Source organism: Mesorhizobium sp. U510 (assembly GCF_059180695.1).
This window is the reverse complement of record NZ_CP180531.1, coordinates 1-56920: the sequence shown is the minus strand read 5'-3', so window position 1 is coordinate 56920 and position 56920 is coordinate 1. Positions and strand designations below refer to the sequence as shown.

General features: G+C 60.6%; 53 protein-coding genes and 1 pseudogene. 19 read left to right on the top strand and 35 right to left on the bottom strand.

The window, feature by feature from the left end; all coding sequences use genetic code 11:
* The first annotated feature begins 109 nt into the window (after positions 1-109).
* Positions 110-556 carry a pyridoxamine 5'-phosphate oxidase family protein gene (locus tag ACLGL5_RS00270; RefSeq protein WP_027047874.1) on the top strand — a complete coding sequence of 149 codons (447 nt, stop codon included), beginning with the start codon at positions 110-112 and terminating at the stop codon, positions 554-556.
* Between the two features lie 642 nt (positions 557-1198).
* The gene (locus ACLGL5_RS00265) at positions 1199-1609 is read left to right on the top strand and encodes a heme-copper oxidase family protein (RefSeq protein WP_019863754.1); all 411 of its coding nucleotides are present in this window, start codon (positions 1199-1201) and stop codon (positions 1607-1609) included.
* A gap of 159 nt (positions 1610-1768) precedes the next feature.
* On the opposite strand, the gene ACLGL5_RS00260 is transcribed toward ACLGL5_RS00265, so the two are convergent.
* From ACLGL5_RS00260 to ACLGL5_RS00250, 3 genes are read right to left on the bottom strand one after another with little or no spacing between them, the layout of a single operon-like run.
* Positions 1769-3313 carry a SpoVR family protein gene (locus tag ACLGL5_RS00260; protein WP_019863755.1) on the bottom strand — a complete coding sequence of 515 codons (1545 nt, stop codon included), beginning with the start codon at positions 3311-3313 and terminating at the stop codon, positions 1769-1771.
* A gap of 12 nt (positions 3314-3325) precedes the next feature.
* Complete coding sequence (locus ACLGL5_RS00255) at positions 3326-4645, bottom strand: YeaH/YhbH family protein (protein ID WP_494372706.1); 1320 nt, start codon at positions 4643-4645, stop codon at positions 3326-3328.
* A gap of 19 nt (positions 4646-4664) precedes the next feature.
* Positions 4665-6614 carry a PrkA family serine protein kinase gene (locus ACLGL5_RS00250; protein ID WP_019863758.1) on the bottom strand — a complete coding sequence of 650 codons (1950 nt, stop codon included), beginning with the start codon at positions 6612-6614 and terminating at the stop codon, positions 4665-4667.
* A 560-nt stretch (positions 6615-7174) separates the two neighbouring features.
* Here ACLGL5_RS00250 and ACLGL5_RS00245 point away from each other — a divergent pair.
* Entirely contained in the window at positions 7175-10150 is a 2976-nt protein-coding gene (locus ACLGL5_RS00245; protein ID WP_494372705.1) for a Tn3 family transposase, read from the top strand.
* Positions 10151-10222: 72 nt separating this feature from the next.
* Here ACLGL5_RS00245 and ACLGL5_RS00240 read toward each other — a convergent pair whose 3' ends face one another.
* Positions 10223-10771, bottom strand: a complete 549-nt coding sequence (locus ACLGL5_RS00240) for a helix-turn-helix domain-containing protein (protein WP_032920940.1) — start codon at positions 10769-10771, stop codon at positions 10223-10225.
* 97 nt (positions 10772-10868) lie between these two features.
* On the opposite strand from ACLGL5_RS00240, the gene ACLGL5_RS00235 reads away from it, so the two are divergent.
* Together ACLGL5_RS00235 and ACLGL5_RS00230 are read left to right on the top strand one after the other, a co-directional pair.
* Entirely contained in the window at positions 10869-11468 is a 600-nt protein-coding gene (locus ACLGL5_RS00235; protein WP_494372704.1) for a hypothetical protein, read from the top strand.
* A 56-nt stretch (positions 11469-11524) separates the two neighbouring features.
* Positions 11525-11983, top strand: coding sequence for a hypothetical protein (locus ACLGL5_RS00230; protein ID WP_019863847.1), 459 nt, complete (start codon positions 11525-11527; stop codon positions 11981-11983).
* Positions 11984-12427: 444 nt separating this feature from the next.
* On the opposite strand, the pseudogene ACLGL5_RS00225 reads toward ACLGL5_RS00230, so the two are convergent.
* A pseudogene (locus ACLGL5_RS00225) lies at positions 12428-13499 on the bottom strand (NAD-dependent succinate-semialdehyde dehydrogenase); the annotation flags it as partial.
* 94 nt (positions 13500-13593) lie between these two features.
* Here ACLGL5_RS00225 and ACLGL5_RS00220 point away from each other — a divergent pair.
* Positions 13594-13974, top strand: a complete 381-nt coding sequence (locus tag ACLGL5_RS00220; protein ID WP_019863848.1) for a hypothetical protein — start codon at positions 13594-13596, stop codon at positions 13972-13974.
* Positions 13975-14049: 75 nt separating this feature from the next.
* On the opposite strand, the gene ACLGL5_RS00215 is transcribed toward ACLGL5_RS00220, so the two are convergent.
* From ACLGL5_RS00215 to ACLGL5_RS00190, 6 genes are read right to left on the bottom strand one after another with little or no spacing between them, the layout of a single operon-like run.
* On the bottom strand, positions 14050-15684 hold the full coding sequence (locus ACLGL5_RS00215; protein ID WP_051112875.1) for a phytoene desaturase family protein: 1635 nt from the start codon (positions 15682-15684) through the stop codon (positions 14050-14052).
* A 1-nt stretch (position 15685) separates the two neighbouring features.
* Positions 15686-16585, bottom strand: coding sequence for a fumarylacetoacetate hydrolase family protein (locus ACLGL5_RS00210; RefSeq protein WP_019863850.1), 900 nt, complete (start codon positions 16583-16585; stop codon positions 15686-15688).
* A 16-nt stretch (positions 16586-16601) separates the two neighbouring features.
* Positions 16602-16997, bottom strand: coding sequence for a RidA family protein (locus ACLGL5_RS00205; RefSeq protein ID WP_019863851.1), 396 nt, complete (start codon positions 16995-16997; stop codon positions 16602-16604).
* Positions 16998-17007: 10 nt separating this feature from the next.
* Positions 17008-18063, bottom strand: coding sequence for an Ldh family oxidoreductase (locus tag ACLGL5_RS00200; protein WP_019863852.1), 1056 nt, complete (start codon positions 18061-18063; stop codon positions 17008-17010).
* Positions 18060-18482, bottom strand: a complete 423-nt coding sequence (locus ACLGL5_RS00195; protein WP_155249190.1) for a cupin domain-containing protein — start codon at positions 18480-18482, stop codon at positions 18060-18062. The genes ACLGL5_RS00200 and ACLGL5_RS00195 overlap by 4 nt, the downstream gene beginning before the upstream one ends.
* A gap of 37 nt (positions 18483-18519) precedes the next feature.
* Positions 18520-19020, bottom strand: coding sequence for a cupin domain-containing protein (locus tag ACLGL5_RS00190; protein WP_494372703.1), 501 nt, complete (start codon positions 19018-19020; stop codon positions 18520-18522).
* A gap of 56 nt (positions 19021-19076) precedes the next feature.
* On the opposite strand from ACLGL5_RS00190, the gene ACLGL5_RS00185 reads away from it, so the two are divergent.
* From ACLGL5_RS00185 to ACLGL5_RS00170, 4 genes are read left to right on the top strand one after another with little or no spacing between them, the layout of a single operon-like run.
* Positions 19077-19973 carry an FAD binding domain-containing protein gene (locus tag ACLGL5_RS00185; protein ID WP_019863855.1) on the top strand — a complete coding sequence of 299 codons (897 nt, stop codon included), beginning with the start codon at positions 19077-19079 and terminating at the stop codon, positions 19971-19973.
* A 10-nt stretch (positions 19974-19983) separates the two neighbouring features.
* Positions 19984-20466: a (2Fe-2S)-binding protein gene (locus ACLGL5_RS00180; RefSeq protein ID WP_019863856.1), complete on the top strand. Its 483-nt coding sequence runs from the start codon at positions 19984-19986 to the stop codon at positions 20464-20466.
* 2 nt (positions 20467-20468) lie between these two features.
* Complete coding sequence (locus ACLGL5_RS00175) at positions 20469-21002, top strand: SRPBCC family protein (protein WP_019863857.1); 534 nt, start codon at positions 20469-20471, stop codon at positions 21000-21002.
* A gap of 19 nt (positions 21003-21021) precedes the next feature.
* Entirely contained in the window at positions 21022-22008 is a 987-nt protein-coding gene (locus ACLGL5_RS00170; protein ID WP_019863858.1) for a LysR family transcriptional regulator, read from the top strand.
* Between the two features lie 712 nt (positions 22009-22720).
* Here the strand turns inward: ACLGL5_RS00170 and ACLGL5_RS00165 are convergent.
* The 9 genes from ACLGL5_RS00165 to ACLGL5_RS00125 all read right to left on the bottom strand — a co-directional run bounded on the left by ACLGL5_RS00165 (position 22721) and on the right by ACLGL5_RS00125 (position 34014).
* Positions 22721-23320, bottom strand: coding sequence for a VOC family protein (locus ACLGL5_RS00165; protein ID WP_027047898.1), 600 nt, complete (start codon positions 23318-23320; stop codon positions 22721-22723).
* Positions 23321-23393: 73 nt separating this feature from the next.
* Complete coding sequence (locus tag ACLGL5_RS00160) at positions 23394-24224, bottom strand: ATP-binding cassette domain-containing protein (protein WP_019863859.1); 831 nt, start codon at positions 24222-24224, stop codon at positions 23394-23396.
* The gene (locus ACLGL5_RS00155) at positions 24217-25095 is read right to left on the bottom strand and encodes an ABC transporter ATP-binding protein (RefSeq protein ID WP_019863860.1); all 879 of its coding nucleotides are present in this window, start codon (positions 25093-25095) and stop codon (positions 24217-24219) included. The genes ACLGL5_RS00160 and ACLGL5_RS00155 overlap by 8 nt, the downstream gene beginning before the upstream one ends.
* Positions 25092-25940, bottom strand: coding sequence for an ABC transporter permease (locus tag ACLGL5_RS00150; RefSeq protein WP_027047899.1), 849 nt, complete (start codon positions 25938-25940; stop codon positions 25092-25094). The genes ACLGL5_RS00155 and ACLGL5_RS00150 overlap by 4 nt, the downstream gene beginning before the upstream one ends.
* The gene (locus tag ACLGL5_RS00145; RefSeq protein WP_019863863.1) at positions 25933-26940 is read right to left on the bottom strand and encodes an ABC transporter permease; all 1008 of its coding nucleotides are present in this window, start codon (positions 26938-26940) and stop codon (positions 25933-25935) included. The genes ACLGL5_RS00150 and ACLGL5_RS00145 overlap by 8 nt, the downstream gene beginning before the upstream one ends.
* 122 nt (positions 26941-27062) lie before the next feature.
* Entirely contained in the window at positions 27063-28595 is a 1533-nt protein-coding gene (locus ACLGL5_RS00140; protein WP_019863864.1) for an ABC transporter substrate-binding protein, read from the bottom strand.
* A gap of 198 nt (positions 28596-28793) precedes the next feature.
* The gene (locus ACLGL5_RS00135) at positions 28794-30365 is read right to left on the bottom strand and encodes a phytoene desaturase family protein (protein ID WP_019863866.1); all 1572 of its coding nucleotides are present in this window, start codon (positions 30363-30365) and stop codon (positions 28794-28796) included.
* Between the two features lie 503 nt (positions 30366-30868).
* Positions 30869-31552 carry an FCD domain-containing protein gene (locus ACLGL5_RS00130; protein WP_019863867.1) on the bottom strand — a complete coding sequence of 228 codons (684 nt, stop codon included), beginning with the start codon at positions 31550-31552 and terminating at the stop codon, positions 30869-30871.
* Complete coding sequence (locus ACLGL5_RS00125; RefSeq protein ID WP_080643902.1) at positions 31549-34014, bottom strand: xanthine dehydrogenase family protein molybdopterin-binding subunit; 2466 nt, start codon at positions 34012-34014, stop codon at positions 31549-31551. Before ACLGL5_RS00125 ends, ACLGL5_RS00130 begins: the two co-directional genes overlap by 4 nt.
* Positions 34015-34227: 213 nt before the next feature.
* Between ACLGL5_RS00125 and ACLGL5_RS00120 the strand changes: the two genes are divergently transcribed.
* Together ACLGL5_RS00120 and ACLGL5_RS00115 are read left to right on the top strand one after the other, a co-directional pair.
* Positions 34228-35805: an FAD-dependent monooxygenase gene (locus ACLGL5_RS00120; protein WP_019863869.1), complete on the top strand. Its 1578-nt coding sequence runs from the start codon at positions 34228-34230 to the stop codon at positions 35803-35805.
* A 6-nt stretch (positions 35806-35811) separates the two neighbouring features.
* The gene (locus ACLGL5_RS00115) at positions 35812-36762 is read left to right on the top strand and encodes an amidohydrolase family protein (protein WP_019863870.1); all 951 of its coding nucleotides are present in this window, start codon (positions 35812-35814) and stop codon (positions 36760-36762) included.
* Positions 36763-36832: 70 nt separating this feature from the next.
* Here the strand turns inward: ACLGL5_RS00115 and ACLGL5_RS00110 are convergent, their stop codons facing one another.
* The 7 genes from ACLGL5_RS00110 to ACLGL5_RS00080 all read right to left on the bottom strand — a co-directional run bounded on the left by ACLGL5_RS00110 (position 36833) and on the right by ACLGL5_RS00080 (position 44606).
* The gene (locus ACLGL5_RS00110; RefSeq protein ID WP_065203650.1) at positions 36833-37348 is read right to left on the bottom strand and encodes an FCD domain-containing protein; all 516 of its coding nucleotides are present in this window, start codon (positions 37346-37348) and stop codon (positions 36833-36835) included.
* 322 nt (positions 37349-37670) lie between these two features.
* Positions 37671-38615: a LysR family transcriptional regulator gene (locus ACLGL5_RS00105; protein ID WP_494372702.1), complete on the bottom strand. Its 945-nt coding sequence runs from the start codon at positions 38613-38615 to the stop codon at positions 37671-37673.
* Complete coding sequence (locus ACLGL5_RS00100) at positions 38616-41108, bottom strand: xanthine dehydrogenase family protein molybdopterin-binding subunit (RefSeq protein WP_494372701.1); 2493 nt, start codon at positions 41106-41108, stop codon at positions 38616-38618.
* Entirely contained in the window at positions 41105-41647 is a 543-nt protein-coding gene (locus ACLGL5_RS00095) for an SRPBCC family protein (protein WP_019863874.1), read from the bottom strand. Before ACLGL5_RS00095 ends, ACLGL5_RS00100 begins: the two co-directional genes overlap by 4 nt.
* Before the next feature lie 8 nt (positions 41648-41655).
* Entirely contained in the window at positions 41656-42147 is a 492-nt protein-coding gene (locus ACLGL5_RS00090; protein WP_019863875.1) for a (2Fe-2S)-binding protein, read from the bottom strand.
* The gene (locus ACLGL5_RS00085) at positions 42140-43033 is read right to left on the bottom strand and encodes an FAD binding domain-containing protein (RefSeq protein ID WP_019863876.1); all 894 of its coding nucleotides are present in this window, start codon (positions 43031-43033) and stop codon (positions 42140-42142) included. Before ACLGL5_RS00085 ends, ACLGL5_RS00090 begins: the two co-directional genes overlap by 8 nt.
* A 106-nt stretch (positions 43034-43139) precedes the next feature.
* Positions 43140-44606, bottom strand: coding sequence for an NAD(P)-binding domain-containing protein (locus ACLGL5_RS00080; RefSeq protein ID WP_019863877.1), 1467 nt, complete (start codon positions 44604-44606; stop codon positions 43140-43142).
* A gap of 253 nt (positions 44607-44859) precedes the next feature.
* On the opposite strand from ACLGL5_RS00080, the gene ACLGL5_RS00075 reads away from it, so the two are divergent.
* Positions 44860-45369: a Rossmann-fold NAD(P)-binding domain-containing protein gene (locus ACLGL5_RS00075; RefSeq protein WP_051112876.1), complete on the top strand. Its 510-nt coding sequence runs from the start codon at positions 44860-44862 to the stop codon at positions 45367-45369.
* A 79-nt stretch (positions 45370-45448) separates the two neighbouring features.
* Here the strand turns inward: ACLGL5_RS00075 and ACLGL5_RS00070 are convergent, their stop codons facing one another.
* Complete coding sequence (locus ACLGL5_RS00070; protein ID WP_027047901.1) at positions 45449-46420, bottom strand: GlxA family transcriptional regulator; 972 nt, start codon at positions 46418-46420, stop codon at positions 45449-45451.
* Positions 46421-46563: 143 nt separating this feature from the next.
* Between ACLGL5_RS00070 and ACLGL5_RS00065 the strand changes: the two genes are divergently transcribed.
* The 3 genes from ACLGL5_RS00065 (at position 46564) to ACLGL5_RS00055 (ending at position 48591) form a co-directional block, all read left to right on the top strand.
* Positions 46564-47283 carry a DJ-1/PfpI family protein gene (locus ACLGL5_RS00065; RefSeq protein WP_027047902.1) on the top strand — a complete coding sequence of 240 codons (720 nt, stop codon included), beginning with the start codon at positions 46564-46566 and terminating at the stop codon, positions 47281-47283.
* A gap of 121 nt (positions 47284-47404) precedes the next feature.
* Positions 47405-47839: a RidA family protein gene (locus tag ACLGL5_RS00060; RefSeq protein WP_027047903.1), complete on the top strand. Its 435-nt coding sequence runs from the start codon at positions 47405-47407 to the stop codon at positions 47837-47839.
* 335 nt (positions 47840-48174) lie between these two features.
* Positions 48175-48591: a hypothetical protein gene (locus ACLGL5_RS00055; protein ID WP_494372700.1), complete on the top strand. Its 417-nt coding sequence runs from the start codon at positions 48175-48177 to the stop codon at positions 48589-48591.
* A gap of 39 nt (positions 48592-48630) precedes the next feature.
* Here the strand turns inward: ACLGL5_RS00055 and tnpC are convergent, their stop codons facing one another.
* The 4 genes from tnpC to tnpA all read right to left on the bottom strand — a co-directional run bounded on the left by tnpC (position 48631) and on the right by tnpA (position 51012).
* Entirely contained in the window at positions 48631-49836 is a 1206-nt protein-coding gene (gene tnpC, locus ACLGL5_RS00050; RefSeq protein ID WP_494372699.1) for an IS66 family transposase, read from the bottom strand.
* Positions 49763-50134: a transposase domain-containing protein gene (locus ACLGL5_RS00045; RefSeq protein ID WP_494372698.1), complete on the bottom strand. Its 372-nt coding sequence runs from the start codon at positions 50132-50134 to the stop codon at positions 49763-49765. The genes tnpC and ACLGL5_RS00045 overlap by 74 nt, the downstream gene beginning before the upstream one ends.
* A 75-nt stretch (positions 50135-50209) precedes the next feature.
* Entirely contained in the window at positions 50210-50566 is a 357-nt protein-coding gene (tnpB, locus tag ACLGL5_RS00040) for an IS66 family insertion sequence element accessory protein TnpB (RefSeq protein ID WP_127213957.1), read from the bottom strand.
* A complete protein-coding gene (tnpA, locus tag ACLGL5_RS00035; protein ID WP_494372697.1) occupies positions 50563-51012 on the bottom strand; it encodes an IS66-like element accessory protein TnpA in 450 nt (149 codons plus the stop codon). The genes tnpB and tnpA overlap by 4 nt, the downstream gene beginning before the upstream one ends.
* Positions 51013-51092: 80 nt before the next feature.
* Here tnpA and ACLGL5_RS00030 point away from each other — a divergent pair, with 80 nt between their 5' ends.
* From ACLGL5_RS00030 to ACLGL5_RS00020, 3 genes are all read left to right on the top strand, one after another.
* Complete coding sequence (locus tag ACLGL5_RS00030; RefSeq protein WP_080644030.1) at positions 51093-51263, top strand: YdhR family protein; 171 nt, start codon at positions 51093-51095, stop codon at positions 51261-51263.
* 70 nt (positions 51264-51333) lie between these two features.
* A complete protein-coding gene (locus tag ACLGL5_RS00025; RefSeq protein WP_019863882.1) occupies positions 51334-51684 on the top strand; it encodes a hypothetical protein in 351 nt (116 codons plus the stop codon).
* Between the two features lie 135 nt (positions 51685-51819).
* Positions 51820-52101 (top strand): type 1 glutamine amidotransferase family protein, encoded by a 282-nt coding sequence (locus ACLGL5_RS00020; protein WP_019863883.1) that lies wholly within the window; start codon positions 51820-51822, stop codon positions 52099-52101.
* A 13-nt stretch (positions 52102-52114) separates the two neighbouring features.
* Here ACLGL5_RS00020 and ACLGL5_RS00015 read toward each other — a convergent pair whose 3' ends face one another.
* The 3 genes from ACLGL5_RS00015 to ACLGL5_RS00005 are packed head-to-tail and all read right to left on the bottom strand — an operon-like array spanning position 52115 to position 56692.
* Positions 52115-55675, bottom strand: coding sequence for a molybdopterin cofactor-binding domain-containing protein (locus ACLGL5_RS00015; RefSeq protein ID WP_019863884.1), 3561 nt, complete (start codon positions 55673-55675; stop codon positions 52115-52117).
* Positions 55672-56175 (bottom strand): (2Fe-2S)-binding protein, encoded by a 504-nt coding sequence (locus tag ACLGL5_RS00010; RefSeq protein ID WP_019863885.1) that lies wholly within the window; start codon positions 56173-56175, stop codon positions 55672-55674. The genes ACLGL5_RS00015 and ACLGL5_RS00010 overlap by 4 nt, the downstream gene beginning before the upstream one ends.
* A 37-nt stretch (positions 56176-56212) precedes the next feature.
* Entirely contained in the window at positions 56213-56692 is a 480-nt protein-coding gene (locus ACLGL5_RS00005; RefSeq protein ID WP_019863886.1) for a MarR family winged helix-turn-helix transcriptional regulator, read from the bottom strand.
* Positions 56693-56920 lie beyond the last annotated feature (228 nt).

The window sequence follows — 56920 nt, the reverse complement described above, 5'->3', positions numbered from 1 at the left end:
ATTGGTTAGCACGGCAAAGGCATGTCGGCTCAGTTAGCACAATTTGATCCACGTCATAGCGAGCTCAGCTGCCAAGGGTGTGAAATGTAACAGGATAGAGGGTCGCATCATGCTGGTCCGCACGCTCTCTACTTTGGAATGCACGAAATTGCTGGCTGCCAATCGTGTCGGCCATTTGGCATGCGCTAAGGACGGACAACCCTACGTCGTCTGCTTCAACTACGCCTACGCCGACAGTCACCTCTACGCGTTCTCTTTACCGGGAAAGAAGATCGACTGGATGCGTGCCAACCCCTCGGTGTGCGCCCACGTTGTCGAACACACGCAGGGACGCGGATGGAAAAGCGTGATTGTCGACGGCCGCTTCGAAGAACTGCCTGACCAGATCGGTCACAAGCTTCAGCGCGATCACGCATGGTCAGTGTTGAGCAAGCACGCGGACTGGTGGGAGCCCGGTGCGCTCAAGCCTGTGATCCCACCCGCGTCACATAGCTTGCCACACGTCTTCTTCCGGATTCTCGTAGAAGAGATGTCTGGCCGGGAAGCAAGTGAGTAGGCTCCGCCAGGCGCGTGGCCGGTCGCACGGGACCAGAATTGCGCGGGCGCGGTCCGTTTTCGACGGACCAAGCCCGCCCCCAACTCGGCCAAGTTTCTCTCTACCTCGAGTGTCCGCCGCCCGAATAATGATGCGTGAGCTGCTTTGCGCGCGGATGCCGACGCGCTGGAATGCCGATTTGGCAAGAATGCCTAAACGACCCGCCGGGGTGCGGTAGACGCAGAAACTCGGAAACTGATTATTTATAAATTCTAATATACTTTGTACGACGTCGCAGGCCAGTTATGAGTAGTGCGACGCTCCTACAACGAAAGCCCGGCCCTCCCCCGCGCCGGGCTTTTCATATTTGGCCTTTAGCAACCGGCCATACGCCCCGCGCGTCGTAACGCTTCTTGCCAGGCTTGGATTGCGTTTGCTCTGTCGCGTGCCGGCAAGGCTCGGTGGCCTGTAGGTCACCCGAAAGACTGCGTCGCCGTTGAGACTCGATCGCGGTCAGGTAAGTTCGACAATCTCGGGGTACAACTCACACCAGTTTCCTGCCTTCGTGGTTTTGTGGAAGGGTCCTTGGATTTCGATTGCATTGCTTTTTCAGTAACACCTAATATCAGCTTGTTGAAATCGGCATTCTGGGGAGGAAGTGTCATGCCTAAGGTCTCAGATCTTTTCTTTAAGACAGCTATCGTATGGCTCATTCTGGGGATCGGCGCCGGCTTGCAGATGGCAATCTCGGGCGACCACGGTGCATTTCCTGCACATGCACACATCAATCTGCTCGGATGGGTCACAAGCGCAATCTTTGGCGGCTACTACGCTCTTAATCCGGCAAAGGCAGCGCGGAGAACCGCCATGGTCCACTACGGCCTCTACAACGTCGGATTGGTGGTAATGCTGCCAGCTCTGTATCTGATGCTTCACCAAGGCTATACGGCAATCGAGCCCGTCGTCGCCGTAGGTTCACTGATCGTGGCTGCCGCCGTCCTGGTATTCGCCTTCGTTGTTTTCTCAAGCGCAAGCGAGCGCGTGGCGTCTGGGTTATCGACCGCGACACGCTAAATCGGCGGAACTCGGCAGTATGAGGGCCGGCATGAGCCACTGGAGCCGGAAGCACAGGCTGACCGGCTCTAGCGCGAGCAATCGTTCTGGCCTCAGTTATGGCCTGTTTCTGTGGTCGCAGCGCAAAAACGCTCCGCTCACAAGTGGCGGGCTGTGATCTCAAACTTCCTTTGTCGAGCGTTCGCCGAGCATCGCACCGGTTTCAGCATCCACCGCCACCATGCTGACATCGTAGCCCCAAAGGTTTCGGATATGGCGCAAGGTCGAGTCGCGGCTTCCGCCCTCGAGCATGAGACCATTCTTCACCGTGTGCTGAAGCCTCAGACGCCGATCGCCCAGGAGATCGACGTCAATCACCTGGATGTCGGGCCGGCTCGCTCCCACGTCGTAGCTTTGAGCAAGCGCTGACCTTATCTTGGCATAGCCTCGCTCGTTGTGGATCGACGCGACTTCGTAGTGCGGCTCGTCGGCGTTGTCGGCCAGCATGAATAGCCGCCACTTCCGGATCAGAGCCGGGCTCAGATATTGGCGGACGAAGGATTCGTCGCGATGGTTGGCCCAGGCATCGAGCAAGGTATCGCGCCAGTCGCCGCGGCCGGCTATGTCTGGGAACCAGTCGCGGTCCTCTGCAGTCGGCGCGGTGGAGATGCGCCGGATATCCTGCATCATGTCCAGACCAAGCGCATAGGGATTGATGCCGGAATAGCGGGGGTCGTCATAGGCCGGTTGGAAGATGACGTTCGAGTGGTTGCGCAACATCTCGAGCATGGCGCCCTCGCTGATGCGGCAACGGTCGAAAAGCGTGTTCATGAGCGTGTAATGCACGAAAGTGGCGCAGCCTTCGTTCATCACCTGGGTTTGCCGCTGCGGATAAAAATACTGCGCAATGATCCGCACGATCCGGATGATTTCGCGCTGCCAAGGCTCAAGGACGAGGCTGTTCTTCTCGAGGAAATAGAGCAGGTTTTCCTCCGGAAGTTTGAGCGACTTCTTCCGCTCTGCAAGGATTTGGTCGGTGGCGTCCTGCTTGCTCTTTCCCGGCGAGGGCGGCAGCGTTCTCCAGAGATCGTTGAATGAACGCTCCTCGTATTCGAGGCGTTCGTGCAGCCCCTCGCGCTGCTGTTCCGATGACAGCTTCGGTGGCCGCCGGTAACGGAAGACGCCTTGCTCCATCAGCGCGTGGGCAGAATCCAGGATCGCCTCCACAGGGGTCACGCCATGCCGTTCCTCACATCGCGCTATGTAGCTCTTGGCAAAATCCAGATAGCTCAGGATGCCGCCGGCATCCGTCCATTGGCGGAAGAGATGATTGTTCTTGAAGAAATGGTTGTGGCCCAGTGCTGCGTGCGCGGTCACCAGGGCTTGCAGGGCCATGGTGTTCTCTTCCATCAGGTAGACGATGCATGGATTGGAATTGATGACCATTTCGTAGGCCAAGCCGCGAGCGCCCTTGCGGTAGAGAAGTTCGTCGTAGAGGAAACGTTTGCCGAACGACCAATGCCGATACATCAACGGCATGCCCAGAGATGAATAGGCGTCGAGCATCTGTTCAGAAGAAATGACCTCCATCTGCACAGGATAGATGTCGAGACCAAGCTCTTCGAGGCCGAGCGCCTCGATCTCCTCGTACACTCGCGACAGTTTCGCAAAATTCCAGTCCGACCCGGAAAACAGCAGTTCGGACGTGCACGCCTGACTGACCATTGCCGAAGTCCCTCACGCGCTCTTGCGTAGACCAGGCTGCCTGGCGAACAGCTGGCGGAAAACCGGATAAATGTCGGCCGGGGCGGCAATGCGCCTCATCTGGAAGTTTGGCCATTTGCCGTCGATGGCGTTATAGGCGCGCCAAAGCGATGTCCCGTTCTCGGTCGCGCCGAAAATGTGGCTTTCCCGTTCGTCGATGATTTCTACATAGGCGAAATATTGGCAAAGCCGCATGAGCTTGCGGTCGAGCAGCTCTATGCAACGCTCGGAGTCGCCGGCGAAGTTGTCGCCATCGGAGGCCTGGGCGGCATAGATGTTCCATTCGGCGACCGGATAGCGCTGCTCGATGATGCGGTGCATTTCCTCGAGGGCGGTGGAGACGACGGTGCCGCCGCTTTCCGTGCGGTAGAAGAAGGTATGTTCGTCCACTTCCTTGGCCAAATGGGTGTGACGAATGAAGACAATGTCGATGCGTTCATAGCGCCGTGTCAGGAAAAGGTGCAGTAGCACAAAGAAGCGTTTGGCCAGATCCTTCTCGCGCTCTCCCATCGATCCCGAGACGTCCATCAGGCAGAACATGACCGCGTTCGCATTGGGCAAAGGCTGGGGATCGAAGCGATTGAAACGGATGTCGACCGGATCGACATAGGCAATTCGCTTGCGCCGGCGCTCGAGCCGGTCAAGCGCCTCGCGCAGGGCGGCGATGCGTTCGCGCACCAGGGCGCTTGCCGGCTTGGCTTCCAGCTCGGCAATCTGGCGGGCGATCGCGTCGAGCTCCGCCTGTTTGGGGCGCCTGAGCGCGATGCGCCGCCCGTGGCTGTTTCGCATCGTGCGTCCGACATTTATGTTGGTCGGCGCCCCGCTTGCCGCGAAACCTGCCCGCCTCGGCTTGAAACTCAGTACCTGCTTGAGGTTGAGCTTGACCAGATCGGGTAGCTCGAGATCCTCGAAGAAAAGGTCGAGCACTTCCTCGCGCGACAGCACGAAACGAAAGTCGTCTTCGGATTCGGCGGTTCCCGAGCCCGATCCGTAGCCCCCGCCTCCGCGGCCGCCGCCCGGCTTGGGGATAATATCACCAGAGCTGAATGTCCGGTTGCCGGGCAGGATGTGGTGACGCCGGCCGCTTTCGCTGTCGTCGGCGAAGGTCGGTTCGCCAGTACCTTTGCGAGGGATTGGCACCGCATGCTGGCGGTCTAGTTCGGCGATGCTGCCGGTGCGGACCTTGTCGCGGATGCTGCGCTTGAGCTCTTCGCGCGCGCGTCTTAGAAAGCGCTGGCGATTGCCAAGGCTCTTGTCCTTCGGATTCAGGCGGCGGTCGATGAAGATCGGCATGGCACCGTTCGGGCGTCGCTCAACCCGCCTTGTTCACGCGCATGTACCAGTCGACCAGCCGGCGGACCTGCCGCTGCGTATAGCCGCGCTCCACCATCCGCTGCACGAATTCGTTGTGCCGCTTCTCCGTGACGCTGTCCTGCTTGGAGCCGAAGCTGATCACCGGCAGAAGGTCCTCGACTTGGCCGAACATGCGCTTCTCGATGACCTCGCGAAGCTTTTCATAACTCGTCCAGGACGGGTTGCGGCCATTGTTGCGCGCGCGGGCGCGCAAGGTGAATTTGACCACTTCGTTGCGGAAGTCCTTGGGATTGGCGATGCCGGCGGGTTTTTCGACCTGCGACAATTCCTTGTTCAGGACCTCGCGATTGAGGATCTGCCCCGTATCGGGATCCTTGTAGTCCTGATCCTCGATCCAGGCATCGGCGTAGGCGATGTAGCGATCAAAAAGGTTTTGACCGTATTCGCTATAGGATTCCAGATAGGCTTTTTGGATCTCGTGACCGATGAACTCGGCATAGCGCGTTGCGAGTTCCGACTTGATGAACTCGAGATAGGCGGCTTCCGTCTCCTTCGGGAATTGCTCGCGCTTGATCGCCTCCTCGAGGATGTACATCAGATGCACGGGGTCGGCTGCGACCTCCTTGGTGTCGTAGTTGAAGGTCTGCGACAGGATCTTGAAGGCAAAGCGCGTGCTGACGCCGGTCATGCCTTCATCGACGCCCGCGGCATCGCGATATTCCTGGACCGACTTCGCCTTCGGGTCGATCTCCTTGAGGTTCTCGCCGTCATAGGCGCGCATCTTGGTGTAGAGCGGCGAATTTTCGTGTTTGGCAAGGCGGGTCGAGACGGTGAAGCGGCTGAGAATGTCCAGCACCTCGGGCGCGCAGGGGCTGTTCGCCAGCTCGCTTTCGCGCAGCAGCTTCTCGTAGATTTGCCTTTCTTCGGTGACGCGAAGGCAATAGGGAACCTTGACCACGAGAATGCGGTCGAGGAAGGCCTCATTGTTCTTGTTGTTCTTGAATTGCTGCCATTCCGATTCGTTGGAATGGGCAACGACGATGCCCTGGTAGGGGAACGCGCCGAAATTCTCGGTGCCGTTGTAGCTGCCTTCCTGGGTCGCCGTCAGCAGCGGGTGCAGCACCTTGATGGGCGCCTTGAACATCTCGACGAATTCGAGCAGGCCCTGCGTCGTCCGGTTCAGGCCGCCGCTGTAGGAATAGGCATCCGGATCGGACTGGCTGAAGTTCTCCAACTGCCTGATGTCAACCTTGCCGACCAGCGCCGAGACGTCCTGATTGTTCTCGTCGCCGGGCTCCGTCTTGGCTATGGAAATCTGGCGCAGCCTTGACGGCAACAGCTTGACGACGCTGAATTTGGAGATGTCGCCGGACAGTTCGTCCAGACGTTTGGCCGCCCAGGGCGAGATCAGTCCGTTCAGGCGGCGGCGAGCTATGCCGTATTTGTCTTCCAGCAGATCGCCCATGCGGTCGGGATGGAAAAGGCCGAGCGGCGATTCGAAGACCGGGCTGATCTGGTTGCCGACCTTGAGCGTGTAGATCGGGCGCTGCTCCATTAGCTTCTTCAGCCGTTCGGCGAGCGAGGATTTGCCGCCGCCGACCGGGCCTAGAAGGTAGAGGATCTGCTTGCGCTCCTCGAGGCCTTGCGCGGCGTAGCGGAAATATCCGGCAATGCGCTCGATCGTGTCTTCCATTCCGTAGAAGTCGGAAAAGGAGGGATACACCTTGACGGTGCGGTTGGAGAAAATGCGGCCGAGCCGCTCGTCCTTGCTGGTATCGACCAGGTTTGGCTCGCCGATCGCCTCGACCATGCGCTCCGGGGCCGACGCATACATGGCCTTGTCCTCGCGGCAGGCTAACAGATACTGCTGGAGGCTGATCTCTTCCTGGGCCGCGTTGGAATAAATCTCCGAAAACAGATCGAAGACGTCTGATTGATTTTCGCGCATGATGCCTTTGCCTCGACAGGCTGCCAATCGGCTCATCCACTCATATTAACTGCCGGGAAGCATTGCGGTTCCCTTCACGTGAAGGAGAGCGCATGCAATGCGACATCGACCTCGGCGACTCGGTGCATTCGAGCCAGGCGATCCCGGCTCTGGGGCAAATTCAAGGCATTGCCGAAGAGAAGATCTATCCTTACTGACGTTCGCCGATATCCAGGACAAGCGCGTTGGCCTCATGGCAGCAGCGGCCATCCAGGATCTCCTGAAGTTCGCCAGTCGCCTGGCCTGTAGAGAAGCCGCGGATCAGGTTTGTCTTGTCCCACTGGCTTTAAGTTTGGCCTAGGGACGCGGGCGAGGCGGTTGGGTTAAGACCGCTGGAAGGGGTCGGAACAAGAGCAGTGCGAAATCGTGCGCTAAGGGCGAACGGATCATGAACTCTACTGTAGTCCGGCTGTGCAGCATCCGATCCCTGTGGATTGCCATCGCAGGGCACCAATTTTGATTTCGTCGCCCGTCCGACTCGACAACGCTCCCGGCAGATTAGTCGTGGATGGAGTTGCGCGATGGGTAAACGGAGGCTTCTCAAGGTTCGGGATCGACAGAGACTTTTCGATATACCAACCGATGAGGACGGCCTCATCCGACACTATTCGTTGTCGTCGACGGACAGGCTTGAGATTGGACTTCGCAGACGAGAACACAATCAGCTCGGATTCGCTGTTCAGCTCTGCCTGATGCGATATCCAGGCAGGGTGTTGGCGACCGATGAAACTCCGCCTCGTGCAATGCTAAAGTACGTTGCTGAGCAGATTGGCGCCGACGGTGGAAAGTTTGCGCTCTATGCACGCCGTGAAGAAACGCGTCGCGATCACATTGCTCGCTTGATGGTTTATCTGGCCGCGCGGAGCGCGACGGGGCAAGATCGTAGAGCTGCGCTGTTGGCTGCAATTCAGGCGGCCACGATGTCCGACGACGGTGGGGCGATAGCGAGTGCTACTGTCGCCATGTTTCGTGACCACGGATCTCTTCTGCCGTCAATCGACACGATCGAACGGATCGGTCTTGCCGCCCGCGCCATTGCCCGTCGGCGGGCGGAGAGAACGCTGATCGAAGAAATTTCGGTCGATACGCTTCAATCATTGGATAAGCTGTTGGAAGTTGACCCGGCCATCGGCCAGACGCGCTTTCATTGGCTGCGATCAGCGCCGGATGCGCCAGGTGCGTCAAACCTGGTCGGGCTGACCGAACGGATCGCCTTCCTGCGCAAGCTAGAAATCGAACCGAAATTGCAGATGCGCATATCGTCTGGACGGTGGGATCAGATGATCCGTGAGGGCAACGCCACACCGGCATGGCTGGCCAACGACTTCAATGCCAGCCGTCGACACGCGCTGATCGTGGCGCAGATTATCAAGCTCGGCCAGAAGCTCACGGACGATGCAGTGGCGATGTTCATCAAGCTGACAGGCCGGCTGTTCTCGCAAGCCAACAACCGCAAGAAGCAGCGACACATGGACTGCAGGCCGGATACCGCCAAAGCGCTACGCATGTTCCTGGACACGATCACAGCCCTTCAGTCCGCGAACGACTATGGCCGGAACGCATTGGAGGTTCTCGATCAGGAAGTTGGATGGCACCGGTTGCTTCGGATGAAGCCTGAGCTTGAGTCGATGGTCGAGGACAACGAGGCGTCGCCTTTGACCTTAGCGGCCGAGCAATATGCGACCGTCAACAAGTACGCCGGTGCGTTCCTGGAAGCGTTCACATTCCGCTCAGCGCGCCGCCACGATCCCCTTCTTGCGGCGATTTCGCTGCTGAAACGGCTCTATGCCGAGAAGCGGCGCACCCTTCCGGATCGCGTCCCGGTCACCCACCTCAGCCGAGGTGATCGACGGCTAATTCTCGGGCAGGACAAGCCCGATCGCCGTCTCTATGAGATTGCAACGCTCGCGGCTTTGCGAGACCGGCTTAGATCCGCGGACATTTGGGTCGATGGCAGCCGATCCTTCCGACCGATCGACGAGCACCTGATGCCGCGGTCAACGTTCACAATCCTGAAAGATGAAGGTCGCCTCGGACTTGGTGTCCAAGGTGACGGCGCGGCGTGGCTTGCCGAAGCGCGGCAGATGCTCGACTTCAACCTGAAGCGCCTGGCACATAGGGCACGATCCGGGAAGCTCGACGGTGTTCGTCTCGAAGGTGGAACGCTTATCGTCACACCAACAGCGGGCGAAGTTCCCGCAGCAGCCGAGGATCTGAATGCCGAGCTCAGCGAGCGCTATCCGTTGATCGAGGTGCCAGATCTCTTGAGGGAGGTGCATGAATGGACCGGGTTTGCGGATTGCTTCACCCATGTTCGCACGGGTGACACTCCGAGGAATGTCTCGGCCATGCTGGCTGGCGTACTGGCCGATGCAACCAACCTCGGTCCGAAACGGATGGCCAGTGCATCCAAAGGCATCAGCGCTCACCAGATCAGTTGGATGCGTACTTTCCACGCCCGGTCGGAGACCTACCGAGCAGCCCAGGCCTGCGTGACGGACGCACACACCCGCCATCCGCATTCCCGCCTTTGGGGCAATGGCACGACGTCGTCATCTGATGGCCAATTCTTCCGAGCAAGCGACCGCGCCGCAAAGCGCGGAGATATCAATCTACATTACGGCAGTGAGCCCGGATCGAAGTTCTACAGCCATCTGTCAGATCAGTACGGCTACTTCAGCATTCTGCCCATCAGCCCGACCGAAAGCGAGGCGGCCTATGTGCTCGATGGGCTATTCGATCAGGATACGGCCCTCGACATCCAGGAACACTTCACCGACACCGGCGGCGCGAGCGATCACGTCTTTGGCCTATTCGCTCTGATCGGCAAGCGGTTCGCACCGCGACTGCGCAATCTCAAAGATCGGAAGTTCCACACGTTCGAGAAAGGCGATGCATACCCGGCGCTGTCAAACCACATCGGGGCGCCGATCAACACCACCCCGATCCTCGATCACTGGGATGATCTGCTTCATCTGGCGGCATCGATAACCACCCGTGCCGTTGTGCCCTCGACGATCTTGAAGAAGCTCTCGGCGTCACCGAAGGAAAGCCAACTGGCCAAGGCTCTTCGGGAACTCGGCCGCATTGAGCGCTCGCTTTTCATGATCGAATGGTACTCGAGCTCGACATTGCGCCGGCGTTGCCAAGCCGGCCTCAACAAGGGCGAGGCAGCGCACAAACTCAAACGCGCAGTCTTCTTCCATGAGCGTGGGGAACTCCGCGACCGGTCGTTCGAAAGTCAGGCATTCCGCGCATCGGGCCTCAATCTTGTCGTCAGCGCGATCGTCCACTGGAACACGGTCTATCTCGACCGCGCGGTGACAGAGCTCAAACGAGCGGGAAGGAACATCCCAGATAAGCTGTTGAAGCATATCTCGCCGCTGAGTTGGGAGCACATCAACCTGACAGGTATCTACACCTGGGACAGTGAGCAACATCTCCCGGAAGGCTTCAGGTCGCTTCGCCTCCCGGCTGGGCTAAGGCTTGCCGCATAACGTTCCTGCTCCGTTCGACCTTAGCGTACGATTTCGAACTGCTCTTGTTCCGACCCCTTTCTGAATGAGTATCTACGTCTCCGGCTGCGTCAGAAGCAGGTGGTCAGTTGCTGGCGGGATCTTATCGGAAAAGAGAAAGGTCGCTGGATCAAGTTTCAACGCCTTGGCGATCGCGGCAATCGTGTCCACGCTGATGTTGCCGCTCGCGCGCTCCAGTTTCATGTATGTCGCCTCCGCCACGCCGATGAGCTCAGCCATCTCATAGCGGTGCAAAGTACGTCGCTGTCGCTCAATGTCGATGATGTGCGCCAGCCGTTTGCGGATCGCATTGTCGTCCAACTGATGCGCCCATTCGGGAACCTTCTTCCCGCCGGCGAGCAGTCCTGCAAAAGACACTTGTAAGCCGCTTGCCATGATCTGCAGCGTCGTCAGCGTGACATTGTTTTTCTGACGCACGGTCTGGATGTAGGTTCGATAGGCCAGTTTTTCGCCCTCGGCGGTCCGAAACAGCTCGGCCATGTGCATATGGGATAGGCCGCGTTTGGCTCGCTCCCGCTCAAGCGTCAGGGCAATGTTGGTGCGCAACGGGTTGTTGACCACGCCCGCGTCGTCTCGTTTCATAAATCGATGTAGTCGCACAAACCTGCCTTTTCGATCTGTCCTTTTTCGCGCGGATCATCCATAGTAAACTGTCAAAATCCGCAGCGAGGAAAAGGCTATGACCATACTGAAATTCCTTTTGGTGGGTGCCGTCGCCATCGTGGGCGCCGCGACTCTTCCATCCCAATCGAAAGCGTCGGAATCGGGCTGTCAGGTCCTCCTATGTCTTTCCGGCGACTGGCAGGGTACCCCCTCGTGCCACCCGCCAATTTACAAGTTGATTGCGGCTATGGAAGCCCCGGGTTTTGACTGGCCGACGTGTCCGCAAGCCAACTCCAGCGCCGCGAGCTTCGAGAAGTATGAGGATTGTCCGCCTGGCTGGCAAGCAGTCGGCGGCAACGACTTCAACCGGCCCGGAATGGGGCAAGAACGCAACATCTGCCGCATCGCGTCCGACAGGCTAACATTGTATGTCACTTTCATGAATAGCCGCCTCGGCCAGAATCATGACGGATCTCGGCAGGCCCAAATTGAAATCAACGGTAAGTTGGTGACGGCAGAAATCCAGAGCACGGGCAACGGTAGAGGGCATTCCGCTGGTAATGGTCCCACCTACTTCACCATCTCTCGGCAGAAGCGAGAAAAACCCTGGTTCATCGAGTATGACGATGCGAACGGCATACGCCAGAAAAGCTGGTTCAATCTCAACATGCCATAGGCAAGCGATCACGCAGGACGGGTCGCTATGAGGGTCACAATTCAGGGAGGTTTGTAGTGTTCAAGGTGCTTCTCCTGTCCACTGTGATTTTGAACACAGGCGCTGTGTTGACAGCGGCTGGTCAGAGCGACAAGCCGCGATCAAACGTGGACAATCCTATGTGGCCCGCTTCACTAAAATGGGACTGCAACACAGCTGCCAAAATCGTGTGCGAGCGTGATGGCGGTTGCTCAGTGGCTGGGGACCACACTGGATTTGTGCTGAACTACGGCAGCAACGAAGCTGAGTTTCCGGCCAGCAATGTCAGGATCAAACGCCACTATCAACAGACCGTGCAGGGGAGCCCTTTGCAGCAGGAAGTTAAAGTTGAACTGGCCGACAATCGCGTTCTTTGGCTGACGGCCGTGGATGCCAGCCGCACTTATTCGCAAGCGTGGGTCGGCGCATTGAGCGAGTTGAAGGGTGGCGCGGTACTCATGGAATCCGAGGGAGTTTATTGCATGCCGCACAAGTGAGTGCGCTAAGAGGGGAGGCGAGCGAAGGCCGATATGGTCTGACTTGGGACGCGGCGATTTAGAAGAGTTCAGAGTCTTCAGCCCAGTTTCAATCAGGCGGTGAGGTGATGTTGATTAACATTGATCTGTCGAACCTGAGAGTTAGAGAGGAACATTACTGATACAACACTGATTGGTGTGCATCGATTGCAATCAGCAAAACTTCGCAATAATCGCCATTCAGACTTTAAAATATTAGGAAATATCAACTTTGATTGATGAAAGTCGAACAATTGGCAGACTGGAATTTGTTGGAACTTATTCGCGACCCTTTGATTGCGCGGACGAATGATTAAACAGGCGGGAAATGCGGCTTCAACGCCGCTTGAGACGAGAGCGTTCCTAAACTCACACATTGTCGGATTGCTCGCTCGATTACCCAGCTGCAAACTTCAACCAGGCGCTTCAGATGCCGCCCATGCAGAGGTATTTCATTTCGAGGTAGTCCTCGAGCCCGTGGCGCGAACCCTCCCGCCCGATGCCGGACTGCTTCATCCCGCCGAAGGGTGCGGCTTCCGACGACATGCGTCCGGTGTTGATGCCCACCATGCCATATTCCAGGGCCTCGGCCACACGCCACACACGCTGCAGGTTCGAGGCATAAAAGTAGGCGGCCAGGCCGTAGATCGTGTCATTTGCCTCGTGCACGACCTGATCCGCATCGTCGAAGCGAATGGTTGGGGCCAGCGGCCCGAATGTCTCCTCCTGTGCGCAATCGTCATCTCGCTGGAGACTTGAGTGAGGACCGTCGGTTGGAAAAACGTGCCGTCCTTGCCAATGCGTTTGCCCCCGCATCGAATTGTACCGCCTTTGGCGACGGCATCGGCGATATGTGATTCGATCTTGGTGAGCGCCTGCCTGTCGATCAGCGGGCCAATGGCGACACCTGGGTTGAAACCGTCACCCACCTGAAGCTGGCGAACCCGTTCCACGAATTTTTCGACAAATTCATCGTGAACGCCCGATTGGACGTAAAGGCGGTTCGCGGAAACGCAGGTCTGGCCGGCGTTGCGGAACTTGGCCTGGATCGCACCGTCGACCGCCGCATCGACGTCTGCATCGTCGAAGACGATGAAAGGCGCATTGCCGCCGAGCTCGAGGCTGACCTTCTTGATCTGGGTCCGAGCACTGGCGCATGAGAAGCCGTCCAACCTCGGTCGAGCCGGTGAAGCTTGCGGACCTTGGGGTTTGTGCAGAGTTCGCGTCCAACGGCATCGCCCTCGGACGCGTAGATCAGGTTGACCACGCCTTCGGGAAAGCCAGCCTGATGCGCAAGGGCGAACATTGCACCGGCAACCAGCGGCGTCTGTTCAGCGGGTTTCAGCACGATCGTGCAGCCCGCCGCCAAGGCCGGCGAGATCTTGCGCGCCACCATGGAAGCCGGGAAATTCCATGGCGTAATCGTGCCGACGACGCCGATCGGCTGCTTGATCACCAGCAAGCGACGGTCTGTCGATGGCGCGGAGATGGTCTCGCCCTAGATGCGATTGGTTCGCGCAGCCCTCGAGTGAATGGACGTGCGAGCTCTGCGGTAATGGGTCCTTGTTTGCCGGAAGGTATGACCACAACGCTTGGAGCGCCACTCTGCTCGGCGGATAGCCGCTCTACACGAGGCGGGGATCCCTACCTTCGCCTTTGTCGGCCCGCTCCTGCCGCACTTTGCGGAGAGGCCTGATCTGCTGGATCAATTGTTCGGCCGGCCGGTGGATGTCGGTGTGCGAGAAGTTTACATCGAGCACATCAACCTTAAGCAATATATTCGCGAGCGGATGAATCTCGTGCTTGCCGAGGAAGAGCCGCAGGTGCGCGAGGCTTACGTGCAGGCACGCGCGAAAGCGCATCGCGAGACGCTCGACGCAATCGTCGAGAAACTATTGGGCAAGCACGGGCTCAAATTGCGCTTCGACGAAGTCATCTACCACGACGAATTCCAGGCAAAGCACCAGAAGTGAGTGCCGGTGTCCCTTCGGGGCCACCCAAGCTGCTTGCTCGCGTTTCGGCTAGGCGCGGCGGGCAGGTCCTAGTCGTCATCCCGTCAGATGCTGCGCGAGCAGGAAGCCGGAACCGCCGCCCAGTCCGGATCCTGGATGGGTCGAAGCTCCGATCAGATAAAGACCTTCGACATCGGTCTTGTGGTTGACGCTATGCTTGAACGGCCGCCACAGAAACGCTTGATCGATGGTGGAAGAGCCGCCGTAAGGATCGCCGCCAACCAGATTGATATTCATAGCTTCGATATCAGCGGGCGAATAGGCTCGACGTGCTATTATGGATTCCTGGAATCCGTCGATATGCGCGGCAAGCATAGCCTCCACCCGATCGGCATAGGCCTCGCGCAGGCTCTCGGTCCACCGTCCGTCTTCCGGCGAACCCAGCAAGCCGGCCGCATCGCCCTTGATGAAGCGGGGCGCCTCCGGCATTTGCAGCCACAAGATGGCCTTGCCGGGCGGGCAGCGCGACGGGTCAAGCACATGCGGTTGCTGAACGCAGATCGTCGGCAGTTCCGGGAGCATACCGCGCAGGGCTTCGTTGCAAGCCTTGGAAACCCCGTCGATGCCGGCGGTGAGATGCACCAAAGCAGCCTGGGCCAGTTCGGCGTTCTTCCAGGCCGGCATCCGATCGAGTGCATAGTGCATCTGGAAATTGCCCTTGCCGTGGCGATAGTTCGCGACCGCGTCCGGCTCGTTCATGACCTGGGCGCCACCAAGCAGCCTTTCATACAGCTGGGTCGGCGTCATCGAGCAGATGACCCCTTTCGCAGCGGAAAACTCCGCGCCCGAGGCAATGCGTACTCCCGTGGCGCGACCTCCCGTCCTGATCACGCTCACCACGTCTGCCTGCGTCCTGATCGTTCCGCTGCGCTCCGCGATCAGCTTCGAGAAGGCAGAGAGCAGCCTGCCCGCCCCGCCCTTGACGATCGGCGAGCCGCCAGCCTCCAGCGAGAATCCGATCACCTTGCCTATCTGGCCAGAAAAAGCATCCTCGGGACCAAGACCAGCATGAAGCGACCACGGGGCCCACAAAGCCCTGGCGACATCGGAGCGGTAGCTTGACTCGAGCCAGGAACGGGCTGGCGTCAGTGCATTGCCCATCACGGCTTTGAGCCCGAGAGGCCCGCGCCGCCAGGCCTCCGTCAGCAGCAGCTTGAGTGTCGCGAAGCTCCACAGGCGTCCGCCCAGAAGGCCGAACAGCAAAGCGGCATCCTTCTCGATTCCTTCCATGTCCCGACGATAATTCGCGCCATCGCCCGCGGCGAGCGCGTCCAGAGCCTGGACATTGTCATCCCGGTCGCGCCGGATGACCAGATGCCGGCCGTCGGGTAGGACCACCGCATGCGGGGTATCAGTGTTGCAGAACTCGACGCCAAGGCGCTCAATATCTGCTCCTAGCACGGAATAAGCGGGGCCGGTCACAAACAGGATGAAGGTCGTTGCCATCACGTCGTGGACGAAGCCCGGCGCGGTAATCTCGTCGCTGCGCATGCAGCCGCCGATGCGGTCATTGCGTTCCAGTACCAGCACGCGCTGTCCCTTGCCGCCCAGCATGGCGGCGCAGACCAGCGCGTTGATACCGCTACCCACGACGATGTAATCAAAGCTGGTGTTCAAGGTCGAACGCTCCCAATGATATCGCCTAACCTGCCGCCACTGCGAAAAGCGCATATCAGGCGAGCGACACTTCGCTTTGTCCGCGAAGGTCCATGTGGACGAGCGTATTGTCCAATCTTCCGATGCCGTCCGCCGATACTACAACGCGATCCCCCTCGCCCATGAAGACCGGCGGTTCACGCGCATTTCCGATGCCGGCCGGCGTACCCGTGAGCAGCACATCGCCCGGATACAGCGTCATGCCGAACGAGAGTTCGGCGATCAGTTCGTCGATAGGGAAAGCCATTTGCCTGGTCGACGCATGTTGAACGCGTTGGCCGTTGAGATGGCACTCGATCCAGAGGTCCTCGAAGCGAATTTCGTCCAGCGTGACGAGGGTCGGCCCCAGCGGCATCGTACCGTCGATGCTTTTGCCCTTAAACCACTGTCCGCCATGCCGGCGCTGCAAGTCACGCTGGCTGACGTCGTTGGCCAAGGTGATGCCGAAGATATGGTCGAGCGCCCGTGCACGCGGGATGCTGCGCCCGCCCTTGCCTATGACAATGGCAATTTCGGCTTCATAGTCCCATTTTGCGGAGATCCCGGGGTCATAAGCGATTGGGTCGTAAGGGCCGATGACTGTCGAAGGGCTCTTTGTGAAGAAGGTCGGTGCTTTGGGACGGTCCACATCCTGGCCTTCGCGCTTACCCTTGCTTTCCTCGAAATGGTCCCAGTAGTTCCAGCCGCAGCACAGCACGTCACGGCGGAAGCGCGTGATCGGCGCGGCGAAGGTGAAGTCATCGACGCGCGCCCGCGACGCGTCGGCCAGCGCCGCCTTCGCGCCCGCCAGTCCCTGGGCACCCATTTCAATGATGCCAACGACGTCCGGAGCGACATCCTCCAGAAGCACAGCCTCGCCGTCATCGATGAGTGCCGGCAGGACGCGATCCTTGTGCCGAATGGATGCAAACCGCATTGAGGATCAACTCCGACTAGTAAAGTACAGCGATGGCGCTGATCTCGATCAGATATTCGGGCTTCACCATCTTGCTGACCTCAACCATTGTCGACGCAGGGGCCTCGTTCGGAAAATATTCGCGGCGCACCTTATGGATCGCGTCAAAATGCTCGATGTTGCGGACATAGACGTCTACCCGGCAGATGTCCTCCAGCGTGCCGCCGGCCTCCTCCACGGCCGCCTTGACGTTATCGAGAACCTGGCGCGTCTGGATCGAAACGTCGCCGATGCCTGCGATTGTGCCGTCTGCCTTGCGGGCGGTCATGCCGGATATGAACAGAAGCTTGCCCTTGGCTTCCGTGATGCTGGCTTGCGAAAAATGGCCGTTCGGAACTGCCAGCTTGCTGGATGTGATGGATTTCTTGGGCATGTCGGCCTCGCTAGGTTGGAATGGAAAACGGAAATGGCACGTTGGCTCGCTGAGCCGCCTGCTCAAGGGCACGCAGCGTCGCCGGATCAACCGGACAGTCCCTTTCGGCGAGCCGCCGCGCATTGTTGGCGGGATCGCCCGGCGCCATGACTGGAGAAGCCGGGTCAACCGGGCGCGAGGTCCGGATGCGCTGCACCACCTCGCCGACCAGTCCCTCGAAAGACGCAGGCGAACGGAAGGCACCGACCTGAATTGCAAGGAAGAAATGCGCGCAGTCATAGGGCTGGCCTGGATCGCCATACAAAGGCTTGATCGCGGAGCCGACGCCGCCGGACGAAAGGCCGCCAGTAAGCAGATCAATCATCACCGCCAGTCCAAAGCCTTTCGGGCCAGCCGCGGGCAGCAGCATTCCTTCGATGGCGGCGGCGGGATCGGTTGTGGGAACGCCGTTCTTGTCGGTTGCCCAGTCCCCGGGAATGGCGCGGCCGGCTGCGGCGGCGATTCTGATCTTGCCCATCGCGGCGGCACTCAGCGCCATGTCGAGGACGACTGGCTCGTCCGGAGCAGGCACCGCGATTGCCAGCGGGTTGTTGCCTACGAGTGGCTCGGAGCCGCCAATACCCGGCATCAGCGGACGCGTGTTGGAGAGGACGATGCCGATGCAGCCTGCCCGAGCGAGTTCGCTCGCCCAATGCCCGGCTGTGCCGAAGTGGAAGCCACGCCTGACCGCGGCCGCCCCGAGGCCGTGCTCGCGGGCGCCTTCCAGCGCTAGAGCGATTGCCGTTCGCGAGGTCAGCTGCCCTAGCCCGTTTTCCGCGTCGACGACGGCAACGCCGCCCTTGCGTGAGACCACCTGGCCTTGTGACCTGGCATCAACCGAGCCCGCCTCTAGCCGCGACAGATACATCGGCACGAGCAGGACGCCATGGGACGGGACACCCTCCTGATCCGCCAACACAAGGCATTGCGATACGTAGCGGGCATCGTCGGGCCGTACGCCCTTCGTGGCGAAGAGCGACGCCGCGAACGCGACGAGATCGGCGACAGGCACCCGGTGCTTGGTCATCGTGCGTCCTGCTCGTCCGTGTACCAGTCCGGCATCTTCGGATAATGAGGGCCGTCATAGATTTCCACGACGACCGTCTCTTCATGAGCGAGTGTTGGGCCGTGCACATTGCCCTTGGGATTGAGGTAGAAGGAGCCCGCCCTCAGCGTCACGCCGGTCGACGTGTATTCGTAATGCCCAGACAGGCAGAACATCATTTGGTTCGACGCGTGCATGTGCGGCGAAGGGATGCTGGCGCCCTTGGCGAATTTGATAAGGGCAACAGAGGCGCCGGTCGCCTCATCGCGCCAGAGCATCTTCTCAAAAACACCAGGCAACGACTTCGCCCGCCATTCCATCTCGTTGGTGTTCACGAGCAGTTCTTCGAGTGAAGGCATGCCGTTTGGCGTGCCTGGAATGGTTGCGTCAGAACTCGCCATTTGCTGTTTCCGTCATTCGTTTGTTTTGCGGGATCACCTAGACGGCGGCCTTCGGCTGATCGAGGAGTTCGACCAGGACATTTCGATAGTGGAAGGTGCTCGTATTGCGCAGTTGGTGCGGCTCGCCCGGCTGCCGGTAAAGCGCCTGCCCCGGCTGCTCATGCGTGTTCACGACGCGGCCGCTGACAAACTCCATCACGTTCTCGCCTGCCGTGATCGGGATGACGAGGTAGGTGTGGTGATGTTCATGCCAGCGCTGGAGTTGGCCCGGAGCCAATTCCAGGCTCCATACCCGGACCTGGCTGTTCTCAAAGATGATCTTATCCCCGATCGGACCAAGCTCGAGACCATCCGGCGCTAACGTCATTACAAAAGTCCCAGCTTCGTCATAGGTTGAATGCCACGGCATCGTCGTGCCCTGAATTGGATATACGACAGGCCACGCAGGCCATTCGATGCCGGCGTCCGGACAATTTGTTGCGCAATGCGCATTCATTCGCATTGCGGCCGGCGCAACCAACAAGCCACGCGGCTGCATTGATACCCGGCCTGTTCGATGGCTAAATCGTGCCAAACAGGTGGCAGAGGTCGCGCATGTATCCAAGCCGATTCGATTACATCAAAGTGGCAAGCTTCTCGGAAGCATCGGCTGCGCTGATAGACGGGGGGCCCGACGCCAAGTTGATGGCTGGCGGCCAGACTCTGATTCCGATGATGAAGCTCCGGCTTCTCGCGCCCAAACTCCTTATCGATCTCAGCGGCATCCAAGGTGCAGACGAGGTGACGCTCGGCGACAACCTGATCGAGATTGGCGCGCTCACGCGACATGCGGTTGCCGGCAAGTCAGAGGCGGCCAAGACCTTTCCCATCATTCAGGACTGCGCGCTGGGCATCGCCGACGCCCAGGTCCGCAACATGGGCACCATCGGCGGGAGTATCGCCGAGGCTGATCCCTGCGCCTGCTGGCCGGCCTTGCTGACGACCCTCGATGCCGTAGCACTCTGCGAGGGCTCCGAGGGTACCCGCGTGCAGCCGATCCGCACTCTTCTGGCTGACGCCTATACGCCCGCGCTCGCCATGGGCGAGATCATTACGCGCATTGCTATTCCGCGTGAATCGCTCGACGGGTTCGGGACCTTCGTTGCCTTCAAGCGCTCGGCGCCGGCATATCCGACCGCCAGCTGCGCCCTGCAGGTCAATCTGGATGGCGACATTGTCCGTTCGCTGAGAATCGGATTCGGTTGCCTGGGTCTCACCGCCCTGCCGTTCGACGCGGCCAACGAATTCGCCGCCGGCAAGGTGTTCGACGAGGCACTTGCAAAGCGGATCGGCGACGCGGCATCACAATTCGTTGAGCCGCTTTCCGACAACAAGGGCTCGGAAACCTACAAGCGCAATCTGGCACGCGGTCTTGTCATTCGCGCGTTCGACGTCATCGCACGCCGGCGAGCCGGCATCGAGGTCAGGGATACCCACCACTATTATGGATAGTCCGCACGCCATGAACACGCACAAGAAGACAATCCGGCTCACGGTCAATGGCAAGGCCATCGAAGCGCAAGTCGAGCCCCGGATGCTGCTGGTCGAATTCCTCCGGCATTCCCTCGAACTGACCGGCACCCACATCGGCTGTGACACCAGCTATTGTGGAGCATGCACGGTTCTCCTGGACGGGCGCGCGGCCAAATCCTGCACGTTGTTGGCTGTCCAGGCCGACGGCAAGGCGGTTCGTACCGTGGAGGGACTAGCCGCCAAGGACGGCACACTCAGCATCCTCCAGAAGTGCTTTTCGGAAAATCACGCGCTGCAATGCGGCTTTTGTACGCCCGGCTTCCTGATTTCGGCCACCTCGCTGCTCGCCGAGAATCCCAGCCCTGATGAAACGGCCGTTCGCAAGGGTCTCGCCGGCAACACGTGCCGCTGCACGGGCTACACGCCAATAGTCGATGCAGTACTCGCTGCATCCCAGATGGGAAAGAACTAGCAATGAACGTTAATCTGAACGGGCAGTTCGAGGCCGCAGCCGATCCCGAAGCAGTCTATGACTTCATAACCGACCCGGACAAGTTCGCGCCGATCCTCCCCTACTTCAAGGGGCTCACCAAGACGTCCGAAACCGAATTCACAGTGACACTGGAAGTCGGCGTGCCACAGATTCGCGGAAAATCAGATGTCCAGACCAAGCGAATCGGCGCCGAGCGCCCGAAGTTCGTCAAATATCAATTGAGTGGGCGTCATGCGCTGGGCATAATGGACGCTAAGATGATGTTTGAGATCGAGCCGCTGGGCGGCGGCAGCCGCGTCAACTGGACGGTCGAAGCGATCGTTAGCGGCAAACTCGCCTCGTTGGCGCAAGGCATCCTCATCCCTTTGGCGAATCGGCAAATCAAATCGCTCGCCCAGGCTGCCCAAAACGCGCTCGGCGGACCTCTAGGCGGCAAGGCCGCTGTCCAGCCTGGTTTGGTTGCGAGGGGCGCAGCGTCGTTCAAGGATTTCTTCGGCGGCAAAACCACCGGGTAACCAGCGACTACCAGCCGAATTGCAGAGGCAGGAGAAAACACTGAAGTCGACGAGGAGCACAGGCGCAAAGTCCGATATCTCCCTTGAGAGCAAGACGTCGCGGGAGTTCAAAGATGAACGCATCGATTATCTGTATCGAGCCTACAGGCTCGGCACGATGCGCGCGGCCAGCGAGTCGTTGGACATTGCCCCTTCCTCGATCAGTCGGCACATAGCCAGCCTCGAGGAAGAACTCGGGATCGAGCTTATCGAGCGAGGGCGTCACGTCGTGCGCCTCACGGCGGCCGGTGCGCGTGTTCTGGAATACTACCGCGATCGAGCTTCACAGCGAGAGACTCTGCTCACGGAACTTGACGACCTGAAGGGCCTGCGCAGCGGCCATCTCGACGTGGCGATCGGGACTGGACTGTTGCGGACGATCTTCGCCGAGGCGCTGGCAAGTTTTTCGAAACGTTATTCTCAGATCTCGATTTCGGTTCGCAGCCTGTCTTCGCGGGAAATCATCCCGCTGGTGGCTGAGGATGAATGCTATTTTGGTGTCGTCATGGGGCCGACCGGTGACCCGAGGGTGCGCGTGATCAGCTCTTTCTCACAGCCCACCTGCCTGATCTGCCGGCCTGAACATGAGCTGGCGGGGCGCCCCAGCATTTCGTTGGATGAGCTCGCCGGCCACAGGATTATCCTTCCCGACATCGGGTTCCGCGTTCGTCAACAGCTAGCCGAAATTCAGGAACAGACGGGCCGCCGGATACCCGTTGTGATGACAAGCAATTCGATCCAGACGATCCTCGACTGCGTGGTTGCCAATCTCGGCGCGACTGTGCTCTCGGTAACGTCGGTGCCAGAGCATCTGACCAAAAGCGACCTTGTCGCCGTGCCCATCGATGACCCCCTGTTGCAGGCGAGTCGTGTGCAGATCATCAAACGCAACGGTCGCCGTCTGCCGGCGAGTGCGCTCGCCCTGATCGAAACGCTCGAACACCTGCTACGCAATGCCACCCCTTGACCTGCGATCTACCCCTGGGTTCGCTTCGGAGCATGATGTCCTGGATTATCCCTATGATCGGGGCGACGAATGTGGCCGTAGAGCGGGCGATTCCAGCAGGCAGGTAGCTTCGAGAAGCCCCTCCTCAAATTGGTGGTTCAGCCGCGATGCAGCCCTGCCCTATGTCTAGCAAACCCTCTCGGAGCGCTTATCGAGCAGGTTCTATTCCCAAATTGGTGGCCTTCCAGGCAGGCCGAGCTTGATGCGCTGGAATTCGGCGTAACTCTCGGCAGCCGCTTGAGCTTTGAATGAATGCCGCGTTACTTTCCCATCTTCGACGACCTGGACAATCCATTGACTGTCGACATTTTTTAATCTGACGTCATTCGGTTCTCCGGCAACCATATTCATCGTCCGCTTTGGCTATTAAGGTTGAGCAACGACATTAGAAATTCCAAGCTGCCGTTCTGCGAACAAATTGAATGCAGAACCCTCGATGCAGGCGACCATCGAGCGTCTGAGCGAGGGCGGTCCATGACTGCTGCGGCCCCCTATCATCCGGATCGAAGACCAATTGATTTCAAAGGGACTGAGCTGGTAGGCCGGTCAGAGTGGTCCTGATTTCACGGAAACCGGGTCGGACAGGGCGGATACTTGCGTCAGTAGGCGCGGTTTTCGCAAGAATCAGGAGTTCGGCTCAAGGGCAAACCTCAAGCCGAACCATATCAGCCCATCACTTTGCTGGCTCTTTCGGGCTCCAGAGGACCGTCTCCGCACCCTTCTCATAGGCCATGCCCGTGGGATAGCTGATCGCTTCCAACTGCAATCCCCAAGGTGTTTGAAAATAGATAATGGTCTGGCCGGCCGCGGGACCCTCTTTGACAGGCAGCGGCCCGAGGCGCGTCGCTACGCCTTTGGCCTGCAGATAGGCCTTCACGGCCGCGACGTCGTCTACGTAGAAAGCTATGTGGAAGCCCCCGATATCACTGTTCTTGGCATGCAGGTCCTTCTGGTCCGGTGCCGTGTATTTGAACAGCTCGATATTCGATCCATAGCCGCAGCGCAGTTGCGTGATCTGATCGATAACCGCTTTCGGGTCAACGCCGGCCAGATCCTGCATGAAGGTGCCCTTGTCATCGGAAAACGGGCCGAACGACATCGCCTTCTTGCAGCCGACCACCTCTGTGAAGAAGTCGACTGCCTGCTTCATGTCGGGAACCGTGATGCCAGTGTGATCGTGCCCGCGCATGCCGGGCATTGAATCCGCCGAAGCCACTGCCATCGAGCCAAACAAGCCGATGGCAAACATCGTGCCGGCGATTGCTTTTTTCATATTACCCCTCCGTTAGCGGGCCTACTCGTTATGGCGCACTTCCGAAGCCCGCTGTTCGGCGTGCGGCTGGATATCATGCCCGGGCCTCCGCCAGCGGGTGCAGCCAGTCCGGGTCGATTTCTGGCAGCGGAATGGCGGCCAGCAGGTCGCGCGTGTAGGCTTCTTTCGGACTTTCGAACAAAGCGTCGGTGGCGCTGGCTTCGACGATCACGCCCTCGCGCATGACGATGACTTGCCGGCACAGCCGCCGGATGACTGACAGATCGTGGCTGATGAAGGCGACGGTGAGGCCCATTTCCGCCGCAAGCTTCTCCAGAAGGGTGAGGATCTGCGCCTGCGTCGAGACGTCGAGCCCGGAGACGATCTCGTCGGCCAGCACGAATTTCGGCGACAGCGCCAGCGCGCGCGCAATGCCGACGCGCTGGCGCTGGCCGCCCGACAGTTCGTGGCGGTAGCGGCTGGCGAAGCTCTGTGGCAGGCCGACACGCTGCAGCGCTTCTGCGACTCGCGCCTTCAGATTGTCGCCGAGGCCATTCTGCTTCAGCGGCGCGGCGATGATGCTGGCAATGGTTCGGCGCGGGTTGAGCGACGACATCGGATCCTGGAAGATCATCTGCAGATTGCGCCGCAGCGGCCTGAGTTCCGCCTCAGGCAGATGGGTGATATCCAGGCCATCGAAGCTGATGCTGCCGGCGCTGGGCTCCAAAAGACGCACCAAAGCGCGGCCGAGCGTCGATTTGCCCGATCCGGATTCGCCGACGATGCCGGTCACCGATCCCTTGGGCAGATCGAAGTCCAGGCCCTTTAAGATCTCAGCCAGCGGCGCGCGACCGATCAGCGGCTTGCGCGTCATGTCGGGCAGGGCGACCTTCAGCCCGCGCACGGAAAACAGCGGCTCAGCCATGCGGTCGCCTCCAGGCCTGGTCGGTGGCGGCGATCTCGGCGGCAAGCCCGGCCAGCACCGCCTGGTCCACCGGCTTCAGCGAGGCAAAGGGATCGGTGTAGCGCGGCGTGGCGGCCATCAGCGCCCGCGTATAGGGGTGTTGCGGCGCGGCGAACAGCGCCGCCGTTTCGGCCTCTTCCACCACCTTGCCGGCATAGAGCACCGAGACCTTCTGGCTGATCTTGGCGACGACGCCGAGATCGTGGGTGACGAACAGGATGGCCGTGCCGTGGTCGCGCTGCAGCTGCGCGATCAGCCGCAGGATCTGCTTCTGCACGGTGACGTCGAGTGCAGTCGTCGGCTCGTCGGCGACGATCAGCCGTGGCTCCGCGGCAAAGGCGGCGGCGATCAGCACGCGCTGCCGCATACCGCCGGAAAGCTCGTGCGGATAGCTCTTCAGCACGCGGTCGGGGTCGCGGATCTGCACCTCGTCCAGCAACTGGCGAATGCGGGTATCGGCCCTTTCGCCACTCCAGCCCAGGATGCGCACCAGCCGGTCGGTCATCTGCGAGCCGATGCGGCGCGATGGGTTGAGAGCGGTCAGCGGATCCTGCGGGATCAACGCCGTGCGCGCCCCGATCAGCGTGCGCCGTGCCTTTGGCTGAAGCTTGCCGAGGTCTTCGCCCTCGAGCAGCATGTCGCCCTCGACAATGCGCACGCTCGACGGCAATACGCCGAGCACCGCCTTGCCGATCATCGTCTTGCCGGCGCCGCTCTCGCCGACCAGCGCGCGGACCTCGCCGGGCTGGACGGAGAGCGAGACCGAGCGCAGCACGCGCTGGCCGTTCGGCAACACGGCGCTCAGATTGGCGATGTCGAGGCAAGCGTTCATCGCAGCACCGGATCGAAGCGCGTCTTCAGCGCCTCGCCAAACTGGCTGAACGACAGCACGGTCAGGATCAGCGTGATCAGCGGGAACACCAGCACCCACCAGGCCTGGTGAATGGAAAGCCGGCCCTCGGCGATGATGCCGCCCCAGGTCGGATCGTCGGTCGAGATCGACAAATTGACGAAGGACAGGATCGCTTCGACGATGACGGCGATGCCCATTTCCAGCGACAGCAGCGCTACGATCGAAGGCACCACATTGGGCAGCACTTCGCGCAGCATGATGCCTATGCGGCCATAGCCGGCGATGCGAGCATTCTCGACATAGTCCATGCGCGACTGGCCCATCGCCTCGGCGCGGATCACCCGGCAGAAACGCGTCCAGTCGATGATCGCAATGGCAAGGATGACGGAGCTCAAGCCCGTGCCCAGCACCGCCACCAGCAGAATGGCGAACAGCACCGGCGGAAACGCCATCCAGATGTCGACGATGCGCGAAATGATGCGGTCCGCCCAGCCGCCGAAATAGCCTGCGATCAGCCCGAGCGTCGAGCCGACGAGGCAGGCGGCGATGGCTGCGGCAAAGGCGACGATGAAGGCGATGCGGCCGCCGAAGATCAGGCGCGAGAGCAGGTCACGGCCGAGGCTGTCGGTGCCCAGCCAATAGCCGGGCTCGGCGCCATCGAGCCAGAAGGGCGGCAGCCGCTCCAGCATCAAATCCTGCGCCAGCGGATCCTGCGGCGCCACCAGCGGCGCGAAGATCGCCGCCAGCAGCGCCAAAAGCAGCCAACCGCCGGCAAGCCACAGTCGCGGCGACACACCTCGCCTTCGTGCGCGACCCTCATCCATGGCGCAGCCTCGGATTGAGCAGCGCATACATCATATCGACGCTGAGATTGATCAGCACGAACAGCAGCGCGAAGACCAGCACGATGCCCTGGATCAGCGGCAGGTCGCGGTTGATGACCGCATCGATCGCCATATTGCCGAGCCCTTCATAGGAAAACAGCCGCTCCACAATGACGGTACCGCCAATGAGGAAGGTGAACTGCACGCCGACCAGGGTCAGCGTCGGCAGTGCTGCGTTCTTCAGCGCCTCGCGCAGGATGACCTGCGTTTCCGAAAAGCCTTTGACCCGCGCCAGCGTCACGTAGTCGAGCGTGATCACCTCCTTGAGCGACATCTTCAGCAATTGCGAAATGATTGCCGCCAGTGGCAGCGCCAGCGCCAGCGCTGGCAGGACCATGTGGCCCATCAGATCTCGCGTTACGTCGAAGCGCAGCCGCACGATGCTCTCGATCAGATAGAATTGCGTCGAAAACTGTAGATTGAGGTCCGGCGAGACTCGGCCCGATATATGGAAGATGGGGGCCAGAACGCCGAACAGCAGGATCAGCACCAGCCCCCACAAGAAATCAGGAATGGACAGCACGGCGCCGTTGGCGACGTCGATCGCCCCCTCCGCGGCGGTGCCCTGCTCACGCGTGCCAAGGACAGCGAGCGGCACGCCGATCAGTAGCGCGATCAGCAGCGCAAACGTCGACAGCTCAAGCGTCGCCGGGAGCCTGGCGAGCACCAGCGTCATGACATCCTGGCGTAACGAGATCGATGTGCCGAAGTCGCCATGCCACACGCTGGAGACCCAGATGAAGTACTGCTCCACCAACGACCTGTCCAAACCGTAGAAGGCGCGCAGGCGATCAATGTCGGCTTGGGTGGCTCCGGGCGGGAGCATCATGGCGATCGGGTCGCCGGGAGCGACGCGGATAATGACGAAGACCACGACTGAAACGCCCAGAAGTGTGACGGCGATCGTTAGCAACCTTAGAACCAGTCGGTTCAGGATCATATTGTGAAGTCCGGAGAGGTGACAAGGATATGGCTGTTTCAGAAGTGCCAAGCATAGCCGAGCGGATTGCCCCCCGATTGGGGGGCATTCCAGTCGGCACGAAAACTCATGACGTCGGCGGCTTAAGCCGCCGGCGTCATGAGCGCTGGGAGGAGCGCGCCGGAAACATGCGGTACGACATTCACCTTTTTCGAATGAATGATCGGCTGGGCGTATTGGATCAACGGCAGCACATAAGCCTGTTCGGCGATGTACTTGTCGACCGCCTTCCAGCCGGCGATGCGCTTTGCCTCGTCCATCTCGCCCCACAGCGGCCCGATCTTCGCATCGAGATCATCGGTCTTCCATGACGAGCCCGGGCTCGGGCCGAACATGGCGAAACCGGTCGAGCTAGACGGATCGCCCATCGAATTGCCCCAGTTGTAGAAAGCGGCAGTCGCCAGCTTATGCGCGGCCCGCAGTTCGAAATGCTTGGCGACTTCGTAGACTTCGATCGTCGCCTCGATGCCGACCTTGCGCCACATGCCGACGATCGCCTGGATCATTTCATAGTCTTTCGGCTTGAAGCCCTTCGTTGTCTGAATGACGAATTTCGCCGGCTTTTCGGTGGAATAGCCTGAAGCCGCGAGCAGTTCCTTTGCCTTTTGCGGGTTGTGTTCCACCTTGATGGACGGATCGAACCCCAGGTATTCCGGCGTCTGCAACGTATCGAGCGGCCGTCCGTAGCCGCGCAGCAGGCGGTCGACCAGCAGCTTCTTGTCGACGGCCATCACCGCCGCCTGGCGGACGTTCCTGTCCAGCATGGCGTCTTTGTTGTTGAAGAAAACCATCCCGATGTCGGAGACATTCTTGCACGAGCCCGCAAGATTGCCTGCGGCCATCAGTCGGTCATACTCCTCATAGGGAATTTCGAGTGTCACCTGCGAGGACCCGGATTCGATCTCAGCCACCCGACTTGCCGTGTCGGTCACGAACCGAATTGTGACATCTTCGAAAGCTGGCTTGCCGCCCCAGTAGTGAGGGTTCGCCTTCAGCCGCACGAAAGCGTTGCGCTCGAACTTGTCGACCATATACGGGCCGGTTCCGATCGGCTTTGCCTCGAAGCCTTCCGGTCCGACCTTCTGATAGTAAGCCTTCGGAAGCACATAACCGGTCAGGAACGACATCCACTTGAAGTACGTTGGGTCAAACGTCACCACGTCGCCGGTGACCTTGTTGCCGTCGGTCTTGAAGTTTGTGACCGTCTTCCAGATCGACTGGATCGGGTTGCCTGTCTCGTCCTTACCGGCGCGGTCGAGCGACCAGGCAAGGTCCTCGGCGGTAAAGGGCGACCCGTCGTGCCAGGTCACCCCGTCACGCACGGTCATCATGACCTTCTTGCGGTCATCGCTCCAGCCCCACTGCGTGATCAGCCCCTTGTCGAGCGACAGGTCGGGCTTCTGCAGGATGATCTGGTCGAACACAGATTGATAGAGACCCTGGATGGTCGGGTTGACGGACGACGGACCGGCTGTCGGATCCCAGGAGGGAAGGTTCACGTTATAAGCGATCGTGAGGTCGCTTGACTGGGCTCGAACAAGGTTCGGCATACCTAGCGTCGCTGCACTGAGCGCACCTGCGCCGTAGCCGAGTACTTTTCGTCTGTTGATTAGCATCTTGGTTCCCCTGTCATTATTGCGTACCGAAGCAGCCTTCCGATATCGCGCCCTGTCTGATGAGACCGTGGCCAAGGCCATGCCACACGCTGCTTTTTCGGCAATCTTAGTTGTTCCAAGGGGTCGGACAATGCGGCTGGAAAACTTGGTCTTTGCGTTGAATGCAACAACCATCGGCCTCGTCGGGAGCGCTCCCGCTCACTTTCCGGCGAGTTTTTGGGCCAGCAGGAAGCCGGATCCGGCGCCAACACCTGCTCCCGGCCAGACGGACGCGCCGACCAGATGAAGATTGCGGAACGGGGTGCTGCCGTTGGCACGGCCTGCTGCAGGACGAAAAAGAAAGTTCTGCGCCAGATGGTGGCTACCGCCCAGCCCGTCGCCCCCGACTAGGTTGACATTCATTGCCTGCAGGTCGAGCGGCGAAAAGACCGCGCGCGCCTTTATGCTTTCCGTAAACCCAGGTGCGTGCTTTTCAATGATGGAAACGACGCGGTCCGCGTAAGCTTCCTTGGCCAAACGCCAGTCGCGCGAATCGATAGTGCCGGCTTCGTCGCCCTCTATGATCTTAGGAAGCATGCGCACCTGAATCCAAAGGATATGATTGCCTTCGGGAGCCCGGCCGGGGTCGATCGCGGTCGTCTGGCCGACCACGAGCACCGGCTCCGCCGGCATGATGCCGGCGACCGCCTGCTGGTAGACCCGCGCCATTTGGTCAAGCGAGGGTGCGATGTGCACGTAGGCAAAACGGCGAAGCTCCTCGCTGGCGCGCCAATTCGGGAGGTCCTTCGTCGCCAGATGGACCATCAGGGTGCTTGGCGCATGTCTGAATTTGCTCATGGCTTGGTCGAAGCCGGCATCGCCTGAACTGCCGCCGAGCAATCCAAGCAGCGCGGAAGGCGTGACGCCGGCGATGACGACCTTGGAGGCGATCACCTGTTCGCCGGATGCAAGCACAACGCCGGTCGCGCGATTGCCGTTGGTGCTGATCGTCGCGACATCGGCATTGGTATGGATGACGCCTCCCGTCGAGGTGATCAGCGTTTCCATCGCCTTGATCATCGTGTCGGCGCCGCCTTTGCCCAACACCAATCCAAAAGCCTGGCTGGCCATGGATTCCAGATAAGGGAAAATCGCTCCACCCGGAATGTCTGGAGCAAAATCCAGATGCATGCCCCAGGCGGCCATGGTCGCGCGCACTTCCGGGCTTTCGAAGGTTTGATCCAGCCACTCACGAGAGGAGGAGAGCAGGAACCGCAACATCTCGAGCGAACCTCGCACTCCCTTGGCGCGCCAAATTGCCCACGCCGTTGCCGTCAGCCCGCAGGCCGTCATTGGCGATCCAAGCAGGCGTAGGAGCGGCCCAGAGTCTTTCACAAACCGCTCGGCGAGCCAGCGCCATTGTTCGGCATCGCGGTGCGAGAGATTTGCGAGCCGTGATAGATTCCGGTCTAGGTCGCTGCTGACGCCGAACCACTTGTCATTCGGGAAAACGCTGGCGAAGCAATCCTTTGCCGGCGCAAAGTCAAGACCTGCCACGGTGAGCTTCTCCTGATAGGCGCGGTGAAAGGCAGAACCGGCGAAAAGGTTCAGGTTCATCGCGCCGAGATCGTGCCGATAGCCCGGAAGTGTGAGTTCCTCGGTCCGCACCGCGCCGCCGCAGACTGCGTTGCGCTCGAACACCCCAACCTTCCAGCCGCGTTGCGCGAGATGCGCCGCACAGGCCAGCGCGTTGTGGCCGCCGCCTACGAGGATTGCGTCAAAGCTCGTCATTCCTGTCCTCCTTGCGGCAAACGCACATTGCCCATCCCTCTCACGGCCAACTTTGGCTCGTTGATCGCGAGTTTCACCGCGTTGATTGGAACGCCTGCCGCAAAGGCGTCCTTCGACGCAAATCTTGGGAAGGTCCCGTTCAGGACAGCCGAGATGCGGAGTCGCTAGCCGGCCCAGTCGGTGATCCTGGCGACAAGGTCGGCATAAACGCATTCGGCATCTAGCCGGATCGAGACGTCGTGATCTTCCCAACGACGGCAGGCCGTTAGGCCCGCAAAGTATTCCGCCGGTCGTCGAACCCATGAACACGCATTGGCAGATTTTCTGACGCTGCGGACGGCCATCCGCTGATCCCGGCCTTCGCTGCCCTTAAGTCGATATCGGGCTGTCCAATATTAGTCGATGAATCCGGTCGGCGGCACATCATGAACTCCGAGACGCGGCTGACGCCTGAGCCTGCGCTGTCCCGAAGTTGACCGCCATCTTGTCCGATTGCGCCTCGATCATTCTCCGCCGTTTTCGAGGAGATATGCGTTCACCGTGTCTTCCGTGCGTCGGTTGTGGGCATGAAGAAGATCCAGCGTTTTCGTGAGGTCTCGGTCCAAGGCTGCCTTCATGATGGCTTCATGCTCCATCATGCCGTCACGGATCGTTCCCTCCAGGGTTACCGAAAGCGCGATGTAGCGTTCGATATGGTCGAACACAGAAGCCGTAAGCTGCAGCAACGTTGGCGATCCGCATCCGGAAACGAGGGCGCTGTGGAATGACCGGTGTGCTGCGCTCCACTCACCCTCCATGGTCGTTTCGGAGGCCTTGCGCAGGCTGGCGAGGCGATGAAACGCGCCCACCAGCTTGACCTCCCATTCGATCGATCCGTGTTCAAGCGCCCAAGTCACGGCGGTCACGTCGAGGGCCGTGCGGACGCGCGCGACATCGTCAAAATGAGCCTTAGATAGGGGCGCCACGCGAAATCCCCTGTTGGCCTCGAATACCACCAAGCCTTCAGCAACGAGCTGCATCAAAGCTTCCCGAAGCGGACTCGCTCCGAAGCCAAAACGTGCCTTTAGTTCATCGAGTACCAGCCGCGAACCAGGCTTCAACACACAGCGTATTATGTTGCCGCGCAACAAATCGACCAGTTGGTCGGACCCAAGATCGTCTCTAAACGCCATGGGCACCGACTTCATTGTTGCGGGCTTTCGTGCTGTTCAATCGCGCAGACCGCTGATCCACTGCCACCAACGGCAGCCGTACGCTTGCGCACAACAGCGCTCCCGACGTGGGATGAGATGAGGTCGTAAAGTTCGCTCGGGGAATAATGCGAGCACTGGACGACAATTCCATTGCTGGCAAGGGCATCCTGAAGCGCGGACGACAGTGCATGCAGCGCACAGCCGCCGCCCTCCCCCATGCCCTTGGCGCCGTTGTACGTGAATGGTGAGGGCGACTCCATGTTGCCCAGCTTGACCCGCGGCATGTTCATGATGGTGATAGGCGTATAATCGCTGAAAGTGGCCGTAAGCAGGTTGCCGTTTTCATCGTAGCGCAAGCTTTCCATCAGCGCCGCCCCAATGCCGTGGGCGATGGCGCCGTTGACCTGCCCCCTCACGATCGTATGGTTTATCACTCGTCCGCAATCGTCCATCGCCGCATAGTCCAGGATACGCACGGCCGACGTCAATTCGTCAATCTCGACGACCACGATATGCAGCTGGGCGGCATAGGTCAGCGTCAGGTTGCCGTATTTTCGATCCAGGTCAGGGATCTCGAAGGGCGGACGGTAGACGTGCTTGCAGGCGAGCGTGAGGTGCCCTGCTTCCTTCGGCAGCGTACCGCCTTCCAGGTAGAGGCGCGCCCACAATTGCCCGAATGTGAGCGCGGTCGACCCGTCTTCTGTCATCACCACCGGCTGGCCGTCGATGGTCCCGACCTTAAGTCCGGCGGCATCATTGCCCGTCACGATCGAAGCAAGCTCGACCAGTTCGGCCCTCAGCTTGTCCACCGCGCCATGCACGGCCGACAGCGAGCTGACCACGAACTGGCTCGCATAGGTGCCCGAAAAAGGCGTGTGAACGTCGCGCTGCGTGTCAAATCCGCTTTCGACATGAACGAATTCGAGTGGGATGCCCAGTTCGGCGGCCACCACCTGCGCCGCCACCGTTTCGTGGCTTTGGCCTTGCGGCACCGACCCCATCGCCACGTTCACCATACCCCCACCGTCAATTCGGACCCCTGCTCCTTCTGAATTGCCCGAGAAGGGCGAATAGGGCGTGATGATCTTGGACTGGCCGAAATTGTTGGTGCCGGAATCGAGCGTCGTCCCGATACCGATGCCGATCAGCTTGCCCTCGGCGCGCATCGTCTTCTGCTTCGCACGCCATTCGTCCCATCCGACAAGCGCCTTGGCGGATTCCAGCATTTTCCCATAGTCGCCGCTGTCGTAGACGCAGCCGTTGGGCGTCGTCCAAGGCATTTCAGGAACGTAATTGCGCCGACGAATCTCATCGGCAGGGATACCGAGCTGATGACCGCAGATGTCCACCACGCGCTCAAGGAACCAGATATGCTGCATGCGCGAGTAACCGCGATTGGAGCCGGTGGGACATTTGTTGGTGGACACCTGGCTGAAATCGATGCGCAGGTTCTGGAGTCGATAGTTGCCTGGCGCGACCTGGGACCAGATCACGCCGCCCAACGGCTCATAGCGCGGATAGGCACCACCGTCGTCTATATGCGTCGAGTCGATAGCAAGGATGACGCCGTTTTCGTCGAGCGCAACGCGTGTGTTCAGAAAAGTACGGTCGCTGCCATGTGAGCTGCTGACGAGATGCTCGCTGCGTGTCTCCGCCCACTTCACCGACCGACCGCCAACCTTGCGCGAGGCGATCGCCGCTAAGGTCATGTAAGTGAAGATGCCCTGCCTAACACCGAAGGCCCCGCCGATATCGCGCGTCCTGATACGGATCTTCTCGGGCGGCAGCCCCAGGACAGGTGCAATGTATTGCTGCGTGATTCCGGGTTGCATCAGGCCGGTCAGAAAATCGACGCCGTCATCCCGATCCCAGCGGGCAATCACGCCGCAGCATTCGAGCGGCGTGCTCGAGAAACGATGGAAATACAGCTTGTCAATCTCGACGACGTGGGCCGCTGAAGCAAACGCTCCATCGACGTCACCCCAGTCGAATTTCCCACCCCAGACCAGATTCGTACCGGATTCCTTATGTATCACCACATTGTCGGCAATCGCATCTTCGACGTCGATGACCACTGGCAGTGGCTCGTATTCGATATGCACCAACTCGCCTGCATCGACCCCAATTTCGGGTGAGCGCGCGACGATGCAAACCACGGGCTCGCCTTGGAATCTCACCTTTTCGACAGCAATGCCATAGTCGATGATCGGCCCAAGCGGACCTTGCGAAAACTCCTGGTACGGGACCGTCAGCGCCTTGACGTCTTCGCCCGTGAAGGCGGTAACCACACCTTCCACAGCTAGCGCAGCCGAAAGGTCAATCGAAATAATATTCGCGTGCGCGTAAGGTGATCGTACAAAAACAAGATGAAGATGACTTACCGAATGATCATCGTCAACGAAGCGTCCAGTGCCCCTGACCAGCCGTGCATCTTCGCGCCGCTCAAAACTATTCATCAACTACACCATTGCCTTGCCAATTCGGACCATGCCGAAGCCATTTGGGGATCGAGGCCAAGGTCGACGATATCAGCGTGTCATAGCAAATTATGTGAGTCAACCACGATCTGAGCTGTTTTCTCCAATTTTATAAATCATCGATGGTTTTCCATATTGACGTTAAAATGAGGAAGTGGTCCTGTGCGCGAAAGTGCAAGCTGGAGTATCGGCATGACCGAGTCAGAATTACCTGTCATCGTTGTCGGCGGCGGGCCGGTCGGGCTGCTGACGGCGCTTGGGCTGCGCCATTACGGCGTTCCCGTGCGCGTATTCGAAGCTAGCGCAGGTCCCTCGACCATGACGAAGGCTGGAACGATCCTGCCTCGGACACTCGAAATCATGCGGCGCTATGGGGCCGTGAACAATATCGTCGGCGCAGCCATCCGCGTCGAGGAGATAGGCGAGCTCAAGCGCAGCACCGGCGAGTTGACCTTGTCCCTGCGAACGGGACTAGTCGATGCCGAAACCCGCTTTCCATTCTTCGCAAACCTGCCACAGCACCAATTGGAACCGCTGCTGACAAAGACGCTGACCGAGCGGGCGGGCCCGCAGGTTATCTCATACGACCACAAACTGATCGAGTATCGGCAGGATGCTGACGGCGTGGTTGCGACCTTCCAAACCGAGGCAGGTTTGGTCGAGGTCAGGAGCGCTTATCTCCTGGCCTGCGACGGTGGGCGCAGCACGGCACGGGCACAAATGGGCGTAGAGGTCGAAGGCACATCCCTCGATCTGCGATATACGCTCATTGACCTCGACCTCGACCTCGATGTCTCCAATCCAAGGGACTACCCCTATCTCACCTATTTCTCCGATCCGAAGGAGTGGATGATCCTTGTGCGCCAGCCACATGGTTGGCGCTTCATCTTTCCGGCAGCACAGGAGGCGCCCCAGCCGACGCCCGAGGATCTGAAGGCACGTGTCGTCCAGTTCATCGGCAACGTCGACAGAGCGGTCATTCTGGAAAGCGCAAATTACCGTGTGCATCATCGGGTCGCGACGAGCTGGCGCGACGGTCGGGTCTTCCTGATGGGTGATGCCGCCCACCTGCTGACGCCGATGTGGGCACTCGGCCTGAACACTGGCGCCACCGACGCGCACAACCTGCCTTGGCGCCTCGCCTGGGTACACAAGGGTCTTGCGCCTGAGTCGCTGCTCGACGGCTACGAGCAGGAGCAGAAGACTATCGCCGTCAAGGGCGCTGGCGAAATGGCGGAAGCGGCGCGGCATCTTATGGATGCCAGGGGCGATGCCACTGACGTGATGTCCGGCTCGGACTGGGCCAATGTATATACGCGTTCATTGCTTGGCATGCGCCTCGACGTCAACGGCACCGGCTCGTGGTCGATGGCCTGCACCGAGCTTGCCCCCGCATGCATCGGCGAGCGGCTCCCCGACTTCCGCCTGCAGGGTCCGGACGGCCAATCGATGCGGGCGCATGATCTGATCGATGGGAACTTCCTCGCGCTCCATTTCTGCGATGCCCGCCGCCGGCTGGACATGCCCGCCGATGATGGTGAGCGCCTTCGCCATTTCGCGGTTTCGCGTTGGGACATCCCCGCGTCAGACCCTCTGCGCGCCCGCATGCTGCTTGATATCGGCGACGCATTCCGCGCGCGGCTGGGGGTTGGAGACGGGTCCGTGGTGCTCGTCCGGCCGGACGACCATATCGTCCTGATCTGCAGCGAGGGTACCTTTCGCGACGAAGCAGCGAACGCCATGCCCGCCCGCCCGCTGCAGAAGGATTAGGAAAGCATGGCTATCGTACTGGACACGCATACCCATCTCGTACCGGTGCAATCGCGCCATCTCTCGGGCGTGCGAGGCATCGAATGGGATGCGGCGACCGAAAAACTGCTGATCGACGGCAAGACGATCGGCATGAAGCAGCTTTTCCAGCCCTCGGCGCTCATCGACTGGATGGACCGGTTCTCCGTTGGCCATGCCTGGGTCTCGCCGCCGCCGCCGTTGTACAGGCCGCATCTGGACGCTGGAGCGGCCGGCGAATGGGCGCGCGCTCTGACGGCAGGCCTTGACGAAATCGTCGAGCCCTTGGGGAACCGGCTCTTATCGGTCTGTTTCCTACCGATCGAGCATCCGTGCGAGGCCGAGCGTATCGCAGCCGAGAGGTTGGCGGCTGGCAACAAGCTCTTCACTGCCTCGACGGGCGGCCCGGGCGTCTTCCTCTCCCAGGCCGAGTATGACGGTTTGTGGCGCGTCCTGTCAGACGGTGGCGCGCTGCTCTTCCTCCATCCCGGCGAGAGTCACGACCAGCGGCTGGAACCCTTCTACCTTACCAACCTGCTCGGCAACCCGCAGGAAACCGGCATCGCGGTCGCCCACATGGTCTTTTCCGATGTGCTTTCGCGCTTCGATGGCATGACTGTGCTCTTGTCACATGGCGGCGGCACGGTGCCAGCGCTTGCAGGACGATGGGAGCAAGGCTTCCGCACCGACCGGCCTGGCCTCAATACGGGCATCGCCCCGCCGAGCGCTCAGTTGAAGCGCTTCCACGCCGACTGCGTAACCCACTCAAACGCCACGCTGAAAGCTGCCAGGGACGTGTTTGGGGGCGGCAACATTGTCTTCGGTTCAGACTGGCCCTTTCCGATGGGCCTGCTCGAACCGGACACGCAACTTGCTGGCAGCGATCCCGCCGAAATCTTCGGCTCGAACACCCAGAGATTGCTCGACGCTTTCCATTAGGCAAGGGGCTGCCCCCCCACGGCCGCAAGTCGCGCCTCCCCGTTACCGCCCGCACCGCAGCGAGCGACCGCTACGAAAGATCCAGCGTGGTCGACCGACCTCTGCCAGCGCTTTTGACCGTCGGCTTCCCGCGGGCGCCCTTCTGGGCAGCGCCTTCCGGTCCGAACAGCTGGGTCACGAGCTTGTGGAGCGTGCGCATGTGATGCTGGCGCAGCAACACGACCGCTTCCTCGGTATGCCGGTCGAGCGCGGCCTGCACCAAACCCTCATGCTCGGAGATGTCGTCGCGCGGCTGGTCGGTGATACCAACCGAAATGGCAATATAGCGCTCGACCTGGTCGAACAGCCCCGAGTGAAACGATTTTAGAAGTTCCGAGCCGCAGGCCGAGATCAGAGCGGAATGGAAGGCCCGGTGCGCAGTGCGCCAGTCGTCGGACGAACTTGCCGAAGGGACCGCCGTCTTCGAGAAGCGCTTGAGCCGATGCAAGGCGCCAACGAGTGAGGACTCCCACTCCACGCCGCCCTGGTCGATTGACCATCCCAGACAGAGGACCTCGATCTCGGTTCGAACGTTCATCACGTCCATCAGATGATCCTTGGAGATAGGCACGACTCGGAAACCCTTGTTGGGCCGCTCACCTGCGATCGCCCAGGTCCGCTTTAGCATCACAGTTGGGTAAAACGCGAGCAGGCAGCGGCGGCGTCGGATTTTATCCATGATTGCACCATTTACCGACGAAAGCAGCCTCGAAGACAGTCTCACTTCTGCCCAGAGGCAGCGTCGCGTGGAGAACATCTACGTGTGCGATGCGCCTGCCTGGTATTTGTGATTGCTGTACGGCTCGCAGCGAAGCCGCCCAGCTCCGCTTGGCGGATGATGGGACGGAGTTCTGGCACGTTTGCTGCGCCTAGACGGTGGGCCGCTCCGGTCGGCTGCGGTTCTTCATCTGCCGTTCCAATAGATCCAGCAATGCGATGGCGGCCGATGATAGGCGGCGGCCGACGCGTGTGACGATGTTCACTCGTCCGGTGTTCAATTCCGGATTCGAGATCGGCAGCGCAAGCAGTCGGCCCGCCTCGACATAGTCGGAAACGCAGCCAAGCGGCATGATGGTTGCGACCGTGCCCGCCGAGGTCACATCTGCTATGAACTGGACGGATGATGCGGTGATCCGCGTGTCCAGAAACAAGCCATGATTAGCCTCGAATTCGGACAGCACATCGCGAATGCGGAACCCACCTTCAGGCAGGATCAGGGGCTGATTGACGAGATCGCGAATGTCGATTTTGGACGCCGACGCCAGCGAATGGTGCGGCGCGACAATCAGATAGTTTGGCTCGGGGAAACTCGACCGCGACCAGACGCGCGGATCGATCGGTGCATCCATGACCACGCCGAAATGCGCCATGTCGTCGCGGACCAGCGATATGACGGCGCGCGAGGGGGCCGAGACGACATCGATGCGAACGCCGGGCAGCCTGGCCGTGTATTCAGCCACCGCCCGCGCGACAACCACACGCATCAGCCCGGTGCCAACGGCAATCCTCAAATGACCGGTGCGCAGTCCCTTGAGGTCGTCGAGGTCTGTGACCAAGGCTTCCTGCTGCGCCAGGCGGTCGCGGTAATATTCGATCAGGCGCTCACCGGCTGGGGTCAGGAGCACGCGATGCCGGTTCTTCTCGATCAGTTCGATGCCAATTTCCTTCTCCAGCGCGGTGATCTGCCGGCTGATGGAGGACGGTGCCATGTCGAGGAAATCGCTTGCCGCCCGCATCGTGCCGAGGCGCACGGATTCGTAGAGATATCTCAGCCTTTCGGCCGGAAAGTCGCGGTAGGTGCCCGATGGCGTCATTTAGGTTCCGTTCGCACGGCCGCATATCGGCCAACGTAGTCGCCCTCCTTCACGCTGCAACGGCTCGCGTGATGGCGTTAGCACCGTCATTGACACCTTGGCACCCCGTCTTTCGGCAATGCCTGAGAGCAACGCGTGGATATCGCTGGGCGAGTAATGCGACTGGTCGAGCCGCATCCCGGTGGTCGCCACAGCATCCTGTAGAGCAGACGAGATCGCGAAGATCGGACCGCCACCGCCTTCGCCCATGCCTTTGGCGCCGTTGTAGGTGAAGGGCGACGGCAATTCACGGTTGCCGTAGTGTAGGTTGGGCATGTTCATGATCGTCAGGGGGCAGTAGTCGCTGAAGGTGGCGGTCAGAAGGTTGCCGGCCTCGTCATATTTCAAGCACTCCATTAGCGCGGCGCCAAAGCCATGAGCGGCCGCGCCGATCACCTGGCCCTTGACGATCTGATGGTTGATGACCTTGCCGCAGTCGTCAACGATCGAATAGTCGTGGACATGAATGTTGTAGGTGAGCGGATCCAGTTCGATCACGGCGACATGCACCTGCGCAGCGTAGGTGAGCGTCAGGTTACCGAACTTCTTCTCGATGTCCGGCACCTGGAACGGTGCGCGATAGACATGGCGGCAATTCAGCGAGACATCCATAAGCTCAGGTGGGAGCTCGGCGCTCTGGGCATTGACGAGGTTCGAGATCCGCGCCAGCGAAACCGACTGGCCGTCGGGCGCGGCCACCGAGGCGACGCCATCGAAAGTCCCTACCCTCAGCGTTTCGGCAGGCTGGCCTAGGAAATAACTGCCGGCTCGCAGCAATTCCTGCCTCAACTTCTCCACGGCGCCATGGATGGCGCCGAGGCTCGTCACCGCGAATTGCGAGGCATAGGTACCCGAATGGTTGTTGTGCGACATGCGCTCTGAATCGAAGCCGATGGCGACCAGAACCAGATCGGAGGATATACCCAACTCCTGACCGACAACCTGCGCGGCGATCGTCTCGTGGCTCTGCCCCTGCGGCACTGAGCCGACGGAGACGGTGACTGTGCCGTCCACGCCCAGGCGCACATTGGCCACCTCCGAATTGCCGGAGAGCGGCGAGTTCGGATTGACGATGCGCGACTGGCCGAAATTGTTGGTGCCGGAATCCAGCGCCGTGCCGATCCCGATGCCGACGATGCGGCCCTCGGCGCGCCAGGCGTCGCGCTTGGCGATCCAATCGTCCCAGCCGATCAGATCCTTCGCCATGTCCAGCATGGCGCAGTAGTCGCCGGAATCGTAGACGCAGCCGTTGGGCGTGGTCCATGGCATTTCGGGGACATAGTTGCGCTTGCGCATGACATCGGGCGCGATGCCCATTTCATGGGCGCAGATGTCAATCACCCGCTCGAGGAACCAGACATTCTGCATTCGCGAAAAGCCGCGGTTGGGTCCCACGGGGCATTTGTTGGTCATTGCCTGGCGAAAATCGATACGCAGGTTCTGCAATCGGTAAGAGGCCGGGGCGACCTGGCTCCAGATGACCGCACCGAGTGGCTCGTAGCGTGGATAGGCGCCGCAATCGTCGACATGCCGCGCGTCCACGGCAGTGATCTCGCCATCGGCCGTGAGCGCGACACGGATGTCCAGGAAGGTGCGCTCGTTGCCATGTGCGCTGCCTTGTAGATGCTCGCGCCTCTCCTCGATCCACTTCACTGGGCGATAGCCCACCTTGCGCGAGCACAGCGCCGCGATCATCAGATAAGGATAGAGGTTCTGCTTGATGCCGAAGCCCCCGCCGATGTCTTGCGTGCGTATGCGTAGCTGCTCGGGCGAGATCCGCAGCGCGGGTGCGATAAACTTCATCGCCACGCCCGGCTGGATCAGGTTGCACAGCATGTCCACCCGCCCCGTCGGCTCCCAGGTGACGAGACCTGCAAATCCCTCGAGCGGCGTGCTCGAGAAACGGTGGAACTTCAGCCGGTCGATCTCGACGACGACATCGGCGCTGTCAAAGGCGCCGTCCACATCCCCCCAGTCGAACAGCGAGCCCCAGGTTTGATTGGTCCCCGATTCATCGTGCAGAATTGGCGCATCGACCCCCAGCGAGGCAACTGCATCAACGACGACCGGCAAGGGGTCGTAGTCGACGCGCACGAGTTCAACGCCGTCACTGGCGATGGCGGCGCTTGTTGCCACGACAGCTGCGACGGGCTCCCCTTGAAAGCGCACCCGTTCGGTTGCCATGCAATAGTCGCTGATACGGCTGGTCGGCTCCGGTGCCATCTGTGGGAAGCGGTTGGTTAGCTCGCGTACTTCCGCGCCCGTTAGGACGCAGACCACCCCCGGGAGAGACTCGGCGCGGCGGGTGTCCATGCCCAATATACGCGCATGCGCATAGGGAGAGCGCACCAGCTTGCAATGAAGCGCGCGTGATCCTTCGTCGTCGACGAAGCGGCCGCGCCCGTGGATCAAGCGGCCGTCCTCGCGCCGCACGATAGGCTTGTCGTTGCTCATGATGACAGATCCTCGTTCGGGCTTTTCGCCCTTGCGGCGCCGAACAGCCCCTTCATCGAGGAGACCGAGCGCTTCATCAGGCTCGGGGAGGCAGCCGGCTCGAGCTGCACGACGCCGAGCTCCTTTTGCACCGCCACGACCAGTGATTTGACCTGACGTCTCGCCAGCGGCAGCAGGATGCCCTGTGCCAGGGACGCGAGCGTGCCGCTGACGGTGCCTTCGCTGGTCCAGTTCACGCGCGAGCCAGCCTCGATTGGCTCGATGGCGAAGGTCATGCGCGCATCGATCATGCCCAGCGCATGGCGCCCATTGATTGTATAGACCACGCGTTCGTTCGGCACTGACTCGATACGGCGCGCCGCGACGTCGGCACGCCCCCGGATCTGTGGGACGCCCACTTCGAGGAGCACGCCGAAGCCGTCGCCTTCGACCGAATGCAGTTCCTTGAAATAGGGAAGGATCGGAGCAAAAGTCCGCGGCTCGGTGATGAAGGCGAAGGTTTCCGCAGGCGACGCAGTCACCTCGAAATTGCCGTCCATGTCTACTTTCATTGTGCGGTTTCCTTGAGCTTGACGGCGGCGGCCTTAACCGCCGCGATGATCGGGAGATAACCGGTGCAGCGGCAGGTATTGCCGCTAAAGGCTTTGCGGATGGCGGCCTCGTCGGGATCGGCATTGACGCTGAGCAGCGCCAGTGCCGACATCAGGAAGCCGGGCGTGCAGAAGCCGCACTGCAACGCATGATTTTCCGCAAAGGATTGCTGCAGGATATGCAGGCCTTCAGGCGTTTCCAGCCCCTCAACTGTGGTGACTTCGGCGCCATCGGCCTGCAGCGCGAGCACCGTGCAGGACTTGGCCGAGCGCCCGTCGACGACCACCGTACAGGCACCGCAATAGCTAGTATCGCAGCCCACATGCGTGCCGGTCAGGCCGGCGTTCTCGCGGATTAGCTCTACCAGGAGGGTCCGCGGCTCGACTTCAAATTGCAGTTGGTGGCCGTTCAGCTTCAGGGCCACACGCATGGTCGGATACTCAGCCATAATATTGATGCGTCTCCACTGCCGGGCGCCCGAGACGGCGTGCCTCGATGATGCCAAATGCGCGTTTAACCAGGCCGCGCGCGAGTTCCCGTTTGTAATCCTCCGTACCCTTTGCGTCGGCGAAGGGCTCGACGAAGATCGATGCGGCTTCAGCTACATCTTCGACCAAGTTCTCGGTGGCCTGTCTGCCGGCCGCGATGTCGTTTCCCTCGTCGAAGGCGAGCGCGGTCAGGCCGAGGCAACCGAAGCCCATGCGCAAGCTGGCGATCCGTTCGCCATCATAGGCGATCTGCATGGCACAGCTCGCCGTCGGATAGGCCGGCGCGCAACGCTTGAAGGCGACGAATGTGCCATAGCCCTCCAGCGCCTGGCGGGCTATGGCGACGCGTGCGATCAGTTCGCCGGGCTCCAGGGCCGGTGTGTAAGCGTCCTCCAGCAGTTCGCGCACGCTTTGGACGCGCCGGCTGTCGGGGCCTTCGCATAAAACCTGTGCATCGAGCGCAACCAGCAACGCCGGCCAACAGCTGCACGGATCAGCCTCGGCTAGTGATCCGCCGATCGTGCCCATGTTGCGAACCTGCGTGTCGGCGATGCCCTGTCCGCAGTCGCGCAGAATGCTGAAGCGTTCAGCAACGTCCGAGCCTGCAATGTCCACATGGGTCGCCAGGGCACCGATCTCGACGGCGTCGTCGCCGAGTGCGATGTCGCGCGCGCCGGAAATTCCGCGCAGGTCGACGAGCAGAGCCGGCTTCAGCAGACGCAGCTTCATCATTGGAATCAGGGTTTGCCCACCAGCAATCGCCTTGGCGTTCGGGTCGGCCGCCAGAACCGCGGAAGCTTCCGAGAAGCTCCCCACCCTCATGAAATTGAATGGCGCGGGATACATGGATTTCCTTTCGGAACAAGCCTCTGGAAAGCTAGAGCGCGTGGAGCGCAGGATTCTGGAACCGGCCAAGGCGAAGCTGTCATATCCGCAGTCGTCGCCATCAAGATCAAACCGACACCTCGGTTGTATCCCGGGTGGTCGCTATCGGCGGACCGGGAATGAGCGATGGGTCGTCTGGCAATTCCAGCGTGGAGATTTCCTCGTCGCTATAGGCGAGCAGGGACGCGAAATGCCTGTCCTGGTCTTCCCTGAACAAATCTCCGACGACGCCCCGCACCAAGCGCGGGATGCCGTAGCGCATGCCGCTGATGGAGGCCGCCGACAACCCCATGCTGAGGGTCGCGCCATAGCTGAAATTATGAATGCGACGCAGATAAGGTGCCGCTCCGGGCCTGCGTTCCTGAAACTCAAAGCCCGCGCCCAGATAAGGTGCTCGACCCAGGTAGGCGTCTGCCTCATCCGCGGGCGGCGTGAAGACGTCGTTCCAGGTGGCGATCTCATTGGCGATGCCGGCAAGCTCCGGACGTAGATGCAACGCATGGGATATTCCGGTTCCAGCGATCAGGAAATCGAAGTGCATCCGCCCTTTGGGGGTGTCGACGACGATCTCATCACCATCCATGGCCACGGCAGTCCAGGCTGCGCCGGTGTGCAGTGAGAAGTTCGCATGGCGTTTACAGCGCCAGAACGTGTCCTGAGGCGGCGGCTGGCTCACCGAAGTGACCTGACGCAGGAAGCGCCAGCGGGCCAGGTCGGGAAGCGACGCGAAGTGACCGAGAAAACCCGGGGTCTCCATCCATTTATGGACATTGACGCGTGGAAAGCTCTCCTTGCGAAGGCAGAGCGATACCTGTGCAGCCCCCTCTTCAAGCGCCATCGCCGCATTGTCGAATGCCGACGCACCGTTTCCCAGGACCCCGACACGGCGCCTGGTAAGAGCATCGAAATCGATTGCATCAGCAGTGTGGGCGTAGCGATCGCGCGGCAGCGCTTCGCGCACCACCGATGGAACTTCCCATCGGCCGCTGCCGTCGAGACCCGTACAAAGGATGAGCTTGCGAGCCAGATATTCGGTACCGTCCGCAGTCCGCAGAGAGAGCCCTGCCGCAGGCGCGGGCGCGATGTCGATTATGCGACTTTCGTTGCGCACCGGAATGCCCAGCACGCGCCGGTACCAGATCAGATAATCCTGCCACATACCTCGCGGAATCTTTGTGAGTTCGTCCCAGGCTGACCTGCCCCACTGCGCTTCGAACCAGGCGCGCGGCGACAGCGACGGATTGCCAAAGTCCAACCCACTAAGCATCTTCGGCGTTCGCAGCGTGATCATCCGTGCGAACGTTGTCCAGGGGCCCTCCTCCCCCTCGCGAGCCGCATCAAGCACGATGATATTCGTCACCTGCTCGCGCATAAGCCCATAGGCAGCCGCAAGCCCGCTCTGCCCGGCTCCGACGATCACGACGTCATAGAGATGCCCCCTCGGCGAAGTCGTCTCGGGCATCCACGGCCGGTTCGGGAAGTCTATGAAGGCATTCTGGCGCTTGACCAGGCTTTCGAGCTCCACCAAACTCATACGATGCGCCCCCAAGCCAAGCTGCCCCTCGCGCCATTTGTCGAAAAGACGATCAGCACTATCGCGTCGAGATCATAAACGGATGGCTGTCTCATCGGCCTCTCAGGTGATCCGCAGTCGCTTCGGCGCGCTGCTATCGCTCTCTAGAAGCAGAAATTAACGCGACCACCATGCGCTCAGCGATAGCATTGCGCGCACGACTTGTTGCGTCTCGTGGCTTGATGGATGCAGTCGTCCAGCATCGGCGCATCCGGTGAAGGCCGAGGGCGTACTGCGCTATCCAGTGCGCGCCGACTACCCGGTCTCATGGAGTTCGCATCTGGACGTGGCCGAGGTCGCCGAACGGCTCCTTACCGACACATCAGTGACCGGTGTCGTTGGCGTGGGCCAACTGCCCGGTCTCAGGGGCGCGGATCTCGCCGCAGGATTCTCGGAGCAATTCGGCCGCACCATCAGTTTCGACGCCCTGACGCCGGAAGCGTTCGGCAAACTGATCGAGCCAATGTTCGGCCCCGCCGCCGCCAATGTAGTTGGCTTTTACCAGGCACTTTCGCAGGTTCCGGACAATGTGATCGCCGAAGTCACCAGCGCACAGCGCCTGCTTGGGCTCACCCACGTAGCGTCAAGGACTGGCTACCCGACATGCTGGTCCGATAGGATCTCGTTGCCCGCAGGTCAGACGACTGTAATCACTGCTTCTGTCGACTTGCGGGCGTCGCTTCTAGAGGCCGCCGACTATGTAATTACCAAGCATTCAAAATAAGCCACGCACTTCTTCAGGAGGGATGTGGGGCCATCCCCGGGTAGCAGTGGTTGCCGAACAAGCGAAGGTGGCTGACCGCCTAATCGCGCATCTGGGATCCAAAATGTGCGCGATGCTGGCCGGGGCTGGTGCCAAACGATTTGCCAAACCGCCGCAAGAAAGTTGCCTCATTCCCAAAACCACATCGGGCGGCGATATCTTTCATGGGATGATCGGTATTGAGAAGCAAATGGCGCGCCGCCTCCAGGCGCAGCGCTTCAACCACCTTGCTCGGTGTGCGTCTCGTATGACTGCGATAGTGCCGCAGGAAACTGCGCTCGCTCATGTTCATACGGGTTGCGAGCACAGGGATCGACAAGTCTTCAGCAAGATTGGCACTCATCCAGGCATGAAGGTCGGAGAAACGACCGCTCTCGGATTGCAATGTGAGGGGAACACTGAATTGCGCCTGGTCGCCCGGTCGCTTCAAAAACATCACAAGGTTGCGGGCAATTTCGAGCGCCACAGCTTGTCCAAGATCCTGTTCGACCATCGCAAGCGCGAGGTCTATTCCCGCGGTCACGCCGGCAGATGTCCAGATATGACCGTCATTGACAAAGATGGGGCCACGTTTGACGATCACCTTGGGAAAACGGCGCTCAAGGTCGTCATAGGACTGCCAGTGTGTCGTTGCCCGGCGCCCATCAAGCAGCCCAGCAGCAGCCAATGCAAAGGCTCCGGTGCATACTGACGCGAGCCTGCTCGCCTTTTTGGCATGCACCTCGAAAATCGACTTGAACCGGTCACCCTCGCATAAGGCATGAATGCCCGGTCCACCCGGCACAATCAATGTATGCGGCGGCGCCGTATCCTCGCTCAAGAGGTTGGCATGAATGGAAATGCCTGCGGGCATCTCCACAGGACCAGCAGCCGTGACGACAGAGACATCATAAGGCTGATGAGGTCCATCGACGATGAGATTTGCGGTGAGGAACACGTCGAGCGGCCCGGAAATATCCAGAAAACTCATCCTGGAGAAAGCAATGAGTTGCACCGATTTCGTTGGCTGCATGAGTGGACCTTTGTTCCGCGATGGCCTCCCCACGAGCATCAGTACCGATTTTGGCGTAAATCGTCAATTTATTGTCGTTTACGCCAAACGGCGTGGGACTAAGCTGCGGACCGCAAAAGGATGTTTGAGGATTGGAGTCCAAAGTGAACGAGATTGCAGATCGCCCCATCAAGGTGGGCGTGCTTATCGAACCTGGGGTTTTATTGATGGACGTGGTTGGGGTCCAATCGGTTTTAGGATTCTCATCAGGTGTGGAGCTTTACCATGTGGGAAAGACCAAGGAGTTGATCCAAGCATGGGGTGACCTCCCGCTGGCCGCAACGACAACATATGCAGAGTGCCCGCAGTTGGACGTTCTTGTGGCGGGAGCCATGGCACCGCAGGTATATTCAGATCCGCAAACCATTGCCTTCGTTCAAGAGCAGGCCATGCACGAGCCCTACTTTATCGGGATTTGCGCTGGCGCCCTGCTATTTGGCGCGGCTGGTTTGCTGCAAGGCAAGCGCGCAACAACCAATCTTCAATGTATCGATCGCTTGGCTGAGTTCGGCTGCGACGTCGTCCAGGGCGGTTCCGTGGTTGAAGACGGCAAGCTGTTTACAGCTGGTCCCGCGACTGGCGGCTTTGAGGCAGCCCTTCTCGTTTTGTCTCGCCTTCGTGGTGAACATGCCGCCAAGTTGCAGGAACTGAACGTCGAATACCACCCTAAGGCAATTTTCGGTGTCGGCACGGCCGAATTGGCGGGGCCGGAGCTTACGGAAGAAGTCAAAGCCTTCGGCAAGGGCTTCTTCTCGCAATGCGTGAACGAGGCAGTTTCGAAATATCAGCCACGGCCAGGCTCCAGTCAGTCTGTTGCGATGTAAGGACGCGAGGACTTTCGTCGAGCTCTAGCGCAATACTGCTACAGCTTGACGGGGTCACCTATCGCTTCCGTCGTGGTTACGACTAAATCGACCACAAACCCAGCAGAAGAGAGACAAACCATTGGCAAATGCAAAAACGGAACAGACTCGAGCATTCGAGTTCATCAATCCTGCCGGCCTCTATGACCCGTCGGCTAATGGCTATTCCCATGTTGCCAGGCTCGGCATGGGTGCCCGCATCGCATTTATAGCTGGGCAAGGCGGTGAAACGCCGGACGGGTCACTTTCACCTGACTTCCGTCTTCAAGTACGGCAAGCCCTCGAGAATCTTGCGGTCGCTGCGGCCGCAGTCGACGCCAATCTGCAGAGCGTCGTCAAACAAACGATGCTGGTCGTCGATCATGATGAGAAGAAGCTTCACATTCTCGGCGAGGAGTTCGCGCGTGCTTATGGTCCAGGCCTGATGCCGACGGCCACGCTAATCCCGGTTCCGCGCTTGGCCCTCGACGGTATGCTTTTCGAGGTGGAAGCGATCGTGGCGATTTCAGCAGACTAGCTGTGAATGGCCGAGCGGCTAATGGGTGGTTTTGAGCCGACTGCCACGTGTAGGCATGCTTCGTGGGGCGCAAGCATCCAACGAATGCGCACAAAGCAATGGTCGACCAGCTATCGGCACCCGCCCGAGCTGACGGGCGCGAAATTTCAATCATTGGAAAGGACGGACCATGAGTAAGCGGTGTCCCGGTCGCACCTTGAGCAAAATGCTTTATGCAGTTGAAGGCTGCCGCCATGACGGGGACGGCAGCTTTGCACCACAAGGGGACGTTGCGCCCTTCGTCGTTTCGTCTATGGTCCCTGGCAATCATTTAAGCAGAAGAAAATGTAGGAGTAATGTTCGTGGAGCATTGCACGCACGATTTCAAATTCGAGAATTTATCTCGGGAAGAGTTGCTTGGTCGCCTGGAAGTTGGCGATATTTTTCAAGCCGTCAGTGAAAACGGGGCTGTCGCAGTATGCCTTGTTCTTGGTGTCGACGAGACGGTCGTGATTTCGCGAAGGATAACCACCCAGGATTATTGCAAATTTGACCGGAGAAGTGGGAGATCGGTTCTTGGTGGCAATTTTTTCTCGGGAACAATAACGTCCGTGGAACCGCTGCCGCCAGAGGTTCGCAACACCTTTCTGGAAATGGACCGGCAATACCGGTTGGGGCATCGCGACGAAGAAAGCGTGAAGCTGACGGCGTCCCAGAAAGCCGCCCTTCTATTTATCCATGATCATTACGCCCAATATCCGATTGGCGAATGATCGCTTCGGGCCGACAGAAGTCTTTCGGCACATATTACCCTACCGGATTAAATTCCACGGCAGGAGACCCTCAATCTGGCTCTGCTTGTGGCCCTTAACGATGGCAGTGAGCGCGCCGGTTAAATACGCAAATGGCTCGATGTTATTCAGCTTGCACGTCTCGATCAGCGAAGCGACGACGGCCCAGTGCTCAGCCCCGCCGTCAGAGCCCGCGAAGAGGGCGTTCTTTCGGTTGAGCGCGATCGGGCGGATCGACCGCTCGACGGTATTGGAGTCGATCTCGATGCGGCCGTCGTCGAGGAAGCGCGAGAGTCCTTCCCAGCGAGAGAGCGTGTAGCGGATCGCCTCGGCGAGCTTGGTCTTCTGGCTGATCAGGCCGAGCTTCTCGCGCAGCCATGGCTCGAGCTCGGCCAGGATCGGCCGGCTCCTTTCCTGGCGCGCGGCACAACGTGCGTCTGCCGGCTGACCGCGGATGTCGTCCTCGACGCGATAGAGCTCTGCGATGTGCCGGAGCGCCTCGCTCGCGATCGGCGCTGGGCCGGCTGCGGCGAGTTCGTAGAAGCGCCGGCGCACGTGTGCCCAACAGAAGGCGAGCGTTGCGCCGCTCTTGTCTGCGAGCACCCGATAGCCACCATACCCGTCGACCTGCAGGATTCCGGCAAAGCCCGCCAGATGGGCGATCGGTCGCTCCGCCTTTCGGTCCGGCGCATAGACATAGGCGACGCCCGGTGGGTCGCTCCCGTCCCATGGCCGGTCATCACGGGCGTAAGCCCAGAGCTGCCCGGTCTTGGTCTTGCCCCGGCCGGGGTCCAGCACCGGCGCCGTGGTCTCGTCGGCAAAGAGTTTGGGCGAGGACTTCAGCTTCTCCAGCAGCCGCTCGTGGACCGGGCGGAGGTGCCAAGCGGCGCGGCCGACCCAGTCGGCGAGTGTAGAGCGATCCAGATTGATGCCCTGCCGGGCGTAGATCTGCGCCTGACGATAGAGCGGCAGGTGATCGGCATATTTGGAGACCAGAACCTGGGCGACTGTCGCCTCGGTTGGCAGGCCGCCTTCGATCAGCCGGGCGGGCGCTGGAGCCTGCACGACAACGTCCTCGCAGGCACGACAGGCATATTTAGGCCGCCGCACGACGATCACGCGCAGTTGCGCCGGCACGATGTCGAGCCGTTCGCTAACGTCTTCGCCGATCCGATGAAGTCCGTTGCGGCAGCATGGGCAGGCATGGTCCTCGATGTCGACGACCATCTCGATGCGCGGCAGATGAGGCGGCAGAGCACCCTCGGTTCGCCCGCCGCTTTGCGGTGCGCTCCTTGCGCGTGGCGGGATCGGCACGTTCGGCCTCTTCCTCGCCTGCCGCTTCGATCTGTTCGGCCTCCTCGAGGCCGAGGAGCAGTTGATCTTCGGGCAGGCTCTCGGCGCGGCGGCCGAAGCGGTGACGCTGCAATTCCTTGATGATCTGGGTCAGGCGAGCATTCTCGACGTCGCGCGCCAGGACCATCGCCTTCAGCACATCCGGATCGTCGGGAAGCTGGTCCGCCGTCATCACCATGATCGGATGAGACCATATTCGCCAGCTCCGGGCGACAGCGGAATCCAGACTGATTCACTTGGTCGCGGATCAACCCGCCTGCGCCGGGGCGAGCGTCCGGCGGGCTTCATGAACCCGCCGCCAATCGAGCCCTTCAAGCAGCGCCGACAACTGAGCGGCCGTCAGCCGCATCACGCCATCCTGCACTTTCGGCCATCGGAACTCGCCATCCTCCAGACGCTTCGCATAGAGGCAGACGCCGGTGCCGTCCCAGAAGATCAGCTTGATCCGATCCGTTCGTTTCGCGCGGAAGACATAGACTGCGCCGCTGAACGGATCGGCACCCATCGTCTCGCGCACCAACGCAGCCAGCCCCTCCGCACCCTTGCGGAAGTCCACTGGCTTCGTCGCCACCATGACCTTGACGGCGCCCGTCGGCCCGATCACGACGTTGCCTTCAGCGCACGGATGACCGCCGCAACCGTCCTGGCGTCGGCGCCACGGCCGACCCGCATGGCGATGCCGTCGATCTCAAATTCGATCACGCCAGTATCTCGGGCCGTCTTCCCCTTTCGCGGCCGTGTTGGACGCACTGGCGAGGGTTCCGGAGGCGGCGGCACCGTCACCATCGCCGGCACGAAGAGCGGTTCGGGTGCCGGCGATGCCACCAACGGCTGACGAGCGGCTCGACGCCACGCGAACAACTGCTGCGGCGACAAGGCATATCGCCGGGCCACCGCGCTCACGGTCTCACCGACCTCGTAGCTTTCCGCCACTATTCGCGCCTTCTCATCCGGCAGCCATTCCCGCCGCCGACCGGAGCCGGTGAATATCTCCAGCCGACGAACCGGCTCTTGATCCCTAGATTTAAGCGTAAGCTCTGAAATCGTCATATGTCGAAGCCCTCAAAGGCTCCAAACATCGTTCCTCACGGTCAGGCGCGAAAGGTGCTGCCGGAACAGCGCTTACGACCATGACGACGCTTCTGGTGTTTGAATTCGAGTTCCCTGGGCCGTGGGGCGAAGAGATGGCTCGTGCGCTATATGGATTGGCGTTGGATATCGCCCAGGAGCCCGGACTGATCTGGAAGGTGTGGACCGAGGCGCCTGATCGAGGCGTCGCGGGCGGGGTCTATCGCCCGTGATGTTGGCATCGAAAACTGGGACTCGAGGCACAACAGCGACGCCTTCAAATCCGATCCCGACAATGCCGACATGCCAAACGGCAATACGAAACCACAAGTCACGCTCGGCATCCCAGTCAAGACGGGCGACGACGAGATTGCGCTCGCACTGACTGCGGAATCCTATAGCACGGCGGGAATTACCATGGCCTTCGCGGTCGCAGCGAGCAAAGCTCCAGTCCGACTGGCCCATGGCCTTGTCGTCCTCCCCGACCTCGTTGCGGGTGGCCCCAAGTCGGTCGACCGCACCCTTGCGCCGCTCGATGCACACCAAGCGACCCGCGCGCTGAACATCGCTCTGGCCGACATCTCCAAGACCTATGGTCAGAAACCCGCGCGGTATGTTGCGCTATTCATGGAGTATCCCGGCTTCGAGGAGTGATCCCGGAGCTTGGCCGAATGGTCGTTTTCATAGGGCTCGCCGGTAAATCGCTCGGCGAGCTCTGAACGGGTTGACGAGGGTGCCGGCGAATGGCTCGGTAAAGTTGGTAATTGCCATAATCGTTCGATTTCAGCTATGACGCGGCACAAAGGCTTTCTGGTCTTCCCCGGCTTTAACCTGCTTGATCTGAGCGGGCCGCTGGAGGTGTTCCAATGGGCCGAACGGCACAATCCAGGCGCTTACCAGCTGACGGTTATGTCCTTAAATGGCGCCGTGGTCGAGAGCGAGTCTCCCCTGACCATCAATGCCAATCCTTTGGTCCAAGAACCGCTCGATACCCTACTTGTGCCCCGAGCGGTCGGAACACCATCTCGCCCGGCCATTTCGGCGGGCACGTTGGTGTTTTTGAGCATGTGATATTTCCGTTGGTTCAATGATGAGCGGATCGGAGGGCGGCGAGTGAGTCCGGGATGGCTTGCCAGTCGGGTTTGCCGGGGGCGAAACGCGCCCTTAGATAGCCCACGAGGTCAACCAGATCGGCATCATCCAGCACGCCGCCGAAGGCCGGCATCGCCATGACACCAAAATCGCCAACGTCTGCCCTGAGCGGCGAGGCAGCTGGCGCCGAGACGCCTTGCAGGATGGCGTGGAGGAGATTGTCCGGAGCATCGGCATGAAGATTGGTGTTGAGGGCCAGCGACGTGATGGACACTTTCGAATGACAGGTCTCGCAAGCACCGTCGAACAGGCGCGCGCCGCGCGGAAATGCGGCCGCCGCAGTAGGGGCGGCCAGATCTGCAGCGGCCATAGCGCTGCCGGCCGGCGAGCCGGCTGGTGACGTTTTTTCGCCGCCGACGTTGAAACTGGCGAGATACACCGCCATCGCTCTGATGTCCGCGTCGGGAAGAGGTGCCAGTGAATCTACCACGTGGGCCATTGGTCCCGCCGCCGCCCCGTGTTCAGCGGAATGGCCGGTGCGCAGATAATCATAGAAAGCCTTTTCGCTCCAGGCGATCGGAGCGAAGGATTTTGCCGTGAGTGCATGTGCGTGCCAGCCGTCGGCGACGCCACCGGCAAGATGCAACGACCCCTTGATCTCTCCGCCTATGGCGTTGCGCGGCGAATGACAGGCGCTGCAATGGCCAAGGCCTTCGACCAGTTCAGCGCCTCGGTTCCAGGCAGCGTTTTGGTTCGGGTCAATGGGTGCCTGCGATGGTGATAGGAAGAGTGTGTTCCACCCGGCCATCAGTGGCCGTATGCCGAAGGGAAAACGCAGCTGTGTTTGCGGTACTTTCGCCGCCACGGCGGGCTGCGCCATCAGATAGGCATAGAGCGCCTGCAGATCAGCCTCGCTCGCCTTGGCAAAGGATGTGTAGGGATGCGCCGGATACAGATGATGTCCGTCGCGTGCAACACCCTGGCGCATTGCCCTGGCGAATGCCGGATAGGACCAGGCGCCGATGCCGGCTCCTTCATCCGGGGTGATGTTGGTGGCATAGACGATGCCGAAGGGGGTTTCGAGAGCCCTGCCCCCGGCAAACGGCATGCCGTTGGCGCCGACATGGCAGACGCTACACGCGCCTGCCGCCGCCGCCAGCCGGCCACGCTCGATCGTGGCGGGCGAAAAGACATCGGGCAGCGGACGCGCCACCGGGGCTATGGCCGCATTGAATGGAAAAATCCCTGCGCCGAGGGCGACGGCGCCGGAAAAGGCGCCGGCGAGTGGCCAGGCAAACCTCAGGCTCGAATGTTTGGCCGTTCGCCTATTTTCGTTCGATGGCGGCGGAACCGGCAGCGGATTCAAGGCGGCGCGAACCCGTTCGGGAGTCAACGGCAGTTCACGAAAACGCACGCCGGTGGCGTCGAACACTGCATTTGCAATCGCGGCGGCGCTGGGTACGGAGGCGGACTCGCCGGCGCCCAGCGGGGGCTCGTCGGGACGCGGAACCATCAGCACATCGATGTCCGGTACGTCAGGAAAGCCGATGATCGGGTAAGCGCCCCATTCAAGGCTGGCCACGGCGGTGGAGGAAAAATTGACCTCTTCCTTCAGAACGCGGCTGGTCGACTGAATGACATTGCCATGGATCTGATGGCGAACGCCGTCGGGGTTGATTACCGCGCCGGTATCCTGGCCGCAGATGACTTTGCTGACCGCGATCTCGCCCGTAACCTTGTTCACCGCGACGTCGGCGACCCAGGCCGCCCACGCGGCGGCCTTGCCCGGGAAAGGACCGTGGACATAGACGGCATAGGCAAAGCCGCGCCCGTAGAGGATGTCGCCTTCGCGGCCATGCGTGCCAGGCTGTGTATGCGGCTTCCACCCGGCGCGCTCAGCCACGGCTTGTACCAGATCGATCGCGCGCGGATCGGTCAAATAGCGCAGCCGGTATTCGATCGGATCGACCCCAGCCGCCGTCGCCAACTCGTCGATGAAGGATTCATGCGCAAAGCTGTTTGGCAGCGCCGAGACGCCACGAAACCACGAGGCTCGCGCCAGCGAAGGCATGTCGTGAACGGTGACGCGCAGATTGCCGAACGCGTAGGGAGGCACGGCCGTGCGATCGCCCATCAACGCGACTTCCGCGACTGGCGAAACCTTCCCGGTCAGGATCAGCGGCAGGGTCGGCGCCAGATTGGACGGATAACGCGTTTCAAAGTCATAGGCGGCCGGACCCCCTTCCTCGTCTAGGCCGCCACGCACGTCGATGACCTGCGCGGCACCTTTTGGGTCCCACGCATGTTCCTGCTCGCGGGTAAGCTGGACGCGCACCGGGCGGCCGACGGCGTGCGACAGAAGCGCTGCGTCGGCTGTTACGTCGTCGGCGCAGTTGCGTCCATAGCATCCAGCAGCCTCCAGCCTCTCGACGACGATCCGCTCTTCCGGCATGTCGAGAAGTTTTGCCAGGTCGGCGCGCATCGGAAATGGGTTCTGCGTGCCGGACCAGACCGTGAGGCCGCCGTCGCGCCAGTCGGCGACTGCGCAGGAAGGCCCGATCGAACCGTGCATCTGGTAGGGCCATACATAAGTGCGCTGCATCGGCTTGGCTGTCGCGCCGAGTGCACGTTCGACATCTCCCCGATCGGCCAGCTTGCGGGCGGATGATGGATTCCCGCGCAGCGCCGCCTCAGGCGCATTGAGGTCGGGCATATCGGGAGCAGCGCGCCATCGCACATCGAGACGTTGCATGGCCTCGATGGCCTGCTCCTCGCGCACTGCCACCACGCCCACGAAGTCGCCTATTACCACGACCGACACAAGGCCCAGCACATTGGCCACCGAGTTCTCATCGACGGAAATCAGGCTGGCGCCGACATGAACACCGGAGTCGAACCCGGCATAAGGTGGCCGGACAACGCGGCCATGCAGCATTCCGGGCAGACGCACGTCGTGGACGTAGGTGAACGTGCCGGTGACCTTCGCCGGTATGTCGGTGCGTGGCTGCGGCCGGCCGACGATGCGATATTGCGCAGCCCGCTTTAAGGGCGCGCGCGGATCGATGAGCAGGCGCGAGTTGGCGCCTGCGATGAGATGACCAAAGGTAACAAAGCGGTTGTCTTCCGAGTTCGCCGCGCGGATCACGCCGTCCTCGACGACCAGGTCTTCCGCCTTCATAGCAAACCGCGCGGCAGCCAGTTGCATTAGATGGGCGCGGGCGGTCGCAGCGGCAGCTCGCAGCGGCTTTGCGGTGACCTGGATGGTTTCGCTGGCGATCGTCGCGCCTTGATCCGGCGTGGCCGAGGTCGATCCAAGGACCATGCGGACGCGGTCGAATGGGACATCCAACTCCTCGGCCACGATCTGGGCCAGTGCAGTGCGAATTCCGGTGCCGAGATCGACATGGCCACTGAACGCCGTGACGTTGCCTTTCGCGTCGAGCGCAAGGAACGGTTCGTCGTCCCTGCCCTCCAAAGGATTTGGACGCAGAACCAGAAGCGTATCGGGATCTGCCAGATAGGCCGCGGCAGACCGGTCGCGCGGGCCGGTCATGAGGCCGTCTCCTCTGCCTCAGCGACTGCGACCTGCGATATGGCCAGAGCCGCTTCGCGAACAGCGGCAAGGATTTCAAGATGCGTGCCGCAGCGGCATAGATGGTGGCGCAGGGCAGTTCGAATCGCGGTCTCGTCCGGCCTGGGATTGCTTCTCAGCAACGCCACGGTGGCGATAATCATCCCATTGATGCAGTAGCCGCACTGGGCGGCGTTGTTTGCAACAAACGCGGCTTGAACGGGATGAAGGTGCTCAGGCTTTCCTAGCCCTTCCAATGTCGTGATCGACCGGCCTGTGACCGCGCCGACAGGCACCGTACACGAGCGAACCGCGGTATCGCCGACCAGGACGGCACAGGTTCCGCACTCTGCAAGGCCACAACCGTATTTCGGACCATTCAGGCCGAGGTCGTTTCGCAACACGAGGAGGAGTGGCGTCGACGGTGCGACGGAGACCTGGACGTCCAGTCCGTTTACGTTCAGCGCAATCAAGGCCGCCATCCTGACCTGCTGAAATCTACAGGCACTGGGGCGTGCTTCAGTCGTTCGTGACGGTATCGTCGCCCAGTAGGCGAAGCGTGTGGAGAAGTGCCATACGCTCGGCCGGATTGAGGGGCTTCAAGGTCAGTTCCGTAACATCCCGCGCATGAGGCACGATGGCTTCCAGCAATTGCAGACCAGCGGCCGTGATGGAGATGATGACCTTGCGCGCATCCGCGCCGTCCTTCGAAAACGCGATCAATCCGCGATTCTTCAGCCTGTCGATGATCCCGCGAATTGTACCCTGATCGACGCTTGTTGCCTTCACCAGTTCGCTTTGCGACTGAGGGCCTCTGTCCTTTAGCGCACACAGCGTCGAAAACTGAACTGCCGTCAACTGCGGATCGCCGGCAGTCGCCTGGAAGATTGCGAGATGTCGCTGGTAGGCCCGCCGAAGTAGGTAGCCGACCTGGTCCGTGAAGACATAGCGATCCGCATTCTCTATGCGATCCGCTTCGTTTGGCCTGTGTTCGGGCACCGCGCATCCCAATCCAAAGTCGTAGCATCGGACGCATGCATAAAACGCCCTCGTCGCGCAAGGCAAGACAGCTTCCGCTGCTTTCATATCCAATTTCCGGGCCGCATTGCTCGACAGTCTCTAGGCAGCCGGACCTGGGGGCATAGAGGCGCAACTGACGCAGTCGCTTGCCTTTTAGCGGGGCGCAACCCGCACCAAAGTCCCATCGTGAATGTATATAAAAGCAGC

Coding starts and splice junctions, on each gene's coding strand:
- ACLGL5_RS00115 (WP_019863870.1), top strand. CDS start 35,812: ATGGCTATCGTACTGGACACGCATACCCATCTCGTACCGGTGCAATCG.
- ACLGL5_RS00165 (WP_027047898.1), bottom strand. CDS start 23,320: ATGAAAAAAGCAATCGCCGGCACGATGTTTGCCATCGGCTTGTTTGGC.
- ACLGL5_RS00175 (WP_019863857.1), top strand. CDS start 20,469: ATGAACGTTAATCTGAACGGGCAGTTCGAGGCCGCAGCCGATCCCGAA.
- ACLGL5_RS00125 (WP_080643902.1), bottom strand. CDS start 34,014: ATGAATAGTTTTGAGCGGCGCGAAGATGCACGGCTGGTCAGGGGCACT.
- ACLGL5_RS00055 (WP_494372700.1), top strand. CDS start 48,175: ATGTTCGTGGAGCATTGCACGCACGATTTCAAATTCGAGAATTTATCT.
- ACLGL5_RS00120 (WP_019863869.1), top strand. CDS start 34,228: ATGACCGAGTCAGAATTACCTGTCATCGTTGTCGGCGGCGGGCCGGTC.
- tnpC (WP_494372699.1), bottom strand. CDS start 49,836: ATGGTCGTCGACATCGAGGACCATGCCTGCCCATGCTGCCGCAACGGA.
- ACLGL5_RS00045 (WP_494372698.1), bottom strand. CDS start 50,134: ATGACGGCGGACCAGCTTCCCGACGATCCGGATGTGCTGAAGGCGATG.
- ACLGL5_RS00160 (WP_019863859.1), bottom strand. CDS start 24,224: ATGGCTGAGCCGCTGTTTTCCGTGCGCGGGCTGAAGGTCGCCCTGCCC.
- tnpA (WP_494372697.1), bottom strand. CDS start 51,012: ATGACGATTTCAGAGCTTACGCTTAAATCTAGGGATCAAGAGCCGGTT.
- ACLGL5_RS00110 (WP_065203650.1), bottom strand. CDS start 37,348: ATGGACGTGATGAACGTTCGAACCGAGATCGAGGTCCTCTGTCTGGGA.
- ACLGL5_RS00180 (WP_019863856.1), top strand. CDS start 19,984: ATGAACACGCACAAGAAGACAATCCGGCTCACGGTCAATGGCAAGGCC.
- ACLGL5_RS00140 (WP_019863864.1), bottom strand. CDS start 28,595: ATGCTAATCAACAGACGAAAAGTACTCGGCTACGGCGCAGGTGCGCTC.
- ACLGL5_RS00215 (WP_051112875.1), bottom strand. CDS start 15,684: ATGCGCTTTTCGCAGTGGCGGCAGGTTAGGCGATATCATTGGGAGCGT.
- ACLGL5_RS00130 (WP_019863867.1), bottom strand. CDS start 31,552: ATGAAGTCGGTGCCCATGGCGTTTAGAGACGATCTTGGGTCCGACCAA.
- ACLGL5_RS00150 (WP_027047899.1), bottom strand. CDS start 25,940: ATGGATGAGGGTCGCGCACGAAGGCGAGGTGTGTCGCCGCGACTGTGG.
- ACLGL5_RS00095 (WP_019863874.1), bottom strand. CDS start 41,647: ATGGACGGCAATTTCGAGGTGACTGCGTCGCCTGCGGAAACCTTCGCC.
- ACLGL5_RS00020 (WP_019863883.1), top strand. CDS start 51,820: ATGACGCGGCACAAAGGCTTTCTGGTCTTCCCCGGCTTTAACCTGCTT.
- ACLGL5_RS00240 (WP_032920940.1), bottom strand. CDS start 10,771: ATGAAACGAGACGACGCGGGCGTGGTCAACAACCCGTTGCGCACCAAC.
- ACLGL5_RS00155 (WP_019863860.1), bottom strand. CDS start 25,095: ATGAACGCTTGCCTCGACATCGCCAATCTGAGCGCCGTGTTGCCGAAC.
- ACLGL5_RS00235 (WP_494372704.1), top strand. CDS start 10,869: ATGACCATACTGAAATTCCTTTTGGTGGGTGCCGTCGCCATCGTGGGC.
- ACLGL5_RS00090 (WP_019863875.1), bottom strand. CDS start 42,147: ATGGCTGAGTATCCGACCATGCGTGTGGCCCTGAAGCTGAACGGCCAC.
- ACLGL5_RS00205 (WP_019863851.1), bottom strand. CDS start 16,997: ATGCCCAAGAAATCCATCACATCCAGCAAGCTGGCAGTTCCGAACGGC.
- ACLGL5_RS00255 (WP_494372706.1), bottom strand. CDS start 4,645: ATGCCGATCTTCATCGACCGCCGCCTGAATCCGAAGGACAAGAGCCTT.
- ACLGL5_RS00245 (WP_494372705.1), top strand. CDS start 7,175: ATGGGTAAACGGAGGCTTCTCAAGGTTCGGGATCGACAGAGACTTTTC.
- ACLGL5_RS00145 (WP_019863863.1), bottom strand. CDS start 26,940: ATGATCCTGAACCGACTGGTTCTAAGGTTGCTAACGATCGCCGTCACA.
- ACLGL5_RS00085 (WP_019863876.1), bottom strand. CDS start 43,033: ATGTATCCCGCGCCATTCAATTTCATGAGGGTGGGGAGCTTCTCGGAA.
- ACLGL5_RS00260 (WP_019863755.1), bottom strand. CDS start 3,313: ATGGTCAGTCAGGCGTGCACGTCCGAACTGCTGTTTTCCGGGTCGGAC.
- ACLGL5_RS00070 (WP_027047901.1), bottom strand. CDS start 46,420: ATGCAGCCAACGAAATCGGTGCAACTCATTGCTTTCTCCAGGATGAGT.
- ACLGL5_RS00190 (WP_494372703.1), bottom strand. CDS start 19,020: ATGCAGCCGCGTGGCTTGTTGGTTGCGCCGGCCGCAATGCGAATGAAT.
- ACLGL5_RS00250 (WP_019863758.1), bottom strand. CDS start 6,614: ATGCGCGAAAATCAATCAGACGTCTTCGATCTGTTTTCGGAGATTTAT.
- ACLGL5_RS00195 (WP_155249190.1), bottom strand. CDS start 18,482: ATGGCGAGTTCTGACGCAACCATTCCAGGCACGCCAAACGGCATGCCT.
- ACLGL5_RS00265 (WP_019863754.1), top strand. CDS start 1,199: ATGCCTAAGGTCTCAGATCTTTTCTTTAAGACAGCTATCGTATGGCTC.
- ACLGL5_RS00015 (WP_019863884.1), bottom strand. CDS start 55,675: ATGACCGGCCCGCGCGACCGGTCTGCCGCGGCCTATCTGGCAGATCCC.
- ACLGL5_RS00030 (WP_080644030.1), top strand. CDS start 51,093: ATGACGACGCTTCTGGTGTTTGAATTCGAGTTCCCTGGGCCGTGGGGC.
- ACLGL5_RS00210 (WP_019863850.1), bottom strand. CDS start 16,585: ATGCGGTTTGCATCCATTCGGCACAAGGATCGCGTCCTGCCGGCACTC.
- ACLGL5_RS00100 (WP_494372701.1), bottom strand. CDS start 41,108: ATGAGCAACGACAAGCCTATCGTGCGGCGCGAGGACGGCCGCTTGATC.
- ACLGL5_RS00025 (WP_019863882.1), top strand. CDS start 51,334: ATGCCAAACGGCAATACGAAACCACAAGTCACGCTCGGCATCCCAGTC.
- ACLGL5_RS00135 (WP_019863866.1), bottom strand. CDS start 30,365: ATGACGAGCTTTGACGCAATCCTCGTAGGCGGCGGCCACAACGCGCTG.
- ACLGL5_RS00185 (WP_019863855.1), top strand. CDS start 19,077: ATGTATCCAAGCCGATTCGATTACATCAAAGTGGCAAGCTTCTCGGAA.
- ACLGL5_RS00200 (WP_019863852.1), bottom strand. CDS start 18,063: ATGACCAAGCACCGGGTGCCTGTCGCCGATCTCGTCGCGTTCGCGGCG.
- ACLGL5_RS00105 (WP_494372702.1), bottom strand. CDS start 38,615: ATGACGCCATCGGGCACCTACCGCGACTTTCCGGCCGAAAGGCTGAGA.
- ACLGL5_RS00010 (WP_019863885.1), bottom strand. CDS start 56,175: ATGGCGGCCTTGATTGCGCTGAACGTAAACGGACTGGACGTCCAGGTC.
- ACLGL5_RS00080 (WP_019863877.1), bottom strand. CDS start 44,606: ATGAGTTTGGTGGAGCTCGAAAGCCTGGTCAAGCGCCAGAATGCCTTC.
- ACLGL5_RS00270 (WP_027047874.1), top strand. CDS start 110: ATGCTGGTCCGCACGCTCTCTACTTTGGAATGCACGAAATTGCTGGCT.